The organism is Kitasatospora sp. NPDC089509, from assembly GCF_044749365.1.
Classification (GTDB): domain Bacteria; phylum Actinomycetota; class Actinomycetes; order Streptomycetales; family Streptomycetaceae; genus Kitasatospora.
The window spans coordinates 257,198-314,868 of sequence record NZ_JBIVHS010000001.1; the positions used below are offsets into that span (position 1 = coordinate 257,198).

At 74.4% G+C, this 57,671-nt stretch carries 46 protein-coding genes and 1 riboswitch (1 of these 47 cut by a window edge); of the genes, 31 read left to right on the forward strand and 15 right to left on the reverse strand.

Going from position 1 to position 57,671, the window contains the following annotated elements:
- Window positions 1-181: 181 nt before the first annotated feature.
- Genes ACIP4P_RS00950 through ACIP4P_RS00960 form a run of 3 tightly spaced genes read right to left on the reverse strand, consistent with a single transcriptional unit; the run spans window position 182 to window position 4,035 of the window.
- Window positions 182-352, reverse strand: coding sequence for a hypothetical protein (locus tag ACIP4P_RS00950; RefSeq protein WP_400913361.1), 171 nt, complete (start codon window positions 350-352; stop codon window positions 182-184).
- Window positions 353-362: 10 nt separating this feature from the next.
- The gene (locus ACIP4P_RS00955) at window positions 363-3,062 is read right to left on the reverse strand and encodes a lantibiotic dehydratase (RefSeq protein WP_400913363.1); all 2,700 of its coding nucleotides are present in this window, start codon (window positions 3,060-3,062) and stop codon (window positions 363-365) included.
- Between the two features lies 1 nt (window position 3,063).
- The gene (locus ACIP4P_RS00960) at window positions 3,064-4,035 is read right to left on the reverse strand and encodes a thiopeptide-type bacteriocin biosynthesis protein (protein ID WP_400913365.1); all 972 of its coding nucleotides are present in this window, start codon (window positions 4,033-4,035) and stop codon (window positions 3,064-3,066) included.
- A gap of 186 nt (window positions 4,036-4,221) precedes the next feature.
- Here ACIP4P_RS00960 and ACIP4P_RS00965 point away from each other — a divergent pair, with 186 nt between their 5' ends.
- The 9 genes from ACIP4P_RS00965 to ACIP4P_RS01005 all read left to right on the forward strand — a co-directional run bounded on the left by ACIP4P_RS00965 (window position 4,222) and on the right by ACIP4P_RS01005 (window position 13,691).
- On the forward strand, window positions 4,222-5,562 hold the full coding sequence (locus ACIP4P_RS00965; RefSeq protein WP_400913368.1) for a cytochrome P450: 1,341 nt from the start codon (window positions 4,222-4,224) through the stop codon (window positions 5,560-5,562).
- Between the two features lie 255 nt (window positions 5,563-5,817).
- The gene (locus ACIP4P_RS00970) at window positions 5,818-6,786 is read left to right on the forward strand and encodes a metal ABC transporter solute-binding protein, Zn/Mn family (RefSeq protein ID WP_400913371.1); all 969 of its coding nucleotides are present in this window, start codon (window positions 5,818-5,820) and stop codon (window positions 6,784-6,786) included.
- Window positions 6,783-7,709, forward strand: coding sequence for a metal ABC transporter ATP-binding protein (locus tag ACIP4P_RS00975; protein ID WP_400913373.1), 927 nt, complete (start codon window positions 6,783-6,785; stop codon window positions 7,707-7,709). Before ACIP4P_RS00970 ends, ACIP4P_RS00975 begins: the two co-directional genes overlap by 4 nt.
- A complete protein-coding gene (locus ACIP4P_RS00980; protein ID WP_400913374.1) occupies window positions 7,693-8,598 on the forward strand; it encodes a metal ABC transporter permease in 906 nt (301 codons plus the stop codon). Before ACIP4P_RS00975 ends, ACIP4P_RS00980 begins: the two co-directional genes overlap by 17 nt.
- The gene (locus ACIP4P_RS00985; RefSeq protein ID WP_400913377.1) at window positions 8,595-9,431 is read left to right on the forward strand and encodes a metal ABC transporter permease; all 837 of its coding nucleotides are present in this window, start codon (window positions 8,595-8,597) and stop codon (window positions 9,429-9,431) included. Before ACIP4P_RS00980 ends, ACIP4P_RS00985 begins: the two co-directional genes overlap by 4 nt.
- A 14-nt stretch (window positions 9,432-9,445) precedes the next feature.
- On the forward strand, window positions 9,446-9,943 hold the full coding sequence (locus ACIP4P_RS00990; RefSeq protein WP_400913379.1) for a Fur family transcriptional regulator: 498 nt from the start codon (window positions 9,446-9,448) through the stop codon (window positions 9,941-9,943).
- A gap of 167 nt (window positions 9,944-10,110) precedes the next feature.
- A complete protein-coding gene (locus tag ACIP4P_RS00995) occupies window positions 10,111-11,619 on the forward strand; it encodes an MmgE/PrpD family protein (protein WP_400913381.1) in 1,509 nt (502 codons plus the stop codon).
- A 20-nt stretch (window positions 11,620-11,639) separates the two neighbouring features.
- On the forward strand, window positions 11,640-12,545 hold the full coding sequence (gene prpB, locus ACIP4P_RS01000) for a methylisocitrate lyase (RefSeq protein WP_350515493.1): 906 nt from the start codon (window positions 11,640-11,642) through the stop codon (window positions 12,543-12,545).
- Window positions 12,546-12,566: 21 nt separating this feature from the next.
- On the forward strand, window positions 12,567-13,691 hold the full coding sequence (locus ACIP4P_RS01005; protein WP_400913383.1) for a bifunctional 2-methylcitrate synthase/citrate synthase: 1,125 nt from the start codon (window positions 12,567-12,569) through the stop codon (window positions 13,689-13,691).
- A 26-nt stretch (window positions 13,692-13,717) separates the two neighbouring features.
- Here the strand turns inward: ACIP4P_RS01005 and thiI are convergent, their stop codons facing one another.
- The 3 genes from thiI to ACIP4P_RS01020 all read right to left on the reverse strand — a co-directional run bounded on the left by thiI (window position 13,718) and on the right by ACIP4P_RS01020 (window position 18,540).
- Window positions 13,718-14,989: a tRNA uracil 4-sulfurtransferase ThiI gene (gene thiI, locus ACIP4P_RS01010; protein WP_400913385.1), complete on the reverse strand. Its 1,272-nt coding sequence runs from the start codon at window positions 14,987-14,989 to the stop codon at window positions 13,718-13,720.
- A gap of 168 nt (window positions 14,990-15,157) precedes the next feature.
- Window positions 15,158-15,394, reverse strand: a riboswitch (cobalamin riboswitch).
- Window positions 15,395-15,418: 24 nt separating this feature from the next.
- On the reverse strand, window positions 15,419-16,873 hold the full coding sequence (locus ACIP4P_RS01015; protein ID WP_400913388.1) for a short-chain fatty acyl-CoA regulator family protein: 1,455 nt from the start codon (window positions 16,871-16,873) through the stop codon (window positions 15,419-15,421).
- A 197-nt stretch (window positions 16,874-17,070) separates the two neighbouring features.
- The gene (locus ACIP4P_RS01020) at window positions 17,071-18,540 is read right to left on the reverse strand and encodes a purine-cytosine permease family protein (protein ID WP_400913389.1); all 1,470 of its coding nucleotides are present in this window, start codon (window positions 18,538-18,540) and stop codon (window positions 17,071-17,073) included.
- Between the two features lie 422 nt (window positions 18,541-18,962).
- Between ACIP4P_RS01020 and ACIP4P_RS01025 the strand changes: the two genes are divergently transcribed.
- From ACIP4P_RS01025 to ACIP4P_RS01060, 8 genes are all read left to right on the forward strand, one after another.
- Window positions 18,963-21,668: an aldehyde dehydrogenase family protein gene (locus tag ACIP4P_RS01025; protein WP_400913391.1), complete on the forward strand. Its 2,706-nt coding sequence runs from the start codon at window positions 18,963-18,965 to the stop codon at window positions 21,666-21,668.
- 5 nt (window positions 21,669-21,673) lie between these two features.
- Window positions 21,674-23,380: a thiamine pyrophosphate-binding protein gene (locus ACIP4P_RS01030; protein WP_400913393.1), complete on the forward strand. Its 1,707-nt coding sequence runs from the start codon at window positions 21,674-21,676 to the stop codon at window positions 23,378-23,380.
- On the forward strand, window positions 23,377-24,654 hold the full coding sequence (gene fabF, locus ACIP4P_RS01035) for a beta-ketoacyl-ACP synthase II (RefSeq protein WP_400913395.1): 1,278 nt from the start codon (window positions 23,377-23,379) through the stop codon (window positions 24,652-24,654). Before ACIP4P_RS01030 ends, fabF begins: the two co-directional genes overlap by 4 nt.
- 10 nt (window positions 24,655-24,664) lie before the next feature.
- The gene (locus ACIP4P_RS01040; RefSeq protein ID WP_400913397.1) at window positions 24,665-26,602 is read left to right on the forward strand and encodes a condensation domain-containing protein; all 1,938 of its coding nucleotides are present in this window, start codon (window positions 24,665-24,667) and stop codon (window positions 26,600-26,602) included.
- Complete coding sequence (locus ACIP4P_RS01045; protein ID WP_400913398.1) at window positions 26,599-27,858, forward strand: aminotransferase class I/II-fold pyridoxal phosphate-dependent enzyme; 1,260 nt, start codon at window positions 26,599-26,601, stop codon at window positions 27,856-27,858. The genes ACIP4P_RS01040 and ACIP4P_RS01045 overlap by 4 nt, the downstream gene beginning before the upstream one ends.
- A 105-nt stretch (window positions 27,859-27,963) precedes the next feature.
- The gene (locus tag ACIP4P_RS01050; RefSeq protein WP_400913400.1) at window positions 27,964-28,224 is read left to right on the forward strand and encodes an acyl carrier protein; all 261 of its coding nucleotides are present in this window, start codon (window positions 27,964-27,966) and stop codon (window positions 28,222-28,224) included.
- 34 nt (window positions 28,225-28,258) lie between these two features.
- Window positions 28,259-29,020: an SDR family NAD(P)-dependent oxidoreductase gene (locus ACIP4P_RS01055; RefSeq protein ID WP_400913402.1), complete on the forward strand. Its 762-nt coding sequence runs from the start codon at window positions 28,259-28,261 to the stop codon at window positions 29,018-29,020.
- A gap of 33 nt (window positions 29,021-29,053) precedes the next feature.
- Window positions 29,054-30,301 (forward strand): MFS transporter, encoded by a 1,248-nt coding sequence (locus tag ACIP4P_RS01060; RefSeq protein WP_400913404.1) that lies wholly within the window; start codon window positions 29,054-29,056, stop codon window positions 30,299-30,301.
- Window positions 30,302-30,346: 45 nt separating this feature from the next.
- Here the strand turns inward: ACIP4P_RS01060 and ACIP4P_RS01065 are convergent, their stop codons facing one another.
- Window positions 30,347-31,495: a P1 family peptidase gene (locus ACIP4P_RS01065; RefSeq protein WP_400913406.1), complete on the reverse strand. Its 1,149-nt coding sequence runs from the start codon at window positions 31,493-31,495 to the stop codon at window positions 30,347-30,349.
- 80 nt (window positions 31,496-31,575) lie between these two features.
- Window positions 31,576-32,199: a TetR/AcrR family transcriptional regulator gene (locus tag ACIP4P_RS01070; RefSeq protein ID WP_350515453.1), complete on the reverse strand. Its 624-nt coding sequence runs from the start codon at window positions 32,197-32,199 to the stop codon at window positions 31,576-31,578.
- A 118-nt stretch (window positions 32,200-32,317) separates the two neighbouring features.
- Between ACIP4P_RS01070 and ACIP4P_RS01075 the strand changes: the two genes are divergently transcribed.
- Entirely contained in the window at window positions 32,318-33,772 is a 1,455-nt protein-coding gene (locus ACIP4P_RS01075) for an APC family permease (protein ID WP_400913410.1), read from the forward strand.
- 75 nt (window positions 33,773-33,847) lie between these two features.
- Here the strand turns inward: ACIP4P_RS01075 and ACIP4P_RS01080 are convergent, their stop codons facing one another.
- Complete coding sequence (locus tag ACIP4P_RS01080) at window positions 33,848-35,203, reverse strand: glutamine synthetase family protein (protein ID WP_400913411.1); 1,356 nt, start codon at window positions 35,201-35,203, stop codon at window positions 33,848-33,850.
- 301 nt (window positions 35,204-35,504) lie between these two features.
- On the opposite strand from ACIP4P_RS01080, the gene ACIP4P_RS01085 reads away from it, so the two are divergent.
- The 6 genes from ACIP4P_RS01085 (at window position 35,505) to ACIP4P_RS01110 (ending at window position 41,935) form a co-directional block, all read left to right on the forward strand.
- Complete coding sequence (locus tag ACIP4P_RS01085) at window positions 35,505-36,311, forward strand: acetoacetate decarboxylase family protein (protein WP_400913412.1); 807 nt, start codon at window positions 35,505-35,507, stop codon at window positions 36,309-36,311.
- A gap of 122 nt (window positions 36,312-36,433) precedes the next feature.
- Window positions 36,434-37,924, forward strand: coding sequence for an aldehyde dehydrogenase (locus ACIP4P_RS01090; RefSeq protein ID WP_400913413.1), 1,491 nt, complete (start codon window positions 36,434-36,436; stop codon window positions 37,922-37,924).
- The gene (locus ACIP4P_RS01095; protein WP_400913415.1) at window positions 37,917-38,879 is read left to right on the forward strand and encodes a 3,4-dihydroxyphenylacetate 2,3-dioxygenase; all 963 of its coding nucleotides are present in this window, start codon (window positions 37,917-37,919) and stop codon (window positions 38,877-38,879) included. Before ACIP4P_RS01090 ends, ACIP4P_RS01095 begins: the two co-directional genes overlap by 8 nt.
- Window positions 38,872-39,720, forward strand: coding sequence for a fumarylacetoacetate hydrolase family protein (locus ACIP4P_RS01100; protein WP_350515459.1), 849 nt, complete (start codon window positions 38,872-38,874; stop codon window positions 39,718-39,720). The genes ACIP4P_RS01095 and ACIP4P_RS01100 overlap by 8 nt, the downstream gene beginning before the upstream one ends.
- A 54-nt stretch (window positions 39,721-39,774) precedes the next feature.
- A complete protein-coding gene (locus ACIP4P_RS01105) occupies window positions 39,775-41,235 on the forward strand; it encodes an APC family permease (protein ID WP_400913418.1) in 1,461 nt (486 codons plus the stop codon).
- 127 nt (window positions 41,236-41,362) lie between these two features.
- Entirely contained in the window at window positions 41,363-41,935 is a 573-nt protein-coding gene (locus ACIP4P_RS01110; protein ID WP_350515461.1) for a MarR family transcriptional regulator, read from the forward strand.
- A 20-nt stretch (window positions 41,936-41,955) separates the two neighbouring features.
- On the opposite strand, the gene ACIP4P_RS01115 is transcribed toward ACIP4P_RS01110, so the two are convergent.
- Both ACIP4P_RS01115 and ACIP4P_RS01120 read right to left on the reverse strand, forming a co-directional pair.
- On the reverse strand, window positions 41,956-42,663 hold the full coding sequence (locus tag ACIP4P_RS01115; RefSeq protein WP_400914406.1) for a gamma-glutamyl-gamma-aminobutyrate hydrolase family protein: 708 nt from the start codon (window positions 42,661-42,663) through the stop codon (window positions 41,956-41,958).
- An 86-nt stretch (window positions 42,664-42,749) separates the two neighbouring features.
- Entirely contained in the window at window positions 42,750-44,243 is a 1,494-nt protein-coding gene (locus ACIP4P_RS01120; RefSeq protein ID WP_400913420.1) for an aldehyde dehydrogenase, read from the reverse strand.
- A gap of 397 nt (window positions 44,244-44,640) precedes the next feature.
- Between ACIP4P_RS01120 and uppS the strand changes: the two genes are divergently transcribed.
- Together uppS and ACIP4P_RS01130 are read left to right on the forward strand one after the other, a co-directional pair.
- Window positions 44,641-45,330 carry a polyprenyl diphosphate synthase gene (gene uppS, locus ACIP4P_RS01125; RefSeq protein ID WP_400914408.1) on the forward strand — a complete coding sequence of 230 codons (690 nt, stop codon included), beginning with the start codon at window positions 44,641-44,643 and terminating at the stop codon, window positions 45,328-45,330.
- Entirely contained in the window at window positions 45,327-46,889 is a 1,563-nt protein-coding gene (locus ACIP4P_RS01130) for an oxygenase MpaB family protein (RefSeq protein WP_400913421.1), read from the forward strand. Before uppS ends, ACIP4P_RS01130 begins: the two co-directional genes overlap by 4 nt.
- A gap of 202 nt (window positions 46,890-47,091) precedes the next feature.
- Here ACIP4P_RS01130 and ACIP4P_RS01135 read toward each other — a convergent pair whose 3' ends face one another.
- Together ACIP4P_RS01135 and ACIP4P_RS01140 are read right to left on the reverse strand one after the other, a co-directional pair.
- Complete coding sequence (locus tag ACIP4P_RS01135; protein ID WP_400913422.1) at window positions 47,092-47,973, reverse strand: hypothetical protein; 882 nt, start codon at window positions 47,971-47,973, stop codon at window positions 47,092-47,094.
- A gap of 4 nt (window positions 47,974-47,977) precedes the next feature.
- The gene (locus tag ACIP4P_RS01140) at window positions 47,978-48,634 is read right to left on the reverse strand and encodes a papain-like cysteine protease family protein (RefSeq protein ID WP_400913424.1); all 657 of its coding nucleotides are present in this window, start codon (window positions 48,632-48,634) and stop codon (window positions 47,978-47,980) included.
- Between the two features lie 460 nt (window positions 48,635-49,094).
- Between ACIP4P_RS01140 and ACIP4P_RS01145 the strand changes: the two genes are divergently transcribed.
- On the forward strand, window positions 49,095-50,060 hold the full coding sequence (locus ACIP4P_RS01145; RefSeq protein WP_400913427.1) for a hypothetical protein: 966 nt from the start codon (window positions 49,095-49,097) through the stop codon (window positions 50,058-50,060).
- 48 nt (window positions 50,061-50,108) lie between these two features.
- Here ACIP4P_RS01145 and ACIP4P_RS01150 read toward each other — a convergent pair whose 3' ends face one another.
- Complete coding sequence (locus tag ACIP4P_RS01150; protein WP_400913429.1) at window positions 50,109-51,221, reverse strand: hypothetical protein; 1,113 nt, start codon at window positions 51,219-51,221, stop codon at window positions 50,109-50,111.
- Window positions 51,222-51,432: 211 nt separating this feature from the next.
- Here ACIP4P_RS01150 and ACIP4P_RS01155 point away from each other — a divergent pair, with 211 nt between their 5' ends.
- The gene (locus ACIP4P_RS01155; RefSeq protein WP_400913431.1) at window positions 51,433-53,064 is read left to right on the forward strand and encodes an FAD-dependent monooxygenase; all 1,632 of its coding nucleotides are present in this window, start codon (window positions 51,433-51,435) and stop codon (window positions 53,062-53,064) included.
- Window positions 53,065-53,132: 68 nt separating this feature from the next.
- Here ACIP4P_RS01155 and ACIP4P_RS01160 read toward each other — a convergent pair whose 3' ends face one another.
- Window positions 53,133-54,080, reverse strand: a complete 948-nt coding sequence (locus tag ACIP4P_RS01160) for a pirin family protein (RefSeq protein WP_400913433.1) — start codon at window positions 54,078-54,080, stop codon at window positions 53,133-53,135.
- A 109-nt stretch (window positions 54,081-54,189) separates the two neighbouring features.
- Between ACIP4P_RS01160 and ACIP4P_RS01165 the strand changes: the two genes are divergently transcribed.
- The 3 genes from ACIP4P_RS01165 to ACIP4P_RS01175 form a co-directional block, all read left to right on the forward strand.
- Window positions 54,190-54,678 (forward strand): carboxymuconolactone decarboxylase family protein, encoded by a 489-nt coding sequence (locus ACIP4P_RS01165; protein WP_400913435.1) that lies wholly within the window; start codon window positions 54,190-54,192, stop codon window positions 54,676-54,678.
- Between the two features lie 159 nt (window positions 54,679-54,837).
- Entirely contained in the window at window positions 54,838-56,088 is a 1,251-nt protein-coding gene (locus ACIP4P_RS01170) for a serine hydrolase domain-containing protein (protein WP_400913437.1), read from the forward strand.
- Between the two features lie 204 nt (window positions 56,089-56,292).
- Window positions 56,293-57,671: the 5' portion of a serine/threonine-protein kinase gene (locus tag ACIP4P_RS01175; protein ID WP_400913439.1), read on the forward strand. The gene runs 529 nt beyond the window's last position; the window shows 1,379 of its 1,908 coding nt (coding positions 1-1,379); its start codon is at window positions 56,293-56,295; its stop codon lies beyond the right edge, outside the window.

Below are 57,671 nucleotides of genomic sequence, written 5' to 3' on the forward strand. Positions count from 1 at the left end.
CGGTGATGCGGGCGTCCAGGTCGCCGATGAGGGCGTCGAGGTCGGTGAGCGCGGCGATCTCGGGCATGGTTCCTCCTTCAGGAGTGGTGTTCGGTGCGGGGTCCGGCGCCCGCCGGTCCCTTGCGGGGCCGGGGGACCGAGGCGGCCGTCCGGGGGAGGCCCCGGACGGCCTGGGGGGTGGTCAGCAGAGCACCCCGGTACAGAGCGCGACGGTGTCGCAGGCCAGGACGGTGCAGAGGCCGCTGCAGCCGCCGGTGCTGGCCTCGGGGGTCGGCAGGGTGGTCTCGGTGATGCGGGCGTCCAGGTCGCCGATGAGGGCGTCGAGGTCGGTGAGCGCGGCGATCTCGGGCATGGTTCCTCCTTCAGGAGTGGTGTTCGGTGTGGACCGCCCCGGTGGCCCGCCCACGGGGAGCGGGCGTACCGGGGACGTCGGGTTCGCCGCGCAGGGCGGCGACGGCGGGTTCCGCGAGTTCCTCGACGGCCCGGCCGAGCGGCAGTCGGAGCAGTAGTTGGGCGGCGACGGCGGCGCCGCCGTGCGCCGGGTCGCGCAGCAGCAGCCCGTCGGGGGCCGGGAGCATCTCCTCGACCAGCAGGTCCGCGCCGGGGTGGCGGGTGCAGATACGTTCCAGCAGGGCGACCGTGGTCACCGCCGCGAAATCCACGGGCACCGGCTTCGCCTGGGCCGCGGCCCGGACGAAGGCGAAGCGGGGCAACCCGGCGTCGCGGGTGAGCCCGGCGAGGGCGCGCACCTTGGTCAGGTCGTCGTCGCCCGGCCGCCACAGCCGGGCGGCCGGGACCCGCCGGAGCGCGGGGGCGATCACCAGGGCGCCGCCGCCGACGGTCACCCGGGGCAGCCGCTCCGGGGCGGGGAAGGCGCCCTCCAGACCGTCCAGGCGGATCAGACGGGAGCACGCCGGGTGGCCCGCGGGCAGCAACAGCCGGGTCAGGACGTCGTACGGGGGCAGCGGCGTGCGGGTGGCGTGGTGGACCGGCAGCAGCCGGCAGCCGTCGGCCTCGGCGATGATCCGGGTGCCGGCCCGGCGCAGGGTGATCCGGTCCAGCGGCAGGTAGCGGGCGGTCAGGCCGTCCCGGCCCTGGTAGGGCAGCGGATCGGGGTCCCCGGTCCACCAGCCGGTGGTGACCGGCCGTCGGACGGCGTTGGCGGCGCGCTCGGCGAGCGGCGGCACCAGCAGTTCGACGAAGCGCGCCCCGGACCGCCGCTCCACGGCGGCGAGGAAGGCCCGGTAGTCGCGCAGACTGCGGTAGCCGTCGTGCAGGGTGTGCAGCGCGTCGGCGAACCGGGCGTCCAGCACGCCCGCCGGTGAGGCCGTCTCCAGGACCGCGACCGGGCCGGGCCCCGGGAGCGGGCGCAGCAGGCAGTCCAGGGGCCAGGGCGGCAGGGCCGTCGCGGCCGGGGGCGCGCCGAGTGCGTCCAGCAGGTCGTCGTCCAGGTCCACCGTCCCGGCGTCGGCCCGGGCGGCCAGGTGGGCCAGCAGTGCGGCGTAGCCGGAACCGGGGGACTCGGCGGGGTGCCAGCCCGGGTGGCGGCGCAGCGGCTGCGGCGGCGGGGCGTCGTCGTCGGGCAGGCAGTGGGCGAGGAGCTCGCCGAGCGGGCACGGCCGTTCGGTGAGGTCAGCCAGGGCGGCCGGCAGCCGGTGCGGGTCCGGTCCCGCGAGCCGGTCGGCCTCCCGCAGCCAGGCCACCCGGGCGGCGGTGCCGAGGGCCCGCTCCACCTGGCGGGCGGCCGCGCCGGACACCGCCGAGGCGGTGCTGCGGTAGGAGTCGGTGAACCACGCACGGGCGGAGTCGCCGGAGGAGGCATGGGAGGGGCCGGGGCCGGCACCGGGGTCCGGCACCGGCTGCGGCAGGGTGCCGCCCGCGCGGAGGTCCGCGGTGGGTCGCCAGCCGGTGGTGAGGCGGCGCGGGGGCTCGCAGGCCTGGAGCACGCCGAGTCCGAGCAGGTGCGCGAGGAAGCCGCGCAGCACCGTCGCGGGGGTGCCCGCCGGGGTCGCCGCCGGGCCCAGCAGCGCCGCTTCGAGGTCGGCCAACGGGAGCGGCCCGCCGCCCAGTCGGGCCAGGACGGCGTCCAGCGGGAGGGTGCGCCGCAGGACGACCCGGCGCATCCGGGTGCGTTCGCGCGGGTCGATCACCCAGCAGCGCAGGACCCCGGTGCCCGGGGGGCCGTCCGTCGGCTGGAGGAAGTGCAGCGGGGCCAGCGCCAGCAGCGTGGCCCGGTCCGCCGTCCGCAGGTCCAGGCCGCCGAGCCGGGCGCGCACCCCGTGGACGTTCTCGACGGCCTCGGCCGCGACCCCGCCGAGGAACGCGTCGGGCGGGAGGAGACGCAGCAGGGCCCTGTCGCCGCCACCGGCTCCGTCCGGCGGGGCGACCGGGACCAGGGTGACCTGGCCGACCCAGCCGCGCGGGGTGGTCTTCGCCGCGGCCCGCCCGAGCGCCCGCCACACGTACGCCGCCCGCTTGCGCAGCCGTTTCCCGCCCCAGGACTCGCCCGCGGTCAGGCGTCCGTGGACGTCGTCGGCGGCGCCGGGCTCCGTGCCGTCCAGGAAGTCCCGCATGACCGGGGACGCACAGACCAGGGACCAGCCCAGCGCACCGACGCGCTCGCGCTCGTCCGCCACCGCGTCCGTCAGCCGCCGCAGGACGGCGGGGACCGACGCGGCCTCCTCGCCCAGCCGTACGGCGTCCGCGACGAGGTCGCGGGCGGCGGGCAGGCGCCCCAGCAGTCCGCAGTCGGCCGGGCCCGGTGCGGCGCCGGAGTGCAGCCGGCGGCGCAGGGCCAGTACGGCGCGGCGGTCGGCGGGGGTGAGGTCGGGGTGCGGCACCACCGCGGTGCCCAACTGCTCGGCCAGCGCCCGGGATCGCCCGGCCCGCCGGTCGTCCTGCCGGGCGAGGTCGGCGAGCCGGGCGAACAGCTCCGGGTTGCCCGCCGCCGCCCACGCCTCCAGCGGCAGGCCGGCCACCCGGAGCAGCGCCGTGCCGGCCGGCCCGAGGGCCTCGCCCGCGTTCGGGTCCACATCCACGTCCCGGTCCATGTCGACGTCCACGTCAGAACCCCCCTTCGTCGGCGAGCGCGTGGGTCAGCAGGCTCTGTCGGGCCAGGGAGAACCGCCCCCGGTTCCAGTGGAAGACGACGTAGTGGGCGGCGGCCCGGCGCGGGCCGATCACCGCCTCACCGGAGTCGAAGTAGCCGGTGCGCCAGGCCTCGGCGGCCCGGCGCACGGCGCTGCCGTCCGCCTCGACCGCCGCCCGCCGCTGCGGCGGGAGCGACGCGAGCAGGTCGGCGCGGCCGGTCCGCCAGACCGCGCGGATGCCCGCGGCAGCCCGCCGGGTGTCGTCGTCCGGCTCGGTGCCCAGCCGGCGCCCGATGTCGTCCCGCAGCACCTGCCAGACCCCGCGGTGCTCCCAGCCGACGATGCCGAGGCCGTCGAGGAGTTCACCGAGGAGGTACAGGGAGAACCGCCAGTCCGCGAGCGCCTCCGGCCGGCCCGGTGCGGCGGCGTCGTGGTGGTCGAGCCAGGCCAGGGAATCCACCGTGAACAGGTCGTGGACGTACCGCATCGACCGCGGGCCGCCGAAGAGATAGGTCTCCGGCTCGTAATTCCCGCACCGCGGCGGAGCCGACCAGCCGTCCACCGCACGGAAGCGGCGGGTGAGTTCCGCGCGCAGTTCCGCACACGAGTCCGCCGAATCCGGGTGGCCCACCTCGAACCGGACCCGCAGTCCCGGTGGTTTGTGCATGAAGAAGAAGGAGCGGGCCGCGCCGGCGGCGATCAACTCGCGGGCCGTGTCCGCGACGGCGCGGTACGTCCGCTGCGGCGCGGCCGGGCCCGGAGTGAGGTTGAGCTGGACCCAGCCGTCCTCCGGCCGGTCGCCGCGCAGCGCGGCGAGTCCGGCGGCCAGGAAGGTGCGGCGCGCTGCTTCGTACCCGGGGTTCGCGGAATCGACCGGTACTGTTTCCCGCGGAACGCCGCGAATGTCCTGGAGGCAGTCGGCCAGCAATCGTTCGACGTCCACCATCGCGCCCCACCTCCTCGTGATGTCTGCTGCTCCTCCTGGTTTTCCGCGATTCGGCCGGATCGAAAAATGGAAGACAAATACTCATATGATCAAAAAGATTGCGCCCCGTGCGCGCATGCGAGATCGTGCGCCGGAGAAACATCGAGGAGCGCATTCGAGGAGCGCCGGCCGTCCTCAGGAGGTCCGTTGAACATCCCCGGTCCCGAGCCCCGTCCGGACGGCGGGGTGGGCGCCATCGCGCGGGCGGGCGGACTGCACGCCTACCAGCTGTGGCTGCACGCCGAGTACGGTCCGGTGGCGCGCTTCCAACTGCCCGGCGCCGACACCGCCGTGTCGATAGCCGACCCGGTGCTGCTGGAGGCCGCCGTCGGTCTCGACGAGCGGCCGGAGCGGCTGTTCTCCTTCCTGGACCCGCTGTTCGAGGCGGGCAACCTCCAGGTCCTCCCGGCCGACGAGCACGAGCCGTGGCGCCGGCTGCTGCTCGGCGTGCTGGCCGGACGGCCCGCGCACGAACGGCACTTCGCCCGCTTCACGGCCCTGGCGACCGAACTCGCCGACCGCTGGGCCGCGTTGCCCGCGGGCCGGCCGGTGGAACTCCAGCGGGAGCTCACCGCGCTCTCGCTGCGGATGATCTGCGCCTTCGCGCTGGGCGGCGAGGTCGAGGACCCGGACGGCGTGGTCGAGGCCTTCGAGACGGTGCTCGCCGGGCAGTTGGAGCGGCTGTACCGGCCGCCGGGTGCGGTGGCCCCGGCGGAGGGCGCGGAACGGACCGCCCGGGCACTCGCCGTCCTGCGGCGGACCGTCGACCGGGCGGTCGCGGCCCACCGCGGGGGCGGTCCCGGCGGCGATCGCAGCGATCTGATCGGCGCCCTGGTCGAGGCCGGTGAGCACCCGGCGCGGATCCGGGACACCGTCCTCACCGTCCTGCTGGCCGCCCACCACACCACGGGCGTGGCCGTCTCCTGGACCCTGCACCTGCTCGCCGGGCACCCCGGCGCGGCCGGGCGGGTCACCGCCGAACTCGACCGCGTCCTCGGCGACCGCGACGTGCCGGACCACGCCGACCTGCACCGGCTGCCGTACCTGGAGATGGTGCTCAAGGAGTCGCTGCGCCGCTACCCGCCCGGCCCCTACGGTGCCCGGCGGACGGCCGCGCCGCTGACCGTCGGCCCGTACCGGCTGCCGGCCGGGGCGGTGGTCTTCCTCCCGATCCGGGCCGTCCACCTGAACCCCGCGTACTGGCCGGAGCCGGAGCGCTTCCGGCCCGAGCGGTTCGGCCCGGAGGAGTCGGCCGGGCGGCACCGGCTGGCCTGGATCCCCTTCGGGATGGGTCCGCGCGCCTGCGAGGGGGCCCGACTGGCCACCCTGGAGGCCCTGTTGCTGCTGGCCGTGCTGCTCAAGCGCCTCCGCTTCCGGCCCGTGCCGGGGCACCCGGTGGTGCCGGTCGAGCGGTTCGTCCTCTGGGCGGCCGAGGACATCCGGATGCTGGTGGGCCCACGGGCGGAGCGCGGCCCGGACCGGAGCTGAACTGCACTGGAAGAGAAGGTGGTTGGGCGACCGGCACGGGTGGCGGACCGACGCGGCGGTGGCCTCCGGCCGGGGTGGTCGACGCCCGAGGTCGAGCCCGGGTCCACCCTTCGCCAAGTTTTGGCAATGATTTCCATCTAGGCCCCGATCGGCCTGGTTGTGAAAATCGTTTCCACCTAGGGTGGGCGGCGTCCACCGACGCCGGACCCCGCCCGCAGGGCAGGGCCGGCAGGCACTGCGAGGAGTAGCCCGCCCATGAGCACCGCCCCGTCCCGCCGCAAGCCACTCAGCGTCGTCCTCGGCGCCGGCGCCGTCGTCGCCACGCTCGCGACGGCCACCGCCTGCTCGACCTCCTCCCCGGCGAAGACCGCCTCCGCCGCTCCGAGCGCCTCCGGCGGCAGCTCGAAGGTCATCCAGGTCACCGCGGCGGAGAACTTCTGGGGCTCGATAGCCACCCAGCTCGGCGGCGACCACGTGAAGGTCACCAGCATCATCACCAACCCCGACACCGACCCCCACTCCTACGAGCCGACCGCCGCCGACGGCCGGACCGTCGCCGCCGCGGACTACGTGATCAGCAACGGGATCGGCTACGACGCCTGGACGGACAAGCTGCTCGCCGCCAACCCCGGCTCCGCCCGCACCGCGCTCAAGGTCGGCGACCTGCTGGGCAAGAAGGAGGGCGACAACCCGCACCAGTGGTACTCGGCGGAGAGCGTCAGCAAGGTGATCGACCGGATCACCGCCGACTACAAGAAGCTGGACCCGGCCGACGCGGCCTACTTCGACACCCGGCAGAAGACCTTCACCACCCAGACCCTCGCCACGTACCACCAGCTCGAAGCCGACATCAAGGCCAAGTACGCGGACACCCCGATCGGCGCCTCCGAGTCGATCGTCACCCCGCTCGCGGAGAGCGTCGGCCTGAAGCTGCTCACCCCCGAGACCTTCCTGGACGCGGAGAGCGAGGGCACCGACCCGACCGCCGCCGACAAGGCCGCCATCGACCAGCAGATCGCCGCCAAGCAGATCAAGGTCTACGTCTACAACACCCAGAACTCCAACCCCGACGTGGTCGCCCAGGTCAACGCCGCCAAGGCGCAGGGCATCCCGGTCGCCCAGGTCACCGAGACCCTCGCCCCGGCGAACGCCACCTTCCAGGACTGGCAGACCCAGGAGCTCCAGGGCCTCGCCGACGCGCTGAAGCAGGCGACGGGCAAGTGAGCATCCACCCGACCGAGAAGGTCCGTACGGAGTGGGGACGCGGCACCGAGCCCGGCGCGGAGCCGGTGCTGTCGCTGCGCGGGGCGGCCGTGCGGGTGGGCGGGCGGACCCTGTGGTCGGGTGTCGATCTGACCGTCGGGGCCGGGGAGTTCACCGCTGTCCTCGGTCCCAACGGGGTCGGGAAGTCCACCCTGGTCAAGGTCCTGCTGGGCGTCCTCCCGGCGGCCGCCGGCGAGGTCCGGGTGCTCGGCGCGGCGCCCGGCGAACGCAACGCCGCGGTCGGCTACCTGCCGCAGCGGCGCAACTTCGACGCGAGCGTCCGGATCCGCGGGACCGACGTGGTGCGGCTGGGGCTGGACGGGGATCAGTGGGGGATCCCCGTCCCGTTCCTGAACCGCGCCGAGCACCGGGCCGCCCGCCGACGGGTCGAGGAGGTGGTCGAGCTGGTCGGCGCCACCGGCTACGCCCACCGGCCGATCGGCCAGTGCTCGGGCGGCGAGCAGCAGCGGCTGCTGATCGCCCAGGCGCTGATACGGCGCCCCCGGGTGCTGCTGCTGGACGAGCCGCTGGACAGCCTGGACCTGCCCAACCAGGCGGCGATCGCGGCCCTGTTGGGCCGGATCTGCCACCAGGAGGGGGTGTCGGTGGTGATGGTCGCGCACGACGTGAACCCGATCCTGCACCAGCTGGACCGGGTGGTGTACATCGCCGAGGGCGGCGCCCTCTCCGGCACCCCGGCCGAGGTGATCACCACCGCGACGCTGACCAGGCTCTACCGCACGCCCGTCGAGGTGCTGCGCACCAGCGACGGACGGCTGGTGGTGGTCGGCCAGCCGGAGGCCCCCGCGGTCCACAGCGACCGGCACGCCCACAACCACGATCACGCAAGCGGGAACGGAGACGGCCGTGCTGCTGGCATCTGACGCGACCGCCCCGGTCTTCGGCTGGAACCTGGTCGCCGACTTCCAGGACATGTGGTCCTACGCCTTCATGGTGAACGCCTTCCGGGCCGGCCTGGTGGTGGCCGTGGTCTGCGCCGTGGTCGGCTGGTTCATGGTGCTGCGCCGCCAGACCTTCGCCGGGCACACGCTCTCCGTCGCCGCCTTCCCCGGCGCCTCGCTGGCCGTGCTGGCCGGCTTCTCCACCTCGCTCGGCTACTTCGGCTTCTGCGTCGCCGCCGCCCTGGCGATAGCCGCGCTGCGGCGCAGCGGCTCGGAGGAGTCCGCCGTCACCGGCACCGTGCAGGCCTTCGCGCTCGCCTGCGGCTACCTGTTCATCAGCCTCTACAAGGGCCTGCTGGAGGGGCCGACGGCGCTGCTGTTCGGCAGCTTCCTGGGCATCACCACCGGCCAGGTGGTGACCCTCGCGGTGGTCGGCGCCCTGGTGCTGGCCGTGCTGGCGGTGATCGGACGGCCGCTGCTGTTCGCCTCGGTCGACCCGCAGGTGGCGGCCGGACGCGGCGTCCCGGTCCGGCTGCTGGGCACGCTCTTCCTGGTGCTGCTGGGCGCGGCCACCGCCGAGGCGAGCCAGATCACCGGCACCCTGCTGGTCTTCGCGCTGATGGTGATTCCGGCGGCGACCGCCCAACAGCTCACCGCCCGGCCCGGGTTGAGCGTCCTGCTGGCCGTCCTGCTGGCCCTGGCGGCCTGCTGGGCGGGGCTGGTCGCGGCCTACTACCGCCCGTACCCGCTCGGCTTCTTCGTGACGGGCTTCGCCTTCGCCGGGTACGTGCTGGCACACCTGGTGCGGTTCGCCCGCGAGGCACTGGGCCGCCGGGCCCGGCCGGCCGCCCTGATCGGAGCCGCCGCATGAGCGCGGTCATCACCCAGGCCTTCTTCCAACACGCCCTGCTGGCCGGGACGTTCATCGCGCTGGCCTGCGGGCTGGTGGGGTACTTCCTGGTGCTGCGGGCGCAGATCTTCACCGGCGACGCGCTCAGCCACGTCGCGTTCACCGGCGCGATGGCCGCCCTGGCCGGCGGCTACGACCTGCGGCTCGGGTTGTTCGCCGGGACGATCGGGGTCGGGCTGCTGATCGGCGGACTCGGCCGCAAGGGCCGGGCGGACGACGTGGTCATCGGCAGCGTCTTCGCCTGGATCCTCGGCCTGGGCGCCTTCTTCCTGACCGTCTACACCACCTCCCGCAGCGGCGCCCAGGGCGGCGCCGGGACGAGCGTGCTGTTCGGCTCGATCTTCGGGTTGCACGGCGACCAGACCGGCACGGCCGTCCTCGTCGCGGGCGTGATCTGCCTGGTCCTGCTGCTGATCGCCCGGCCGCTGCTGTTCGCCACCCTCGACGAGGCGGTGGCCGCCGCCCGGGGCGTGCCGGTCCGGCTGCTCGGCTTCGCCTTCCTCGCCCTGGTCGGCGCGACGGCCGGCGAGGCCACCCAGGCGGTCGGCTCGCTGCTGCTGCTCGGCCTGCTCGCCGCCCCGGCGGGTGCGGCGATCCGGCTCACCGACCGGCCGTTCCGGGCCCTCGCGTTCTCCGCCGGGCTGGCGGTCGCGGAGATGTGGGGCGGACTGCTGCTCAGCGCGGCCGCGCCGAAGCTGCCGCCGAGTTTCGCCATCATGGCCGTCGCCAGCGCCGTCTACGCGGCCACCTTCCTGATCCGCCCGACCCGCGCCGCCCGCCCGGTGCCGGCCTGAACCGGAGGCGGACCGTGACCGAAGCGCCCACCAGCGCGCTGACCGAGGCCTTCCGCCGTGCGTCCGAGCGACGGTCGGCCCCGGGCCCGGGCGAGCAGCCCGCGGCCGCACCGAACGACGGACTCGGCCGACTCACCCCGCAGCGTGCCGAGGTGCTCCGGGCCCTGGCGGCCTGCGAGGACTTCGTCAGCGCCCAACTCCTGCACGCGGGCCTGCTCACCACCGGCTCCCGGGTCGGCCTGAGCACCGTCTACCGCACCCTGACCGCGCTCGCCGCCGTCGGCCGCGCGGACGTGGTCCGCGACACCAACGGCGAGAAGCTGTTCCGCCACCGGCCGGGCGCCGACCACCGGCACTACCTGATCTGCCGCCGGTGCGGGCTCAGCCGACCGGTCGACGCCGCCCCCGTGGAGACCTGGGCCGACCACATCGCCGCGACCTCGGGCTTCGCGGACGTCCAGCACACCGTGGAGCTTTCGGGGGTCTGCGCCGACTGCCGGACGCGCGACTGACCGCCGCCCGGGCCGACCGCGCGCCCGGGGACCCCGCCGTCCGCAGGATCCGCAGATTCGCAGACCGATCGGGTACGGATTCCACACCTTGGCATGCTGGTTCACCGGCCGTCCGGCGGGCAGGCTCGTTCACGTAACCCCTGAGTCGCACGCTCATGAGGAGTCCCGTGATCGAGCACCACGTCCGTGTCCACCCCAGCGCCGACCGGCTGCCCCGCGAGGAGCAGCTCGCCTGGAAGCTCGCCGCCGTCGCCACCGCGACCGAGGAGCTCGACCCCGGGAGCGCGGCGATGGCCGTCAACCGGGTCATCGACAACGCCTCCGTCGCGGTCGCCTCGCTGCTGCGCCGCCCGGTCGCGGTCGCCCGGGCCCAGGCCACCGCCCACCGGGCCGGCGCCCCCGGCGCGTCCGTGTTCGGCACCGGGCGCCGGGTCCCGCCCGAGTGGGCGGCCTGGGCCAACGGAACGGCCGTGCGCGAGCTGGACTTCCACGACACCTACCTCGCCGCCGACTACTCCCACCCCGGCGACAACATCCCGCCGCTGCTGGCCGTCGCCCAGCACACCGGCCGCACCGGCGCCGACCTGCTGCGCGGCATCGTCGCCGCCTACGAGGTGCACGTGGCGCTGGTGCGCGGCATCTGCCTGCACGCCCACCGGATCGACCACGTCGCCCACCTGAGCGCGGCCACCGCCTGCGGCATCGGCACCCTGCTGCGGCTGCCGACCGAGACCGTCTACCAGGCCGTCCAGCAGGCCGTGCACACCACCACCGCGACCCGGCAGTCCCGCAAGGGCGAGATCTCCAGCTGGAAGGCGTACGCCCCGGCCTTCGCCGGGAAGGCAGCGATCGAGGCGGTGGACCGGGCGATGCGCGGCGAGACCTCGCCGTCCCCGATCTACGAGGGCGAGGACGGCTTCCTCGCCTGGATGCTGGACGGCCCGCAGTCGGACTACACGGTGCTGCTGCCCGGGGTGGGCGAGCCGCGCCGGGCGATCCTGGACACCTACACCAAGGAGCACTCCGCCGAGTACCAGGCCCAGGCGATCATCGACCTGGCCCGGCGGCTGCGCGAGAAGACCGGCCCGCTGGAGCGGGTGCGCTCGGTGGTCCTGCACACCAGCCACCACACCCACCAGGTGATCGGCTCCGGCGCGGGCGACCCGCAGAAGTACGACCCGACCGCCAGCCGGGAGACCCTCGACCACTCGATCCCGTACATCCTCGCCGTGGCCCTGGAGGACGGCGTCTGGCACCACGAGCGCTCCTACGCCCCCGAGCGGGCCCAGCGCCCGGAGACCGTCGCACTCTGGCGGAAGATCGGCACGGTGGAGGACCCGGAGTGGACCCGCCGCTACCACGACCCAGACCCGCAGCGCCGGGCCTTCGGCGGCCGGGTGGTGATCACCCTGGACGACGGCTCCGTCATCGAGGACCAGCTCGCCGTCGCGGACGCCCACCCGGCCGGCGCCCGCCCCTTCGACCGGCCCGCCTACCAGGGCAAGTTCCGCACCCTCACCGAGGGCGTGGTGACCACCGCCGACCAGGACCGCTTCCTGACCGCCGCCGCCGGCCTCGGCGACCTGCGCGCCGCCGACCTCGACGAGCTGTTCCCCGCCGTCGACACCGAGGCCGTCCGCGCCTTCGACGCGACCCTCCCGAAGGGACTGTTCTGATGTCCCGGCCCGAGAGCCGCCTGCTGCACACCCGCACCACCCCCGCGCAGCGGCGCCGCGCCTTCCGCGAACAGCTCGCCTCCGGAAGGCTGCTGCGCATCCCCGGCGCGATCAACCCGCTCTCCGCCCGCCTGATCCAGGACACCGGCTTCGACGCGGCGTACCTCTCCGGCGCGGTGCTCGCCGCCGACCTGGGCCTGCCGGACATCGGTCTCACCACCTCGACCGAGATCGCCCAGCGCGCCCAGCAGACCACCCGCGCCACCGACCTGCCGGTGCTGATCGACGCCGACACCGGCTTCGGCGAGCCCATGAACGCGGCCCGCACCGTCCAGCTCCTGGAGGACGCGGGGCTGGCCGGCCTCCACCTGGAGGACCAGGTCAACCCCAAGCGCTGCGGCCACCTCGACGGCAAGACCGTCACCCCCCGGGAGGAGATGGTCCGACGGATCAGGGCCGCCGTGGACGCCCGGCGCGACCCGGACTTCCTGCTGATGGCCCGCACCGACGCCCGCTCGGTGGAAGGACTCGACGCGGCGATCGAACGGGCCAGGGCCTACGTCGACGCCGGAGCGGACGCGATCTTCCCCGAGGCCCTCGCGGACCTCTCCGAGTACGAGGCCTTCCGCAAGGCGGTCGACGTGCCGCTGCTCGCCAACCTCACCGAGTTCGGCAAGACCCCGCTGCTGGACACCCGCACCCTGGAGAACCTGGGCTACAACATCGCCCTCTACCCGGTCACCCTGTTCCGGCTGGCCATGGGCGCGGTCGAGGACGGCCTGCGCACCATCGCCGCCGAGGGCACCCAGGCCTCCCTGCTGCCGCGCATGCAGCCCCGCTCCCGGCTCTACGAACTCCTCGGCTATGAGGAGTACGGGGCCTTCGACTCGGCCGTCTTCGACTTCACTCTTCCGCCCGGCACCTGACGCACCGGAGGCACCAGCACCATGAACGAGATCCATCGCGGCCTCGCCGGTGTCGTCGTCGACACCACCGAGATCTCCACCGTCATCCAGGAGACCAACTCCCTGACCTACCGCGGCTATCCGGTCCAGGACCTGGCCGCCCACCGCTCCTTCGAGGAGACCGCCTTCCTGCTCTGGTACGGCGAACTGCCGGACGAGGCCCAGCTGCGGGAGTTCCGCGCCCGGGAACGCGCCCTGCGCCCGCTCGACCGCACCACCGCCGAACTGCTGGCCAAGCTGCCCGAGACCTGCCACCCGATGGACGTGCTGCGCACCGCCGTCAGCTTCTTCGGCGCCGAGGACCCCACCGAGGACGACGGCCGCCCGGCCCCCCACCTCGCCAAGTCCCTGACCCTGCTGGCGAAACTGCCCACCGTGGTCGCCGCCGACCAGCGCCGCCGCCGCGGCCTGGACCCGATCGCCCCCGACCCGGAACTCGGCTACGCCGAGAACTTCTTCCACATGTGCTTCGGCACGGTGCCCGCCCCCGAGGTGGTGCGCTGCTTCGAGATCTCGCTGGTGCTGTACGCCGAACACAGCTTCAACGCCTCGACGTTCACCGCCCGGGTGGTCACCTCCACCCTGTCCGACCTCTACAGCGCCGTCACCGCCGCGATCGGCGCGCTCAAGGGCCCGCTGCACGGCGGCGCCAACGAGGCGGTGATGCACATGCTGGACGAGATCGGCGACCCGGCCCGCGCCGCCGACTGGCTGGACGGGGCGCTGGCCGCCCAGCGGAAGATCATGGGCTTCGGCCACCGCGTCTACAAGCACGGCGACTCCCGGGTCCCGATCATGCAGGCCGCCCTGGACCGGCTGGTCGAGCACTCGGCCGACCCCGAGGCCACCCGGCTGGCCGCCCTGCACGCCGCGCTGCGCCGGGCGATGCTGGAACGCAAGGGCATCCACCCCAACCTCGACTACCCGGCCGGGCTGGCCTACCACCTGATGGGCTTCGACACCCCGGTGTTCACCCCGATCTTCGTGATGAGCCGGATCACCGGGTGGACCGCCCACATCACCGAACAGCTCGCCCACAACGCCCTGATCCGCCCGCTGGCCCAGTACGACGGTCCGGGCCAGCGGGCGGTACCGGCCGCCGTGTAGTCAGGCCCGTCCGGCCCGGCCGGGGCTCAGGAGGGGACGGAACAGGTGACGGCCGGTGCCGCGTCGTCCTCCTGGCCGGGCCGCATCACCTGCACGTTCGTGAGCAGCGCCTCGACCACCTCGTCCAGGTCGAGGCGCTTCTCCACGGCCCGCAGCTGGCCCAGCCGCGCCCCGGTGCTGACCTGGGGCGGGGCGAGCAGGCTGCAGCAGTCCTCGTCCGGCAGGACGGAGATCTCCGCCGTGCCGAGCGCCCGGGCCTGGTCGATGATCTCCTGCTTCTCCCAGCCGATCAGCGGGCGCAGCACCGGCAGCGTGGCGGCCTGGTCCACGGCGGCCAGGTTGGCGAGGGTCTGGCTGGCGACCTGGCCGAGGCTGTCGCCGGTGACCAGGGCCTGGGCGCCGGTGGCGCCGGCCAGGGCGCAGGCGGTGCGCACCATCAGCCGACGCTGGGCGACCACCTGGAGGCGCCCGGCGCCCGCGACGGCCAGCTGCTTCTGGGCCTTGCCGAGGGAGACCACGTGCAGCTCGCCGGGCGGTTGGTAGCGGTTGAGCTCCCGGGCCAGGGCGTACGCCTTGTAGACCGAGGAGGGGTTGGTGTACGGCGCGCCGCTGAAGTGCACGAAGTCGCAGGCCAGTCCGCGCCGCATGGCCCGGTGCGCGGCGACCGGCGAGTCGTAGCCGCCGGACAGCAGCACCAGCGCCCGTCCGCTGGAGCCGACCGGCAGCCCGCTCAGCCCGGGGTGGCGCTCGGCGGACAGATAGGTCTCACGGTGCTCGATCTCGACGGTCAGGGTGACGTCGGGCGCGGTCAGGTCGACCCGCAGTCCGGGGATCCGCGGCTGGAGGAACGCGCCGAGGTGGCGCTCCAGCTGGGTGGAGGTCAGGGCGAAGCCCTTGTCCCGGCGCCGGACCCGGACGGCGAAGCCGGTGGTGGCGCGTCCGGCGCAGGCGTCGCCGAGCACCGTCAGGGCGTTGGCCTCAACGGATTCCAGCGTGCTGGGCACCCGCAGGGCCGGCTCGACCGCGTTGAACCCGATCACCGTGCGGGCCCGGGCCACCAGGTCCTCGACCGGCACCTGCCCGCCGAGCACGGTGATGGTGTGCGGGGTCCGGATCCAGGTCGAGCCGCCTATCCCGCGCAGCGCGACCCGCAGGTTGTCCTCCAGCCGCTGGACGAAGCGCTGGCGGTTGCGGCCCTTGAGGACCACCTCGCCGTGTTTGAGCAGCACGCAGGGCCCGTAGGGCTCGGTGGCGCCGCGTGGCGAGGGCAGCCGTGCGCCGTCGGTCAGGTGGTCCATACAGAAGTCCCAGTCGTCCCAGTGGTCCCGGTGTCGCTCCGAGCGGGGAGGACGGCGGCGCGCGCAGCGGCGTCCGGGCGGCGGTCCGACGGACGGACCCGCCGGACCGGGGGTCCGTACGAGGGCCACGCGGCCCTCCCTCGGGGCCCCGGAGCGCGCACGCCGCCGTTCGGCGTGCGCACCGGTGGCAGGTCTTCGGACTCGCGGGCCGGTCCTCCCGGGGAGGACGCCTACTGGCCGTCGCTTCCCGGGCCCGTTTCCCGGGCCCAGTGCGGATGACGGCGGTCGTTCCCGCTCACCGCTGCGGGGCAGTCCCGGACTGGCCGTGTGAACGGCGTCACCGGGTTCCCTCTTGCCTCCCCGGGAGCGCGGGGCGCCCGGTGAACCACCAGCGGATCAACCCTACAGGCGGGGCGGTCCTGCCCCGGCTCAGGCCTCGGGGCCGTCGGCCAGCACGGGGTAGGGCACCCGGCCGCGCCGGTCGGGGTCGACCAGCAGCCGTCCGCCCGCCGGCGGCCGGGCCCGCTGGGCGCAGTCCCGGCGTTCGCAGATCCGGCAGCCCAGCCCGATCGGGGTGGCCGCGCCGGGCGCGTTCGGCGCGATGCCCTCGGCGTAGACCAGCCGGTGGGCGTGGCGCAGCTCGCAGCCGAGCGCGACGGCGAACTCGCTGCGCGGCGCGCGGTGCCCGTGGCCGCCGTGCGAGACGGTCCGGGCGATCCAGAAGTAGCGCTTGCCGTCGGGCATCTCGGCGACCTGGGTGAGGACCCGGCCGGGCGAGGAGAAGGCCTCGTAGACCGTCCACAGCGGGCAGGTGCCGCCCAGCCGGGAGAAGTGGAAGTCGGTGGCGGACTGGCGCTTGGAGATGTTCCCGGCCCGGTCGGCGCGCAGGAAGGAGAACGGCACCCCGCGCCGGCCGGGGCGTTGCAGGGTGCTCAGCCGGTGGCAGACCGTCTCGAAGCCGACGCCGAAGCGGGCCCGGAGCAGCTCGATGTCGTAGCGGAGTTCCTCGGCGGCGGCGTGGAAGGCGGTGTAGGGCATCAGCAGCGCGCCGGCGAAGTAGTTGGCCAGGCCGATCCGGGCCAGGTCGACGGCCTGCGGAGAGGTGAGGTCGGGTTCGGCCGCCGCCAGCAGTGTGTCGAGCAGCGGCCGGTGCTCCAACAGGGCTAGCTGGGTGGCGAGTTGGAAGGCGCGGCGGCCGTCGGTTAGCCACGGGGAGAGGTGCAGCGCGCCGGTCGCCGGGTCGTACCGGCGCAGGTCGGCGGCCCGCCGCTGGTCCGCCTCGACCACCCGGACGCCGTGCCGCTCGGCGAGCCGGGTGGCCAGCGCGGCGGCGGTGCGGCCCGCGGTGCTGGTCGCCAGCTGGTGCGCGGTGCGCTCCGCGGCCTCGTCCAGGGCGGCGATGTGGTTGTGGTGGGCGTAGAAGAAGTCCCGGACCTCGTCGTGGGGTTCGGCCGGGCGGATGGCCCCGCCGATGGCGCCGCCACCCGGTTCGCCCAGGTCGGCGACCCGGGCGAGGGCCGCGCGGTAGCTGCGGTGCAGGGCGACCAGGGCCCGGGCCAGTTCCGGGTGGTCCCGGCTGACCTCGGTGATCTCCTCCGCGGGGACCCCGCCGCCGCAGGCCTCGTCGGCGAGCGCGGTGCGCAGATCGGTGCCGAGGCGCTCCTCCTCGGCCTCGGAGAAGAACTCCGGGTCGACCCCGAACACCTCGGAGATCCGCAGCAGCACGGCGGCGGTCAGCGGGCGCTGGCTGTGCTCGATCTGGTTGAGGTAGCTGGTCGAGATCCCCAGCTCGCGGGCCAGCTCGACCTGGTTCATGCCGTGCTCGCGGCGCAGCCGGCGGAGCTTGGCGTGGGCGTAGACCTTCCGCCCGGTGGGACGTGCCATGGGCGTGCCCTTCCCTTCCTGCCCGTTCCTGCGAAGGTACCACCGCCCCGGGTTCGCAGTATTCGCAGGAACGGGCCCGCCCTTGTGCGGAATCCGCAGGTGGGGCCACCTAGCGCCAGGGAAAAGCCGGACCGCCCGGTGGCGACTCGGCTGAGTCGGCCACCGGGCGGTCCGGGGGTGTCGGTCGGTGCCTGCGGTCAGGCGGCGACCTTCTCGTCCTGCTCCACCGGGGCCCCGGTGGTGGCGGGGACGTTCTCCCGGGGGGTGGGGAGCACGGCCATGATCACGGCCGAGATCACGATGGTGGCCGCCCAGGCGAGCCCGTACCGGCCGATCGGGGTGTCGGAGAACGGGCCGGCGAACCAGTCGCACTTGGTGAAGGCGAGGCCGGCCAGCAGCGCGAGCAGCCAGGACACCATCGCCTGCCAGCAGAAGCCGCCGGTGTACCAGTAGCGGCTGGTGCTGCTGGTGTCCATCAGGGCCTCGGCGTCGTAGCGCACGGCGCGCGTCCGGCGCCGGTACATGTCCACCGCGTAGACGCCGATCCAGGCCGAGAAGGAGACGGCGAGCAGGATCAGGAAGGTGATGAAGGAGCCCAGGAAGCTCTTCGCCACCAGCATCAGCAGCAGGCCGCCGACCAGCGAGATCACGGCGTTGATGCTGACCGCCATGGCGCGCGGCAGCTTGACGCCCATGGTCTGGGCGGTGAAGCCGGCCGAGTACATGGAGAGGCTGTTGATCAGCAGCATGCCGACGATCGCGGTCAGCAGGTAGGGCACGGCCAGCCAGGTCGGCAGCAGGTCGCCGAGGAAGGAGACCGGGTCCGCGGCCTGCGCCAGGCCGGGGGAGGCCACCGCCATCACGGCGCCCATCAGCACCATCGGCACCACGACCATGGCGGCGCCGGAGACCGTCACACCGACGATCTTCTTGCCGGAGGCCTGGTGCGGCAGGTAGCGGGCGAAGTCCGGGCCGGTGGGGACCCAGCTGATGCCGCCGGCGGCGATGGTGCCGATACCGGCGATCATCATCGCGGTGGTGCCCGCGGGCTTGGCGAAGACCTCGTTCCAGTGGATGGTCGCGACCAGGTAGCCCAGCACCAGGATGCTGAAGACGCCGAACAGGTACGTCGACCAGGTGTTGCAGACGTTCAGCGCCTTGCGGCCCATCCCGGAGACCAGGAAGGTGCAGGCGACGAAGGCGAACAGCGTGATCACGATCAGCGCGGTGTTGCTCTTGATGCCGAACAGCAGGTCGAGCACGGTCAGTACGGCGTAGGCGCCGGTGACCGCGTTGATCGTCTCCCAGCCGAACCGGGCGACCCAGAGGATCGCGCCGGGGAACAGGTTCCCGCGCACCCCGAAGGTGGCCCGCGAGAGGGTCGCGCCCGGCGCCCCGCCCCACTTCCCGGAGACCGAGAGCACACCGACCATCCCGAAGGAGACCAGCGCGGCGCACGCGGCGACGATCAGGACCTGCCAGAAGTTCAGCTGGTTGAACACGACCAGGGCCGCACCCATGGTGAGCAGCAGCACGCTGATGTTCGCCGCGACCCAGGTCGGGAAGAGCTCACGGACTCTGCCCCGGCGCTCGTGGTCGGGGACGGGTTCGATACCGCGGGTCTCTATCGCGCCGTCGGCGTTGTCGGCGGTGGACAGGTTGTCCATGAGGGTGGCTCCGTGCCTGTGAAGCAGAGAATCGGACAAAGTGGAACATTTATGGAACTCTTCGCGCGTAGCGCGGGAGTTCAGCCATCCTACGTGGTCCGTCTCGGGTTCGAGTTCGCTCCAACGGCGGGCGGGAGCGGGGTACCGGGCGACGGCCCCCGGGAGCGCGGGCCGGGCCGGGGTCGGGCCCGGTCGGGGTGGTGAGACGAGGGTCACGGCGGAGCGGCCCCGGAGGCGTGAAAATGTGCCCACAATAACCTTATTAAATTACCGCCTCTTGGGAAAAATTCGCCCCTTGCATATCCCATTCGTCACTTCGTGCTCAATCATCACGCATTTCCAGGGAATTCCCCAGAACTCTCGACACGGTTCCACCGGCATGGGATAGTCGCTTCGAATCACCTGGTATAGAGGAGCGCACGGTGCCCGTTTCCAGGAGTTTGGTCTCGCCCGACGGGCGCAGTTGGGAAGCCGGAGAAATCACGGCCCGCGTATTCGACACCGCCGAAATCCTCGCCCGCCGCGGCGTCGGACCCGGCTCACGCGTGATGATGAGCGGGGCCAATTCCCGGGAATGGGTGGTCGCGCTGCTGGCGCTCGTCCACCTGGACGCCTCGGTGGTCCTGGCCGACCACCGGGCCACCCCGGAACAGCGCTCGCAGCTCCGCACCCGGGCGCGGGTGGTGCTCGACCTCGACGACGCCGCGCTCGCCGCCGCCGTCCCGGCGCCCCGCCCCGGCCCGACCGCGACGGCCCGCCCCGGCCCGACCGCGACGGCCGGGCCCGAGGTCACCGGCTGGGCCCGGCGGCCGGACGCCGCGATCTCCTGGTCCTCGGGCACCACGGGCAGCCCCAAGGGCATCGTCCGCTCCGGCCGGTCGATCCTGGACAACCTCGCGCTCAGCGCGCAGCGGATGGGCTACCGGCCGGACGACGTCTTCCTGCCGCTCCTGCCGTACTCCCACCAGTACGGGCTGTCGCTGGTCCTCTGCTGGTGGCTGGGCGGCGGCACGCTGCTGGTGTACGGCCCGACCACGCGCCTGGACCGCGCGCTCGCGCTCGGCGTCGACCACGGCCTCACCGTCGTCGACGGCGCCCCGTCGACCTACTACAGCCTGCTCAACCTGCTCGACCGCCGCCCCGCCCTGGCGAACGCGCTGGAGGGCGTCCGGGCCTGGTGCGTGGGCGGCGCGCCGCTGGGCCGCACCCTGGCGGCCCGGTTCCACGCCCGCACCGGCCGGCACCTGCTCGACGGCTACGGGGCGACCGAGCTGGGGAACATCGCGCTGGCACCCCCCACCGACCCGGTCGGCTGCGGCACGCCCCTGCCCGGCGTGGTAGTCGAGGTCCACGACGAGCACGGCCGGCCGCTGCCCGCCGGCCGGCTCGGCGAACTGGTGGTCCGCAGCGACGGACTGATGACCGGCCGGCTCGGCGAGGACGGCGAACTCGTCCCGGTGCCGGACCCGGTCCACCGCACCGGCGACATCGGCCGGCTGGACGACGCCGGCCGGGTGTTCCCGATCGGGCGCAAGCACGCGGTGCACCGCGACGGCCACACCCTCTACCCCGACCACCTCGCCGAACGGGCCGAGTCGGCCGGCGCCCGCACCGAGGTGGTCGCCGTCCCCGACGCCCGCTCGGGCAGCCGGCTGGTGTTCCTGGTCGCCGACCCGGACGACCGTGAACCGGCCTACTGGAAGCGGAGGTTGCGCCCGGTGCTGGCGGGCTACGAACAGCCCGACCGGATCCTGGTGCTGCCCGCCCTGCCGCTCACCAACACCGGGAAGCCCGACCGGGTCGCGCTGGAGAGGATCGCCCGGACCTCGCTCGCCGCGGCGCACCGGACGACCGCCGAGACCACCGGGCCCGTCCCGACCGTCGACCCGACCGGCTACCGGATCCCGTACGGCGGCCGCCTGGACGCGCTGCGCGCGGTGCGCCGCTACGTGGCCGACCAACAGGACGCGGTGCTGCGGATCCTCACCGAGACCTCGCCCCACCACACCGCCGACGCGGAGATCCGCTCCTTCCTCGCCACCCTCGACGGGGCGGAGGAGGAGATCCGGCGGGTCCGGCCCGGCCCGGTGCCCCGGACCGCGGTCTTCATGCCCTCCAACATCCCGCTGTACTCCTACGCGCTGTACATGCTGGTGGCCTCCCTCTACAGCGAGCGGATCACCTTCCGCCCCTCGTCCGAGACCAAGGACCAACTCCGGCGCCTGCACGAGCTGCTGGCCCCGGTGCACGGCCTGCCCATCGAGCTGGCCGCGCTCAGCCGGCGCAAGTTCGTGACCGGACCGGTGCGGGAGGCGGACCTGGTGGTCTTCACCGGGGACTACGCCAACGCCGAGACCGTGCGCGAAGGACTGGCGGAGGACCAGCTGTTCCTCTTCTTCGGCCACGGCATCAACCCCTTCGTGATCGCACCGGACGCCGACCTCACCCGCGCCGTGCACGACGTCACCCGGATCCGGCTGCACAACTCCGGCCAGGACTGCTTCGGCCCCGACGTGGTGTTCACCCCGAAGGGCCGCACCGAGGAGTTCGTCGACCTGCTGTCCGCCAAGCTGACCTCGCTGCGGTTCGGCGGCAACGGCGACCCGGGCGCCGACTACGGCCCGATCTGCTACGACTCGGCGCTGGTGAACTGCTCGGACTACCTGGTGCGGCACGTGCGGCACATCCGGCACGGCGGCCGGATCGACCTGCCGTCCCGCAAGGTCGAACCGACCGTGCTGCTCTGGGGGTTCGACGACAAGATCCCGCTCGACGAGATGTTCGCCCCGGTGTTCAACGTCGTCGCCTACCCCACGGCGAAGCTGCTGCGCGAACGGCTGGCCGGCCCCTACTTCAGCGAACGCGCGCTCGGTGCGATGGTGTACGGCAACGACCCGGAGACGGTCGACGTGCTGACCAGGCGCCACCGCACCTGCGTCAACCGCACCCTGCTCGACGCCGAGGACGGCAACCGCCCCTTCGGCGGCTTCGGGCTGCGGGCCAACTACCGCTCCCTCGGCGGCGAGCGGCACGCCGAACCGCTGCTGATGTCGCAGGCCGTGGCCCGGAGCCTGCCGGCGGCCGCCCCCGGCCAGGCGGCCGCTCCCGTCCCGGTGGGCGGGGAGTGATCGCGGTGGGCGAACGCTACCCCGACGCGTGGACCGCGGTGGTCGCCCTGCTGGTGGCGAACGGGGTCGACACCTGCTTCGGACTGCCCGGCGACGACCTGGAGCTGCTGCGCGCCCTCGACGCCGCCGGCCTGGACCTGGTGCCCTGCCGCGACCAGCGCAACGCGCTGTACATGGCCACCGGTTACGCGCTGCAGTCCGGCCGGCCCGCCGTCTGCGCCCTGGGCAAGGGCCCGGCCGTCACCCACGCGGCCACCGGACTGCTGGAGGCGCGGGAGTCCGGCGCACCCGTCCTGGTGCTCGCTGCCGGCGCGCCCGAACGCCGCCGGGGCAGCGGCGGCTTCCAGGAACTCGACCAGGTCGCCGTGACGGCACCGCTGGTGCGCTGGGCGCACCGGATCGGGCACCCCGACCGGGTGGTCCCGGCGACGGTGACCGCGCTGACCAGGGCCGTCGGACCGCCCGCCGGACCGGTGTACCTGGAACTGCCCGACGACGTCCGCACCGCCGCGGTCCCGGTCACCGGACCGCCGCCGACACTGCCCGAACCGCTGCTCCCGGACACCGCCCCGGTGACGGCCACCGCCCCGGTGACCGCGGGACCGGCCCTGGCGGCGATCCGGGCGAGCCGGCGCCCGGTCCTGCTGGTGGGCGGCGGCATGCGGCACCGCAACGCCGGCGGCGCGGTCGAGCGGCTCGCCGAACGCCTTGGCGCGGCGCTGTTCAGCACCGCCTCCGGCCGCGGCGCCGTCGACGAGCACCACCCGCGGTTCTGCGGCCTGGCCGGCCTCTACGCCGCGGCCCCGGCCCGCGCGCTGTGGTCCGCCTGCGACCTGGTGGTCTCGCTCGCCGGGCGGCTGGAGGAGACCGCCGCCGAGGGCGGCACGGCGTGGCCCCCGGTCCCGGTGGTGCAGGTCAACCTGGACCCGGCCGGGCTGTCCGCCGAGTTCCCGGGCCCGCGGGTGCTCGGCGACGCCCGGCACGCCGTCCTCGGCTGGACGCGGGCGCTGGAGCAGGACGGCGGGGCCGACCGCGCGGCGGCCACCGCGCCGTGGGCGGACCGGATCGCCGACACCCGCGCGGCCCTGGCGGCCGAGGTGGCGGCCGAACTGGCCCGCGCGGCGGCCCTCCCGGAGATCCGGATCGCCGAACTGCTGGCCGCGCTCGACGCCACCGCCGGCGAGCGCCACGTGCTGGTCCAGGAGAACGGGCTGCAGGACATGTGGTCCTACGGCTTCCCCTTCCACGTCGGCGGCGGGTCCGTGGTGCCGTCCGAGCAGACCCCGCTGGGCTTCGGCGCGGCCGCCGCCCTGGGGGTCAAACGGGCCGCCCCGGACCACGAGGTGACCGCGTTCATCGGGGACGGCGCCTTCCTCGCCGCCCGCGCGGACATCGCCGCCACCGCCCCCGCGCACGGCGGCGTGCTCTACCTGGTGCTGTGCAACGGCGGCTACGGCTGGCTGGATGCCCAACGCGCCCGCCTCGGCCTGGACGCCCGCCGCCACCCCTTCACCCGCGCGGGCGCGCCGCCGCCCGCCGTGGACGGGCCGGACCTGCACTGCCGGGTGCTGCGCGACAAGGCCGCGCTGACCGCGGAACTCCGGTCCGCGCGACGCCACTGCGCCCGCGGCGGCACCGCCGTGCTCATGGTGCCGGTCGCCCCCGACGACCTCCTCCCGGCCGTCCGCGACGCCGAGGCGGTGCCGCAATGACGGATCCGACGCAGCGCGCCGCCACCGGTCCCGGCCGGTCCCGGCGCCGGGTGGTGGTCACCGGCTACGGGGCCGTCACGCCGCTCGGCCACACCGTCGAGGAGACCTGGACGGCGCTGCTCGCCGGACGCAGCGGCATCGCCACCGTGGCCGCGATCGACGTGACCGGCCTCGGCGTCCGGATCGGCGGCCAGGTGCGCGGCTTCACCCCCGGCCGCTACATGCCGCCGACGGTCAGCCGCCGCGCCGACCCGTACGCCCAGTACGCCCTGGCCGCCGCCCTGGAGGCGTGCGCACAGGCCGGGCTGGTCGTCGACGAGCGGCTGGCGCCGCGGGTCGCCGTGGTCATCGGCAGCGGCTACGGCCCGGTCGGCTCGATCTACCGCGCCGCCGACCGCCTGCGCGACCGGGGACCGCGCGGCATCAGCCCGTTCACCCAGGTCACCACCGCGATGGACAGCGCCGCGTGCGAGATCGCCATGCGCGTCGGCGCCCAGGGGCCCAGCCGCGCCCAGAGCACGGCCTGCGCCAGCGGCGCCGACGCGGTGGGCGCGGGGATGCGCATGATCGGCCACGGGGAGGCCGACGTCGTCCTGGCCGGCGGCGCGGACGCCTGCGTCACCGCGGTCGACCTCGCGGGCAGCGGCAACGCCCGGGCGCTGTCCGGCCGCAACGACGACCCGACCGCCGCCTGCCGGCCCTTCGACGCGCACCGCGACGGGTTCGTGATGAGCGAGGGAGCCGCCGTCCTGGTGCTGGAGGCCGCCGAGACGGCCGAGCGGCGGGGCGCGACCGCCCTGGCCGAACTCGCCGGCTACGGCGCCAGTTCCGACGCCCACCACTGGACCGCCCCGCACCCGGAGGGCCGCGGCGGGTGCCTCGCCGTCGAGGCGGCGCTGCGCGACGCCGGCGTCACGGCCGCCCAGGTGGACTACGTCAACGCCCACGGCACCGGGACGCTGCTCAACGACGCCACCGAAGTGGCCGTGCTGCGAAGGGTGTTGGGCGAGCGGGTGACCCGGATCCCGGTCAGCTCCACCAAGTCGATGACCGGTCACATGATCGGCGCCGCCGGAGCCGTCGAGCTGGTGGTGTCGATCCAGGCGCTGCGCACCGGGGACGTCCCGCCGACCGTCAACTGCGACGAACCGATCGACCCCGACATCAACTTCGTGCCGCACCGGACGCAGCACCACGAGGGGCTGCGGACCGCGCTCAGCACCTCCTTCGGGTTCGGCGGCCACAACGCCGCCCTCGTGGTCCGAGCGGTCTGAGGGCCCGGCCGTGAACCACCGCGCGGAACCGCCGAGCCCCGCCACCGCCGTCCGCAGCGGGCCGCTGAGCTGGGTCCAGGAGTGGCACTGGTTCGAGCGCACCCTGCCCCCGGCCCGGCGGGTGAACCCGACACCGCTCGCCGACCACTGCCACGTCCCGCCGCCGGCGACCGTCGCCGACGTCCACGCGGCGCTCGCCGCCCTGACCGCCCGCCACGAGGCGCTGCGCAGCACGGTCGACCCGTGCCGCCCGGTCCAGTTCGTCCACCGACCGGACTGGGCCCCGCTGCCGGTCGACCACCTCGACGTCCCCGTCGTCGACGCCGCCGTGCTGGCGGCCGCCACCGCGGCCCTGGCCGCCCACCCGATCGACCCCGAGCAGGCGCCGCCCTGGCGGGCCCGGGTGCTGCTGGCGTCGGGGCGGCCGCGCGCGGTGCTGCTGGCGGTCCACCACGTGCTGATCGACGGGTGGGGGCTGGCGGTCCTGCTGGACCAGCTGCACACCGAACTGCGCGCCGGTGCAGTGAAGTCGAGGTCGGCTCCGGCGCCCGTGCAGCCGCTCGACGCGCTCGCCGCCCAGCGCCCGGAACGCGCCCGCGCGGCCGAGCGGGAGTGGCTCCGGGGGCTCGCCGGCAACCCGACCGGTGTGCTGGCGCCGTTCGGCGGCACGGGCGACGGAGCCGGGCGCCACCGCCTCCAGTACCGCTCGGTGGCGGCGTACCGGGACCTCGACCGGGTGGCCCGGCGGCACCGGGTCAGCCCGGAGACCGTCGTGCTCGCGGCGCTGGCCCACGAGGTCGCCGCCCGCACCGGCGAACACCGGTTCCTGGCCTCGGTGGTGGTCTCCAACCGGGCCCGGGCCGCGCTGCGGACCGGCATCGGCGTGCGGGCCCTGACCGTCCCGGTCCAGCTCGACCTGCGCCCGGGCGCGGGCTTCGGCGAGCTGGTCGCCTCGGTCGCCGCCGCCTCGGCCGCGGCCTACCGGCACGGTCAGTGGCGACCCGCCGAACTGGTGGCCGCCCAGGCCCGGTTGGACCGCCGCCGGGGGATCCTGACGGTGCCCGCGATCGAGTACAACTGCTACTCGTGGCCGCGCGGCTACCTGGTCCCCGGGGCGGGCGCCACGCCGGACGGGTCGGTCGGCTGGATCGGCGGCGCGCCGGACGAGCCCTGCGACACGCTCTACGTCGACCTCGCCCTGGACGGGGAGGCCGTCACCCTCGACGTCACCGTCGGGGACCACCTGCTCGACGCCGAGCAGGCGGTGGCGCTGCCGGTCCGGCTCTGCGGCCTGCTGCGCGCGCTCGCCGACGGGGCCGAACGCCCGGTGCCGGCCCGCCCGTTCACGCCGCCCGCGGCCGGCTGGTGGCGCGCCCCGCAGGGGTGGGTCCGCCCGGCGGCGGTCGAGGAGGTGCTGCGCGGACATCCCGGGGTGCTCGACGCGACGGTGACGCCCGGCTCGGACGCCGGGGAACCGGGCCTGGTCGCCCGGGTCCGCACCGCCCCCGAGGTCACCGCCGAGGACCTGCACCGCCACGTCCTGGACCACCTCGGCGACGCCCCCGGCCTCGCGGCCCCGGAGCGCTACCTGCTGTCCCCGGCCGGTCCGTCCGGCTCCTCCGCCACCCGCCGCACGGACCGGCCGCGGCTCCCGGCCCGCCCGCCCGGGACGGCCGCCGAACGGGCGCTGGCCGCCGCCGTCGCCGCGGTCTCCCCCCACGGCCCCGACGCGGTGGACCTGAACCGCTGCCTCGCCGACCACCGGATCACCCTGGTCGCCGTCCCCCGCCTGCTGGCGCTGCTGCGCCGGTCCGGTTTCACCAGCCCCGCACCGGACGAACTGGCCGGAACGGCCTCGCTCGGCCACCTCGCCGCCGCCCTGGAGCCCCTGCCGCCCTCGCCGCCCCTGCCGTCCCGTGCCCCCAGCGGAGGAGAACCCCCACCATGACCGCCTCCCGCAGCGCCGACCCGTCCACGGACCGGCTGGCCCCGTGGGCCTTCGCCGCCTTCGTCGAGGCGAACACCCACGACACCGCGTACCGCCCGCCGGTGGTGGACGGCCCGGTCGGGCCGACCATCCACCGCAACGGCCGAGAGCTGGTGAACTTCGCCAGCATCAGCTTCCTCGACCTGGAGCGCCACCTCCCGGTCCGGGGCCACTTCGCCGAGGGCGCGCGCACCCACGGCCTGAGCACCAGCGGCTCCCGGATGACCCAGGGGATCTGCCGCCCGCACCGGGTGCTGGAGGAGACGATCGCCCGCCACACCGGCAAGGAACGGGCCATCAGCTTCGCCACCGGCCTGCTCGCCAACATCGGCTTCGTGCACGCCATGAGCAGCTCCGCGCACTTCGACACCGGGATCGAGGTGCGCAACCACGACACCGTCTTCGTGGTCGACCGGGACGTCCACTGGAGTATCTGGAAGGGCCTCCAGGGCCTCGCGTACGGCCGTCACGTGCACGCCTTCCAGCACAACGACGTCGCCGACCTCGCCCGGATCCTGGACCGGGTGCGCAGCGGGGGCCGGGGCCGGAAGACCGTGGTGATCGCCGAGAGCATCTACTCGGCCGACGGCACCATGGGCCCGATCGTGGAGATCCTCGACGAGTGCGACCGGCACGGCGCGGTCAGCATGATCGACGACGCGAACGGCTTCATGGTCTACGGACCGGAGCACCGCCCCTACGCCCGGGAGGCGGCCGCGATCCGGGAGCGCGCCGACTTCGTCATGGTGTCGCTGTCGAAGGCCGTCGGCCTGGAGGGCGGCGCGATCGCCGGCCCGGCCCCGGCCATCGACGCCTTCGAACTGCTCTCCGGCACCTCGATGTTCACGGCCGCCATCCAGCCGCCGACCGCCCACGCCGCCGAACGCACCATCGCCGCGCTCGCCGACGACCCCCGGATCGTCGACGGCTACCTCGCCCACGCCGCCCGGCTGCGCCGCCGGATGCACGAGGCCGGCACGTCGACCACGCCGACCGACTCCTACATGCTCTCGGTGCCGGTCGGCAGCGACGCCGCCGCCCTGCAGATGCGGGAGTGGTTCGTCGGGGACGGCTACCTGGTGCCCGTCTTCTCCTACCCGGCCGTCCCGCGCAACCAGGCGCTGCTGCGCCTGTTCCCGCACGAGGGGCACACCGAGGAGCAGTTGGACGGCTTCCTGGACACCCTCCTCGACTACCGGAGGCGGCTCGGGGTCTGACACCCCGCACCCCGCACCCCGCCGCGGCCACCGAGGCCCACCGCATCCACCGCACCCACCGCACCCACCGACGATCGACGGACACGCCCCGAGAGGGAGGAACCCGTGGTGAACAACGAACCCGCACCGAGCAGCACCGACATCCTCGACGCCATCGCCGAGATCGTCGAGGAGGTGATCGGCGTCGACGCGGCCGAGGTGAGGGCCGAGACCTCCTTCACCGAGGACCTCGACGTCGACTCGCTGGCCATGATGGAGATCGCCGTGGCGGTCGAGGACAGGTTCGAGGTGAAGATCCCCGACGACCGGGTCCGGGAGCTGCGGACGGTCGGCGACGCGGTGAACTTCATCGTCGACCACCGGTGACCGGTGATCGGGGACCAGTGACCGGGGACCGCGGATGAGCGTCCTGGACCGCTTCCGGCTGGACGGGCGCGTCGCGGTGGTCACCGGCGCCTCCTCCGGCCTGGGCGTCGCCTTCGCCGTCGCGCTGGCCGAGGCGGGCGCCGACCTCGTGCTCGGGGCGCGGCGCGCCGAGCGGCTCGCGGCCGTGCGCGCGGCCGTCGAACGGCTCGGCCGCCGGGCCGTCGCCGTGCGGACCGACGTCACCAGACCGGAGGACTGCCGCGCCCTGGTCGACGCGGCCGTGCAGGCCTTCGGGCGGGTGGACATCCTGGTCAACAACGCCGGGATCAGCGGCGAACGACCCGCGACGGAGGAGACGCCGGAGCAGTTCCGCGAGGTGGTCGACGTCAATCTGAACGGCTGCTACTGGATGGCCCAGGCGGCGGCGCCGGTGATGCCGCCGGGCGGCGCCATCGTCAATGTGTCGAGCATCCTGGCGCTGGTCACGGGCGGACTGCCGCAGGCCGCCTACTCCGCGTCGAAGGCCGGGCTGCTCGGCCTCACCCGCGACCTCGCCCAGCAGTGGACCCCCGGCCGGGGCATCCGGGTGAACGCCCTCGCGCCGGGCCTGTTCGCCTCCCCGATGACCGACGGCTACGCCGACGGCTATCTGGAGGCGATACTGCCGAGGGTGCTCCCGGGCCGGATCGGGCGGCCCGAGGAACTCGCCGCGGCGCTGGTCTTCCTGGTCTCCGACGCGGCCTCCTACATCACCGGCAGCACCCTGACGGTCGACGGCGGCACCCACATCGCCTAGGACGCCAGAATCGATCCGCGCACGGAGGTGTTCATGGAGTCGACCGGCACCGGTGGGCGGCCCGGCGACGGCGCCCGTCCCGAGCCGCTCGGGGACCCCCGGCTGCGCCGGCTGATCGTCGGTCAGGCGCTGGCGGCCGTGGTCGACGCGCTGTTCATCGTCTGGCTGACCCTCTACGTGCTGAAGCTGGCGGACCCCGGCCTCGCCACCGGGCTGGTCCTGGTGGCCGTGGCGCTGCCGCGGGCGGTGCTGCTGCCCCCGGCGGGCGTGCTGGTCGACCGCCTCGGTCCGGCCCGGGTGGTGGCCGTCGCCGCCTGGCTGCGGGTCGCCGTCCTGCTCTCGCTCGGCGTCCTGGTCGCCTTCGCCGCCCCCTCGTTGACGACGGTCGCGGTGCTCGGCGGCCTGCTCGGTGCCGCCGACGCGGCGTACTTCCCGGCGGCCCTGGCACTGCTGCCCGCCGTGGTGCCGACCGCGAAGCTGGCCCGGGTCAACGGGCTGGTGCAGGGGGCGGAGTCGGTGGGCGATCTGGTCGGCCCGGCGGTGGCGGCCGGCTGCATCGCCGCGGCCGGGTTCACCGCGACGCTCGGCGGGATCACGGCGCTGGCCGCGGTGGCGGCCGTCGCCCTCGGCACCCTCGTCCGCGCGGTGCGGCGCTCCGGGGAGTCCACCGCCGAGGGGGCGTCGCCCGGCAGCGTCCGCGCCCTCGGCGCGGGCCTGGGGTACGCCTGGCGGGAGCCACCGGTGCGGGGCATGCTGGCGGCCGTCGGCCTGATCAACATCGCGGTGGTGGGTCCCGTGCTGGTGGGCGGCGCGGTGCTGGCCGAGCAACGCCTGGGCGGCGCCGGGTCGTTGGGCGTCCTGCTGTCCGGGTTCGGCGCCGGTGCGCTGGCCGGTTCGCTGGCGGCCGGGTGGCGGCCGCCGGCCCGGCGGGGGCGGACGGTGGTCGGCGGGGTCGCGGCGATCGGCGCGGGCACGGCCGGACTCGCCGCCGTCACCCAGGTCGCCGCCGCGACGGCGGTGGTCTCGCTGATCGGCCTCGGCTCCGGCTTCCTCGGCGTGGTCGTGGTGGCCACTCTCCAGGAGCGCGTCCCCGAGCGGTTGTTGGGCCGGGTGCTCAGCCTCCTGGTGCTGGCCACGGTCGCCTTCGACCCGTTCTCCTACGTGCTCGCCGGCGCCCTGCTCCCGTACGGCACCACACCGCTCTTCCTGCTCTGCGGCACCGCCGTGCTGGCCTGCGCCGCCCTGCTCGCCACCAGCCCGGCGATCCGCTCCCTGCGCTGAGCCGCGCGGCGGGGCCCGACGCCTTCGGCGCCGGCGAGGCGCTGCTCAGGCCTCGGGGTCCGCCAACGCGCCGCGCGCCGCGAGGAGTTCGCGGAGACGGTGGTGCGGGAGCGCGGGGGAGCGGTGGCCGTCGCGGCCGGTCGTCTCCTCGGCGGTGACCAGGGCGTTCAGTACGGCCTCCTCGACGGCCTGGACGACGGCCTCGTAGAAGGGGTCGATCCGGCCCCAGGGGACGAAGCGCAGCGTCTCGTAGTCGGAGTCGCGGGGCTCGCCCTGGGGGAAGGAGCTGCCCAGCGCGCCGGCGTTGGCGGTGGAGAAGGCGAGGAAGACGTCGCCGGAGAAGTGGCCGCCGCTGGTGCCGGTGCGGGCCAGGCCCAGCGGCACCCGGCGGGCCAGGGCCTTGCACTGGCCGGGCAGCAGCGGCGCGTCCGTGCCGATCACGACGATCACCGAGCCGGCCCCGCCGGGGGCGAACCAGTCGGTGTCCTCCATCGGGTTGTCGGCCCGCAGTTCCCGCCCCACCGGGACGCCGGTGACGACGAGTTCGCGCCGGTCGCCGAAGTTGGCCTGGACGAAGGCGCCCACGGTGTAGTCGGCGGAGCCGTACCGGACGACCCGGCTGGCGGTGCCGGAACCGCCCTTGAAGCCGTAGCAGTTCATTCCGGTGCCGCCGCCGACGCAGCCCTCCTCGACCGGCCCGGCCGCCGCCGACTCGATCGCCGCGATCGCGTGCTCGGTGCGGACGTGCGGACCGTTGATGTCGTTGAGGTAGCCGTCCCAGGTCTCGGCGACCACCGGCAGCAGCCACTGCCGGGCGAGGTCGGGCCGGTGGGCGGCGGTCCAGTCGACGACGCCCCGGTGGACGGTGCCGACGGCGTGGGTGTTGGTCACCATGACCGGGCCGTTGAGCGCGCCGGTCTCCTCGATCCAGGTCGTCCCGGTCATCTCGCCGTTGCCGTTCAGCGCGTACCAGCCGGCCGCGCAGGGCGTGCCCACGCCCTCGCGGCCGCGTGGGAGCAGCGCGGTGACGCCGGTGCGGACGTGCTCGCCCTCGACCAGCGTGGTGTAGCCGATCTGGACGCCGGGCACGTCGGTCAGGGCGTTGGCGGGTCCGGGGGTGCCGTCCAGGGCCAGGCCGAGCGCGCGGGCCCGGGGCCGTCCGGACGGGGTGGAGAGTGACGCGGTGGTGAGCACGGTCGGGTGAGCCTTCCTGACGGGGGCGCGGGGCGCGGGACGCGGGACGCGGGGGGCGAGGGTGGGGAGGGGGCTGGAGGTCAGTCCACCGGCCGGTCGGGGCGCAGGTCCGGGCAGCCGGTCGCGCTCCGGGCGTAGCCGAGCAGCAGGTCCAGCGAACGCCCGGGCGTGAGCGAGGAGTTGCGCGAGATGATGTGCAGGCCGTAGCCGTCCTCCAGGACGACCAGGTTGGCGGCGAGGTCGAGGGCCGGTGCGGTGAGCTCGAAGTGGCCCTGGGCCCGGCCGATCTCCAGGATGCCCGCGTAGAGGGCGACCTGGCGGTCGTACAGGCTCTGCGCCAGTGTGGAGTAGACCGGGTCACCGTGCGTGGCCGAGCTGAACTCGTAGAGCACCAGCGCGAGTTCGTCCTCCGGGCCGTCCGGGAGGCCGAGCCGGGCGCAGGCCACGAGCTTGTCGCGGGCGTCCGGAAGTCGGGCGGCGACGGCGCTGCGGTCGGTGAAGAAGCGGTCGGCGGCGCGTCGGTAGACCTGCTGGAGCAGTTCGCCGAGGTCGCTGAAGTAGTAGTTGACCGACCCCCGGGCGACGCCGGCGGCGTCCGCGATGTCGGCGACCCGCAGCTGTGCCAGGCCGTGCCGTCCGACCGCCTCGGTGGCCGCGAGCACCAGCTGCTCGCGGCGGGCGGTCTGGTTCTTCGCTCGGGCCATCACGATTCCTTGTCGCTGACGTCAGATCATGTCCTAGCTCTTGACGTCGGAGTATCCCAGAACTTTGACTTCTGTGCCAAAGAACTCCGATGACGTTTCAGCGACTCAGGAGGACCCGATGGCCGATCCCCCCGCCGCCCGCCCCGCCACCGCCGACGCGCACCCCGCCGGTCCGGGCGCCCCACCGGCCGGCTACGCCCAGGAACTCTCCCGCTCGCTCAGCCTGCGCGAGAACATGCTGATCACCCTCTCCTCGGTGACCCCGGCCTCCAGCGTCTTCATCGTGGTGCCCACGGTGATCCAGCGCCTCGGCGGAGCGGCGGCCGTGGCCTTCGCCCTCGCGGCGGCGGTCGGCGTGCTGATGGCCCTCTGCTACGCGGAGCTGTCCAGCGCCTTCCCGATCACCGGGGGCGAGTACGCCTTCGCGGCGCGCACCCTCGGCCGGTCCACCGGGTTCGCCCTGTTCGCGCTCAGCCTGCTCGGCGGGGTGCTGGTCACCGCCGTCATCGCCCTCGGCACCGGCAGCTACCTGGGCGTGGTCTGGAGCGCCCTGGACGGCAAGGGGGCCGGGCTGGCGGTGATCGTGCTGTCCTCGCTGGTCGCGGTGCTCAACATCCGCACCAACGCCTGGGTGACCGGCGTCTTCCTGCTCCTGGAGCTCGCCGCGGTCGCCGTGCTGGCCGTGCTCGGCCTGGTCCACGTCGAGCAGCCGCTCTCGGTGCTGTGGACCCCGCACGCGCTCGGCGGGGCCGACGGAAACGTCCTGGTCGGGGCCTCCTGGGGGTTGGTCGCCTCGGCCACGGCGACCGCCGTGTTCGCCTACAACGGCTACGGCACCGCGGTGTACTTCGCGGAGGAGACCAGGCGGGCTTCCTCGATCGGCCGGGTGGTGCTCTGGTCGCTCGGCATCACCGTCGTCGCCGAGTGCCTGCCGCTGGTCGCGGTGCTGCTCGGCACGCCGAGCATGGGCGGACTGATGTCGGCCGCCTCGCCGATGAACTACTTCCTGCTGGAACGGGCCGGCTCCGCCGTCAACACGGCGGTCAGCCTGGGCATCGCCGTCGCCGTCGTCAACGCGGTCATCGCGATCATGCTGCAGAGCGGACGGCTGCTCTACTCCTCGGCCCGCGACCGGGCCTGGCCCGACGCCGTGGGCGGCCCGCTCTCCGCCGTCCACCCCCGGTTGCGCACGCCCCTCGTGGCCACGCTGACCATGGGTCTGGCCACGCTGCTGGTCGGCTGGCTGGTCTCGCTCGACACGCTGATCCTGGCCACCGGCTCGACCCTGGTGGTGGTCTACGTCCTGGTCGCGCTGTCGGCGCTGTTCGGGCGGATCCGGGGCGCCACCACCACCGCCCCCTACCGGATGCGCGGCTGGCCGTACGTCCCGCTGGGCGTCGTCGCGGTCATGCTCTACGTCGGCTACGAGTCGGTGCGGGCCGACTGGCGCCCGATCACCATCGCGGTCGGGATGCTGGCCGCCGGCTACGCCTACTACTACGCCTACCTCCACCCCCGGCGGGCCGACCGCTGGACCATGCCCGCTCCGGTCCGCGAGGAGGACGGGGCCTGAGCGGGCGCGCCCCGGCCCCCGGCCCCCGGCGCGGGGGTCGGAGGCCGGGGCCGGGAGCGGTCGGACAGGGGGCGGTCAGAGGTGGTAGGCGTACTCGGTGAACTCCCAGTCGGTGATGTGGCGTCGGAAGCGCCGCAGTTCGTCGTGCTTGTAGCCGAGGAAGGCGGCGGTGAAGTCCGCGCCGAGCAGCCCGGTGAGTTCGGTGTCGGCCGCCAGGGCGTCGAGCGAGGCGTCGAGGGTCATCGGCAGCACGGGGGACCTGGCGGTGTCGTAGCCGTACCCCTCCAGCGGCGCGGGGGGCTCCGCGGCGGCGCGGATCCCGAGCAGGGCCGCCGCGAGGGTGGCCGCGACCGCCAGGTAGGGGTTGGCACTGGCGTCGCCGAGGCGTAGCTCCAGACGGGAGCCCGCGCCGCGCTCCGGCGGGATCCGCACCATCGCGCTGCGGTTGTCCAGGCCCCAGTCGACCAGCCAGGGGGCGAGGGTGTCGGGGCCGAAGCGCTTGTAGGAGTTGACGGTCGGGTTGAGCAGCGCGGCGAGCGCCGGGGCGTGCGCGAGGAGGCCGGCGACGGCGTGCCGGGCGGTGCCGGAGAGCCCGTGCCGGTCGGCGGGGTCGTCGAAGGCGTTGGCCCCCGAGTCGTCCAGGGCCGAGAAGTGGAGGTGGAAGCCGGAGCCGCCCTCGCTGCCGAAGGGCTTGGCCATGAAGGTGGCGAGCCGTCCCTCGGCGCGGGCCAACTCCTTGACGGCGGCCTTGAACCGGAAGGCGCGGTCGGCGGCGTCCAGCGCCCCGGAGTGGGTGAGGTTGATCTCGAACTGGCCGCTGCCGAACTCGTGGTTGCCCGCGGTGACCCCGAGGCCGAGGTCGCGCAGCCGGCGCAGGGTCCGCAGCAGATGGCGGTCCGGGTCGCCGCGCAGGCCCGCGCTGTAGACGTTGCCGGTCGCCGGGGCATAGGGCTGCCAGCCGGTCGGTGCCTGCGGGGCCGGGTCGCACAGGTAGTACTCCAGCTCCGGGCCGACCACCGGGCGCAGCCCCAGGGCCGACCAGTGGCCGAGTACGGAGCGCAGCAGGTCGCGGGGTGACTCGGGGGCGGGCCGGCCGGTGGCCGGGTCGACGCTGTCGCCCAGGCACCAGGCCACGCCCGGTTCCCAGGGCAGCGGGGTGAGGGTGTCGAGGTCGGGCCGGACGGCCACGTCGGGGAGTCCGGCGTCGAGGCCGCCGGCCATGTCGACCACGTCGCCCTGGGGGCTGGTGTGGTAGACGGCGCGGCAGAAGGCGAGGCCGTGGTCGCAGGCGGACGGCAGGTGCTCCAGCAGGACGTCACGGGCCCGGTCGACGCCGATGAGGTCCGGGTAGATCACCCGGACGACGTCGACGCCCTGGGCGGTGAGCCGGTCCATCCGGCTCCGGATCCGGGGGGTCTCTTGAGCGCTCACCGGCGGGCTCCTCATCAGGGGGTTCCCGGGCCTCGGGGCCCGGAGGAGGGTGGGGGAGGGGTGGCGGACGAGGGTCGGCGCGGGGCCGGTCGGTCCTCTCGTTTGGTTCCAAACCATAGGGATCGACCCATCGCCTGACAAGGGGGATCTCGGAATCCCCGCCCCTGCCAAGGGGATTGACCGACCGGGGGCGACTGCCTATGTTGTTTGGAGTCAAACGACAGTCGTCGTGTCGCCCCGCCCGTACCTCCCTCGCCCACGCCCTCCCCGGGCGACCCCCGAGAACCGAGGAGCAACGCCCATGCCCGGCCTCCGCGGCTACTTCCACCCCAAGACCGCCACCGGCGAGTCCTCGCTCATCCCCGCGCCGCCGTGGCACTACTCCGGGGACCTGATCACCGTCGAGTACCGCACCGACCCCGCCCGGGTCCGCGAACTGCTCCCCGAGCCGCTGGAACTCGCCGAGGAGGACCCCGGCGCGGTCGCGCTGATCTGGGCGGACTGGCAGTCCTGCTCCGCCTCCGGACGGGAACTGCTGGACCCGGTGCGCTCCCAGTACAAGGAGGCCTTCGCGGTGGTGCGCTGCTCCTACCGCGGCCGCACCTACTCCCGCTGCGTCCACATCTGGGTGGACAAGGACTTCGCCATCGCCCGCGGCCTGCACCAGGGCTACCCGAAGAAGCTCGGCTCGATCCAGATGACCCGGCCGCACCCGTACGGACCGGCCCCCCGGATCGAGGCCGGCGCCCGGTTCGGCGCCACCCTGGCCGCGGCCGACCGGCGGCTCGCCCAGGCCGTGGTGACGCTCCGGGAGCCGGCCGGGACCAACGGCTTCGTCAACGCGCACCCGATGGCCCACCACCGCTGGCTGCCCTCGATCGAGAAGGACGGCGGCCTGGCCCTGGACGAGCTGATCGAGACCGGCGCCGCCTCCTTCGAGGCCGGGCAATCGTGGGCGGCCGACGCCGAGTTGGAGCTCTTCGAGGCCCCCACCGAGGAACTGGCCCGGCTGGAGATCCGCGAGCCGATCGGCGCCTACTACCGCCAGGTCGGCGTGGTCTGGGACGGCGGCAGGGTGCTGGAGACCGGCACCTCCGGGGCCTCCTAGGGCCCCTCCGCGAACTTCCTTCCGCCGCACGCTGCTTGCCGCCCCCCGCCCGCCGCGTCCCGACCGCCAGCACCGAACCCCCGCCACCACCGAACCCCCGCCACCCCTCTGGAGTACCGGACATGCCCGAACAACCCCGCACCGCAGCGGTGACCGCCGTCGTCGCCGGAGTCCCCGTGGACACCCGGCACTGGATCGGCGGCCGCCGGGTCGCCTCCGCCGGGACCTTCACCGACCGTTCGCCGATCGACGGCCGCGCCCTCGCCGAGGTGTCGCGCGGCGGCGCCGCCGAGGCCGGAGCCGCGGTGGCCGCCGCCGCGGCCGCCTTCCCCGGCTGGGCCGCCACCCCGCGCGCCGAGCGCGCCCGGCTGCTGCACGCCGTCGCCGACGGCGTGCAGCAGCGCCTGGAGGAACTCGCCCAGGTCGAGACCGCCGACAACGGCGCCCTGCTGCGCTCGCACCGCCGCGGGGTGATGCCCCGGGTCGCGCACAACTTCCGCTTCTTCGCCGACCGGCTGCTGACGCTCGACCACGAGGACTTCGAGACGCGCGGCCACAGCAACCACGTCAGCTGGGACCCGGCCGGCCCCTGTGTGCTGATCACCCCGTGGAACGCCCCGCTGATGCTGGCCAGTTGGAAGGTCGCCCCGGCCCTGGCGGCCGGCAACACGGTGGTCCTCAAGCCGGCCGAGTGGTCACCGCTGACCGCCTCGCTGCTGGCGGACATCGCGGCCGAGGCGGGCCTGCCGGACGGTGTCCTCAACGTGGTCCAGGGCCTCGGCGACGAAGCCGGCGCCGCCCTGGTCTCCCACCCCGACGTCCGCCGGATCAGCTTCACCGGCTCGGTCCCCACCGCCCGGCGCATCGCCGGGGCGGCCGCCGCCAACCTCACCCCGGTCAGCCTGGAACTGGGCGGCAAGTCCCCGCTGCTGGTCTTCGCCGACGCCGACCTCGACCTGGCCGTCGACCTGGCCGTCGAGCAGTACGACAACGCCGGGCAGGTCTGCCTGGCCGGCACCCGGCTGCTGGTGGAGTCCTCGATCGCCGAGGAGTTCCTCCGCCGGTTCGCCGTCCGGGCCGCCGCCCTCACCCCGGGCGACCCGCGCGACGAGGCCACCGACCTCGGCCCCACCGTCCACCGACGCCAACTCGACCGGATCGACGGCTTCGTCCGCCGCGCCCTCGACGCCGGCGCCCGGGCCGTGGTCGGCGGCGGACCCGACGAGGACCTCGGCGGCCTCCACTACCGCCCGACCCTGCTGACCGACGTGGCGCAGGACAGCGAGATCGTCCAGGAGGAGGTCTTCGGGCCGGTGCTCACCCTGCAGACCTTCGACACCGAGGACGAGGCGGTGGAGCTGGCGAACGGCACCCGGTTCGGCCTCGCCGCCGTCCTGGCCACGGGGGACCCGGAGCGCGCCGACCGGGTGACCGCCCGGCTGGTGGCCGGCACGGTCTGGGTGAACTGCTTCTTCGTCCGCGACCTCCGGGCGCCGTTCGGCGGTTCCCGCCACTCCGGCATCGGCCGGGAGGGCGGCAGTTGGAGCTTCGACTTCTACTGCGACCTCAAGAACACCGTCACCGCCCCGAAGGGCGGGCCCGGCCGTGGGTGAGGTCGTCGGCGCCGGACTGCTGGCGCACGTCCCCACCATCGTGCTGCCGGAGGAGACCCGCCGGGCGCTCAACGGCGGCCGGGAGGTCACCCTCGTCACCGGGCTGCGGCAGCTCCGCGAGGAGGTCTTCGAGACCCTCGACTACGACACCGTCGTGGTGCTGGACTCGCACTGGGCGACCACGGTGGAGTTCGTGGTCGCCGCGCAGGACCGCCGGGCCGGGCTGTTCACCTCGGAGGAACTGCCGCGCGGGATGTGCCGGATGCCCTACGACTACCCCGGCGATCCCGAACTCGCCCGGAACATCGCCTCGTTCGCGGAACGCAACGGCACCTGGATCACCGCGATCGACGACGTCTACCTACCGGTCTACTACGCCACCGTCAACCTGTGGAAGTACCTCGGCGAGGGCCTGCCCGACAAGCGCTGGGTGACCATCGGGGTCTGCCAGACCGGCGACCTGGAGGACCACCTGCGCCTGGGCCGGGCGCTGGCCGAGGGCATCGCCGCCACCGACCGCAAGGTGCTGCTGATCGCCTCCGGCGCGCTGTCGCACACCTTCTGGCCGCTGCGGGAACTGCGCGACCACGAGTCCAGCGACCCCGCGCACGTCTTCACCCCGCAGGCCCGGGCGGCCGACCTGGAACGGATCGCCTGGTTCCGACAGGGCCGGCACGACCGGGTGCTGGAGACCATGCCGGAGTTCCGGCGGTACCGGCCCGAGGCCCGGTTCTCGCACTACCTGATGATGATCGGCGCGCTGGGCGAGGAGCGCTGCACCGCACCCGCCCGCCAGTACGGCGAGTACGAGAACGCCATCGGCACCGGGCAGGTCCTGCTCTGGTTCGACCGCCCCGAGGCCGGTTGGACCGGTACCGCCGCCGCGTCCACGGGCGGTCCCACCGCCCGCACCACCCCCACCGCCCACCCCGAGACGGAGTCCGCAGATGCCTGAGTACCGCCGCATCCTCCTGGACGGCGCCGTCGTCCAGGTCGTCCGCGAGGACGCCGACCTGGTCGCCGCCGACGGCCGCCGGGTCAGGGCCGAGGAGGCCCACCACCTCCCCCCGGTCGTCCCCACCAAGGTGGTCGCGGTGCACCTCAACCACCGCAGCCGGGTCGAGGAGTTCGGGATCCGGCTGACCCCCACCCCCACGTACTTCCACAAGCCGACTTCGGCGCTCAACTCGCACCGGGGCGCGGTGGTCCGCCCCGAGGGCTGCAAGTACCTCAACTACGAGGGCGAGGTGGCCGTCGTCATCGGGCGGACCTGCCGCAACGTCTCCCCGGCGGAGGCGGGCGACCACATCGCGGGCTACACCGTGGCCAACGACTACGGCCTGCACGACTTCCGCGACACCGACGCCGGCTCGATGCTGCGCGTCAAGGGCTCCGACACGCTCTGCCCGCTCGGCCCCGGCCTGGTCACCGACTGGGACTTCCACGGCAAGTACCTGCGCACCTATGTGAACGGCGAGCTCGTGCAGGACGGCTCCACCGACGAGATGGAGTGGGACATGCACTACCTCGTCGCCGACATCGCCCGCACCATCACGCTCCACCCCGGTGACGTGCTGCTCTCCGGCACCCCCGCCAACTCCCGCCCGGTGCGGCCCGGTGACGTGGTCGAGGTGGAGGTCGAGGGGCTGGGACGGCTCAGCAACCACATCGTCACCGGCCCGGTCCCGGTCCGCGCCGACTGCGGCGCCCAGCCCACCGAGTCCGAGGAGGTCCGGTCCACCGCGCTCGGCGGGGACTGGGAGTTCCGCGGCATCCGGGCGCCCGAGCGCCCCTGAACCGGCGCCCGCCCATCCCCTCCCTCCCCCCACTGCGAACGACAGGTGAACGGCGTGGACACGCGAACGACCGGCCCCGAGGGGGCCGCGGGCGAGGCCCGCAGATCGAGTGGCACCCTCAAGCCCGACGCGCTCGGCGTCCTGGGCATCGTCTTCTTCGTCCTCTCGGCACAGGCGCCGCTCACCGGCATCGCCGGCGCCGTCCCCATCGCGATAGCCCTGGGCAGCGGCCCGGGCACCCCGGCCGCCTACCTGGCCGCCGGAGCACTCGTCCTGCTGTTCTCCGTCGGCTACGTGGCGATGAGCCGGCACGTGGTGGACGCCGGCGCCTTCGCCGGCTACATCGGCCGGGGCCTGGGGGACACGGCGGGGACGGGCGGCGCGGGCGTCGCGCTGTTCGCCTACAACGCCGTCCAGGCGGCCATGTACGGGCTCTACGGATCCATGGTGAGCGGCCTGTTCGCCCGGCACCTGGGCTGGGACGTGCCCTGGTGGGCCTGCGTCCTGGTCACCATGGCGGTCGTGCAACTGCTCGGCGCGGCGGGCATCGAGATGGGCGCCAAGGTGCTCGCGGTGTTCGTCCTCGCGGAGGTCGGAATCCTGCTCGCGTTCGGCGTCCTCGTCCTGCTGCGGGGCGGCGGACCGGAGGGGCTGGCCGCGACCCGGACCTTCGCGCCGTCCGCGGCCCTCGGCGGCGCCCCGGGCGTGGCCCTGATGTTCGCCCTGGCGTCGATGCTCGGGTTCGAGGCCACCGCCATCTACGGGGAGGAGGCCCGCGAGCCCCACAAGACCGTCCCGCGGGCCACCTACCTGGCCGGCGGCGTGATCACGCTGTTCTTCGCCTTCACCACCTGGATGCTGGTCTCCGCGTACGGCCCGTCGAAGGCCGTCGCGGCGGCGGGCGCCGCGCTGGCGGGCGGGGACGCCGCGGTCTTCGTGTTCACCCCGATCGCCGAGCGGCTCGGCGGCTGGACCGGTGACGTGCTCCCCTTCCTGCTCGCCACCTCGCTCTTCGCCGGCATCCTGGCCTTCCACAACTCGGCCAACCGGTACCTCTTCTCGCTCGGCCGCCGACGGCTGCTGCCCGGCCGCCTCAGCCGGCTGAACCGGCGGCGCTCCCCGGCGGTCGCCGGAGCCGTCCAGACGGCCGTCGCCGCGGTGTTCGTGCTGCCCTTCGCGCTGACCGGCAAGGACCCCGTGCTGACGCTCTTCTCCTGGGGCAGCGGCGTCGCGGTGCTGGCGATCATGCTGATGTACTTCCTCACCTCCGTGTCGGTGATCGTGTTCTTCCGCAGGGAGCGGCTGGACGACCGGCTCTGGCACACCGTGGTCGCCCCCGGCCTCGGCGCGCTCGGCGTCACGGCGGCGATCTGGCTGATCGTCTCGAACTTCACCACGCTGATCGGTGGGGACACGGCCGCCGCGACGGTGCTGGCGGCCTCCGTCCCGGTGGTGTTCCTGGTGTGCGCGGGCCTCTCCCGGCTGCCGGCGGCCCGCGCGGCCGCCGGCGACTGACCGGGCACCGGACGGCCCAGGGGCCGAGCCTCCGGACGGGGGGTTCGGCCCCGCTATATTGGCGCGGAAGGATCGATTCGCCGCACACCGCAGCCGACGACCCGTCGCGTTGCGAGAGGAGGGGACCGTGCCGGGCCAGCGTTCCATCACGGAGGCCGAGAAACTCGTCCAGGCCAAACTCGGCGGCGTCCCCATCCAGCACGAGCAGATGGCGATGGTGGCCAACATCCACCGCGCGGCGTCGGCGGTGCGGCAGTACTTCGAGAACTCGGTGCTGCGCGGCTCCGACCTCACCTGGACGGCCTTCGTGGTGCTCTGGGTGATCTGGATCTGGGGGGAGGCGGAGACCCGCCACGTCGCCGAGGAGGCCGGGATCTCCAAGGGCACCCTGACGGGCGTCTCCCGCACCCTCCAGTCGCGGGGCCTGGTCAGGCGCGCCGACCACCCCACCGACGGCAGGCTGGTGCTGCTGAGCCTCACGGAGGAGGGCGAGTCCCTGATGCGGCGCCTGTTCCCGGAGTTCAACGCGGAGGAGGCGTTCGTGGCCGCCCCGCTCAGCACCGAGGAGTGCCGGAGCACGGCCGACGCCCTGCGCCGGATCGTGGTGCAGGTCGAGACGCACGGCGAGGAGCGCCGGCTGAGCCTGCTGAACGGGGCCGAGCCGGCGCAGCGGCGCAGCGGCCGGAGGGCGAAGCCGTAGGGGGCGTCGTCCTCGTGGGGTCAACGCCGCCGGGCGGCGCGGACGAGTGCGTCGAACAGGCCCTGGTTGGCCGGGTCCTGGGCGGCGGTGTCCTCCGGGTGCCACTGCACGGCGGCGAACCACCCGGTGGCGCCGGGCAGTTCGAGGGCCTCGGGGGTGCCGTCGGCGGCCCGGGCGGTGACCTCGACCCCGGTCCCGGGCCGGTCGACCCGCTGGTGGTGGTAGCAGGAGGCCTCGACGCGCTCTGCCCGCAGTGCCTCGGCGACCGCGGAGCCCGGCCGCACCGAGACGGGGTGCACGAGGTGCCGGTGCTCCCGGTCCGGCCCGCCCATGTCCTGGCGCAGGGTGCCGCCGAGCGCCACGTTCACCACCTGGAGGCCCCGGCAGACCGCCAGCAGCGGGAGCCCGGCGGACAGCGCGGCGCGGCTCAACTCCAGGTCGAAGCCGTCCTGTCGGTCGTCGACGTCGTAGACGCTCCGGTGGGTCTCGGCGGCTCCGTAGCGGTGCGGTGCGAGGTCGCCGCCGCCGGGGAGCAGCAGTCCGTCGAAGCGGGCCAGCCGGTCGGTGACCTCGGCCGGGTCGGCGGTGCCGGCGGGGGCGTGCGGATGGATGGTGGCGGGTTCGCCGCCCGCCCGCCACACCGCCTCGACCAGGGCGCGGGCGTTGACCTCCGCCGCGTGGCGCAGTGCGGAGGCGGAGGCGCTGAAGCGGGCCGGGATCGCGATCAACGGCCGGTGCGCGCCGGGGCGGTGCGCGGTCGGCCGGTGCCCGCCGGGGTGGCGTTCGGTGGGCCGGTGTTCGGTGGGGCGGACGCTCACAGTCGGATCCAGGTGGTCTTGAGCTCGGTGTACTTCTCCAGCGCGTGGGCCGACTTGTCGCGGCCGTTGCCGGACTGCTTCACGCCGCCGAACGGCACCGTGAGGTCGCCCTCCTCGTAGCAGTTGACCCAGACCGTGCCGGCCCGCAGTGCCCGGGACACGCGGTGCGCGGTCGTCAGGTCGGAGGTCCACAGCCCGGCGGCCAGGCCGTACTCGGTGTCGTTGGCGAGCGTCACGGCCTCCTCCAGGTCGTCGAAGGTGAGCACGGAGAGCACCGGGCCGAAGATCTCCTCGCGGGCGAGCCGGGAGTCCGGGGCGACCCGGTCGAACACGGTCGGTTCGAGGAAGCTCCCGCCGCTCCCGGTGCGGGTCCGGGAGCCGCCGGTGCGCAGCCTGGCGCCGTCGGCGCGCCCGGCGGCGATGTGCTCCAGCACCCGTTCCAGGTGCGCCTCGCCGACCAGGGCGCCCATGTCGGTCGCGGGGTCCAGCGGGTCGCCGACCCGCAGGGCGCGGGCCCGGGCCAGCACGGCCTCGGTGACCCGTTCGGCGATCGAGCGGTGGACCAGCAGACGGGAGGGGGCGGTGCACATCTCGCCCTGGTTGAAGAAGATCCCCCAGGCCGCGGTGGCCGCCGCGGCGTCCAGGTCGGGGGCGTCCGGGAGGATGATGTTCGGGGACTTGCCACCGAGTTCCAGCCAGACCCGCTTCAGGTTGGAGTCGGCGGCGTAGCGCAGGAAGTGCCGCCCCACGGCGGTGGAGCCGGTGAACGCGAGCACGTCCACCCCGGGGTGCAGTCCGAGGGCGCGGGCGGCGGTGGGGCCGTCGCCGGAGACGACGTTGAGGACGCCGGGCGGCAGCCCGGCCTCGGTGGCCAGCCGGGCCAGCGCCAGCGCCGACAGCGGTGCGGACTCCGAGGGCTTCAGCACCACGGTGCAGCCGGCCGCGAGCGCCGGGGCGATCTTCCAGGACGCCAGTGTGAGCGGGAAGTTCCACGGGACGACGGCGCCGACCACCCCGGCGGGCTCCCGGGTGACCAGGGCGAGCGCGTCGGGGGAGACGTGCGGGGACTCGTCGGTGAGCTTGTCGGCGAGTTGGCCGTACCACCGGAAGGTGGCGATGGCGGCGCGCAGTTCGATGTCGTGGGCGTCGGTGATCGGCTTTCCCACCTCCAGGCTCACGGTGAGCGCGAGGTCGCCGCGGTGCTCCTCCAGCAGGTCGGCGAGGCGCAGCAGGAACCGACCGCGTTCGGCCGGTGCGAGCCTCGGCCAGGGGCCGGAGTCGAAGGCCCGGCGGGCGGCGGCCACGGCGAGGTCGACCTCGGCGGGCGTGGCGTCGGAGACCCGGGCGAGGGTCCGTCCGTCCCGGGGCGAGACCACGGCGTAGTCGCCGCCGGAGCCCGGTTCGTCCAGGCCGTCGATGTGGTGGGTGGTGGCCGGGCGCAGTCCGTCGGCGCGGTCCAGCCAGTCCTGGTGGGTGACGACCTGCGGCATCGGGGGGCCTCCGGGTGTTCGGCATGGTCATTTGACTCCAAACAATATGGGCCTGATCCCGCCCCCGACAAGAGGGTGGGGGCAACTCCGCTGCTGCGACCGGCCGTTGTCGGGCCGATGACCGGCCGCTCGGCGGCGGCGCTGCTGCGCCGGCGTTACCCGAACGGGTGAGTCCGCCGGGGATTCCGGACGTGCCCGACCGGACTCGGCCATGATGCTGGATCGGCCGGGCGTTGCGCGGACCGAGGGCGAGCAGGGGAGCGCGGTGGCGGTGGCGGTGGAACGGATCCCGGAAAGTGTCGTACCCCCCGTTGCCGTGCCGTCCGTGGCCGTGCCGCCGCCCCGGCCGGGCGGGCGGCAGCGGACGGCGGTGGTGCCGGGTCATGTCGCCTGTGTGATGGACGGGAACGGCCGCTGGGCGGCGCAGCGGGATCTGCCGCGTACCTCCGGTCACAGCGCGGCCGAGGCCACGGTGATCGACGTCATCGAGGCGGCGAGGGCGGCGGGCGTGCGGTGGCTGAGCCTGTACGCGTTCTCCACCGAGAACTGGAGCCGGCCCGGGGCCGAAGTCGACTACCTGCTGCGCCTGGTGCGCCGGGTCGTGCGCAAGCACGCGCCGCTGCTGCACGCGCGGGGCATCCGCTGCCGCTTCCTCGGGAACACCGATCCGCGGATCCCGGCCGGGCTGGCCCGTGACTTCGCGGACCTGACCCTGCTCACCAGCCGCAACCAGGGCATGACGCTGACCGTCGCGTTCGATCACGGCGGGCGCCGGGACATCGTCGAGGCCGCGCGGTCGCTCATCCGCAGCGGTGCGGCGCCCGACGCGGTGGACGAGGACGCCTTCGCGGCCCATCTGCCGTTCCCCGACACCCCGGACGTGGACCTGGTCATCCGGACCTCGGGGGAGCAGCGGATCTCGAATTTCATGCTGTGGCAGGTCGCCTACGCCGAGTGGGTGTTCCCACCGGTGCTGTGGCCCGACTTCCGCGCATCGCACTTCCTGGAGTGCCTGGACACCTATCAGCGCCGTCAGCGCCGGTTCGGCGGCGTGTCGGCGGAACCGAACGGAGACGAGGGACTGTGACCCAGACGACCACGGACGGCGAGGGGCCGGAGGCCGCCGCCACCACGGAGCCCGGGAGCGGCGGCACCGCGCGGACGGCGCAGATCTTCGGCCCGCAGACGCGGTTCCACACGCTCTTCGACGACCCCTGCTGGGCCGTGGCCATGATCCGGGCGACCGTCATGGAGGCGGCCCACCCGCAGATCGGCGCGGCGCTGGCGGACAGCTCCACGTTCGTGACGCATCCCTGGCGGCGGCTGAACAACACGCTGCGCAGCTTCCGGATCCTGGCCGGACCGGACGGGTCCGCGCGCGAGCGGGAGGTGGCCCGGCTCAACCGGCTGCACGTCCGGCTGACCGGCACCGACGCCACGGACCGGCCGTACGACGCGATGGACCCGGCGGCGCGCGCGTGGGTGGTGGCCACCATGTTCGAGAGCACCGTCACCATGTTCCGCTGGAGCGGGCGACCGCTCGACCAGGCCGCGATGGAGGAGCTGTACGCGCAGTACCAGGCCTTCCTGGCGCTGCTGGACCCCTCCAACGACGCCCTCCCCGGGTCGCTGAAGGACTTCTGGCCCTACTACGACCGGGTCGTCGAGGAGGAGTTGGAGAACACCGAGGCGCTGCGCACGATCCTCTACCACCTCTTCGACCACCTCCCGGCGCCGCCGCTGCTGAGCGGGGTACCCACGCTGTGGGCGGCCGGGCGCGCCGTGGCCGGGCCGGCCATCGGGGCGATCACGGTCGCGTCCCTTCCGGAGGCGTTCCGCCGGCGGGCCGGACTGACCGAGCTCCCCGGCGCCCAGGTGCTGACCCAGAGCGCCTACCTCGCCCTCGGCACGGCACGCCTCCTGCCGGAGGGCTGGATCACTGCGGAGAGTCTCATCGGCCTGCTCTCGCAGTCCCCCGACAGCGACGATCCCCGGGTCCGGGCGCTGGCGTCCGTGGGCGAGGGGATCAAGCGCTTCGGCGCGCTGCTGCGGCTGGTGACCCCGCTGCCGGACGAGCCCGACCGGCCCGGCGCCGGCGGGTCTTCCGGCTCGGGTGCGTCCACCGGCTCGGGCGGGTCCACCGGCGCCGGGGCGCGGGACGGTGCGGTGCAGCGCAGCGCCGAGGAGTTCTTCGACGAGGTGCTGGACCAGACCGGGGACGGCTACGTGGACTGGCCCGATCTCGCCGCCATGGCCCGGGAGTTGTCGGGCCGGCTCGATCTGGACGAGCCGAAGGAGACCAGGCTCTACGACGCGTTCGCCGCATGGTGGCGGGAGCTCCAGTCGACGCTCGACGCGAACGGTGACGGCCGCATCAGCCGACAGGAGTACGCGCAGGCGGTGCCCTCCCTCGCCGGTCCGGCCCTGATCCGGCTCGCCGAGGTGCTGTTCGACGCGACCGACGCCGACGGCAACCAGGTCATCGACGCGGACGAGTACCGCGCCCTGTTCCGTACGGGCTTCCGGCGTGAACTGCTCGACTCGGACGGGACGTACTCGCGGGCGGCGTTCATCAAGGACTTCCTGTCCTTCATGGCGGGCCGTCGGCGCTCCAGTGCCTACGACCCGCTGTTCGCCCAGGAGTAGCCCGCGGGAGCGGACCGGCTGAGCCGCCCTGTCCCGCCTCCGGCTGTCCCGCCACTGGCTGAGCCGCCGGGGCCCGGGCCCCGGCGGCTCAGCTCTTGAGGTGCGGCGCGGGCGAGTGTCGACAGCGGCGTTCCGGGTCGAGGTCGGAGCGGACCGGCGCGCACCGTGCCGCCCGGTACGGTGCGCGCCGGGGAGCGGGGGCTCAGCCGGTGGTGCGGGTGGCGGCCCGGCGGCGCCGGAGGAGGCCGCCGAGGCCGAGGGCTCCGCCCACCGCGCCCAGCGCGGCCAGGACGCCCGCGGCACCGGGGCTCCCGGAACCGCGCGCCGGGGCGCTGTCGGCGGCGAGCGTCCTGACGGGGGCCGCCGAGCCCCGGTCGAGGCCGCCGAGCAGGTGGGCGTTCGCGTAGTCGGTGCCGGGCAGCTTGTCGGCGTAGCGGTCGTGGACGAGTTGCCGGTACTGGTCGAGCGTGATGCCGTCGGCGCCGACCGAACGGACGGCGTCCGGGTTCAGCGGCCTGACCCGGCCGTCGACCAGCGCGTACCAGGCGCGGATCTGCGGCTCCTCGAAGGCCACGGCCTGCGGGCCGAGCGCGGCAGCGGCGGCGGCCTGGTCGGTCTCGTCGCTGCCGGACGCGATGTTGATCTCGACCCAGGCCCGGGAGCCGTGCGGATCGGGGGCGGTCCAGACCGAGGCCTTGCGGCCGTCGGCCGAGCGCGCCTCCGTCGCTGCGAACGCCAGCTTGGCGACCGGGGCCGCGGCCGACGACGAGGACGCCGCCACGAAGTCCGGGTTGAGGTAGTACACCGGCACCGTGGCGCCGACCACCTGGGGTGCGGCGGCCGTCAGCGGCCTCGCGGCGGCGGCCGGCGCGTTGCCGTCGTGGGCGAAGAACCCGCCGAGGGTCTGCACGACGGGCGCGGCCTTCGCCGCCTGTCCGGCGGCCGCGAGGTCGGCCGCCGACGGGACGCCGAGCACCGGTGCGACGGGCGAGCCGTCCGCGGCGGCGAGCGGGGCGGCGGCGAGCAGGCCGCCGCCGGCCAGGGCGAGGACGGCGAGCGCGCGGGAGACGCGGGGGATCGTCATGACGTCACGCTCCGATCTGGTAGAGGGAGTCGTTCCAGTTGAACTGGCCGTTGTCACCGGCGTAGTAGGAGTAGGAGCCCAGGTTGTAGCGGTTGCTGGAGGGCCACGGGTCGCCCCAGTAGATCGACTGGCTGCTCTGGTCGTAGCCGTAGATCACCTGGGCGTGCCCGCCCCCGGCGACCCAGGAGATGCCGGTCTCGATCGGCCTGCCCGCGTTGACCTCGCTGACGATGGTGTCGAAGGGCAGCGCGCCGGTCTCCTGGCCCGGGGAGACACCGAGCGAGGAGAGGGCGGTCTGCACCCAGGACAGCTGGCCCGGCTGGTTGGGGCACTGGTAGTCGGTGCTCTGGCCGTAGGCGAGGTCGCAGAACGAGTTCTGGCTGGTGCCGTGGCCGAGGAAGGTCGCGATGGTGTTGCCGGAGGCGGCCCAGCACCACTGGTCCTGCTCCTGGGCCTCCATGTCGATGTTGAGTTTGCTGGCTCCGGCGTCGTACGGGGCGGCCGCGGTGGTCTTGGCGGTCTGGCTGGTCGCGGTGGTGCGGGAGGCGTGGCCGGTGGGGTCGGCCGCGGCTGCGCCGGCGCCGGAGGTCACGACGGCGGCCAAGGTGCACAGGACCGCCAACCCGGCACGGAGGAACGACCCACGGGCGGGTCCGTTCATGGGGGATCTCCTTCGAGGAGGGAGAGAGCGCGGGAGGGTTCCGGGTGCACCCGGAACCCTCCGGTGCGCGCGTGGGGGAAGTGCCGCGCGGCCGTCGCGGCGCCTGGACCAGGACTGTCCCGAAGCCTAGGCGGCGTGCCCGGGCCCGTCCCAGAGCCGTCGGCGGTCGGTCGGCCGAACTGTGAACAGCTGTGAGGGCCGGGCGGGTTGACGATGGGGAACACCGCAGACCGCCGTGCTGATCGTCGCCCGAGGATCTGGACGCGGCCGGGGTAAGCGGGTAATTTCACAGCCCGCCACACCCTGTTCCGCTCCGCCCTCCTGCGCTCCGTCCCGTCCCGCTCCGTGCTGTTCTGCTCGGTCCCGTTCCGCTCGGTCCCGTTCCCGCGCCGTCCTGTTCCGCCCCGTCCCGTTCCGCGCCGCCGCACGGCCGGTGTTCCCGCAGCCCCAGGGAGTTCCGATGGCCAGTCGTCAGAAGTCGGCAGTCGGCATCCCCGCCGACAACGGCGCGGTCCTGGCCGCCCTGCGGACCGGGCCCTTCGAGGTCGCCCTGCGCACCGCGATCGAGGCCCGCGGCCTGCCGCTGGAGCGGCTGCGCAGCCACCTGGCGACGAACGGGCTACGGATCGCCGTGACCACCCTCAGCTACTGGCAGCGCGGACTGCGCCGGCCCGAACGCCCCGAGTCCCTGGAGGTGGTGACCGCGCTGGAGTCGATCCTCGGACTGCCCGCGCACTCGCTCACCGTCCTGCTCGGGCCACCCCGCCCACGCGGAGCGGCCGTTCGGGCACCGGGCGGACAACACCCGTACCCGTACCCCGAGATGATGCGCACGCCCGGCGATCTGACCGGCCTGCTGGCGGAGTTGAACAGTCCGGCCGCCGGAAAGCTCCAGGTGGTGACCGAGCACACCACCGCGACGATCGGTCCGCGTCGCGAACTGGCGCTGGTCAGCTCGATGGTGGCGGTACGGGCCCGGCAGGACGGAGTCGACCGGGCCCTGCTGATCTACGACTGCGACGAGGGGATGGACGAGAGCGCCGTCGAGGTGCTCGCCGGCGACAGCTGTCGGCTGGGCCGGGTGCGCCGGGACCGGCTGGCCCGGGTGGTGCTCGCCGAACTGCTCTTCGACCGGTCGCTGCACCGCTGCGAGACCCAGGTGTTCTCGTTCGAGATCCGGCCGCACAGCGAGGTGCCGTGCCACCGGCACATCACCGCCTTCCGGCTTCCCGCCGACCAGTACGTGCTGCGCGTCCGCTTCGATCCGCTCGAACTCCCGGTGCACTGCCAGTGGTTCACCGCCCGTGACTCGGAGGGGCCGGACGACAGCACGGTGGACCTCACCCTGGACAGCCACCATCTCGCCCACGTGGTGGCCACCGGGATCGGCCCGGGGGTCGCGGGCATGCGCTGGTCGTGGGTCTAGGGCGGCCCTAGCCCTGTCCGGCCGGATCGGCCGGACAGGGCTGCCTGCTCAGAACCCGATGATCCGCAGGTTGTAGCCGGCGGCGACGTAGAAGGTGTGGCCGTCGGGGCCGAGCGCCAGGTCCCTTCCGCCCTCGATCCCGGTCACGTTCTCACCGGGCACGGCGGCGGTGGTCGAGGTGTCGATCGACAGGACCGTGGAGCCCCCCACGAGCGTGTAGAGCCGGCTGCCGTCCGCGTTCAGCGGCAGCGCGCGCATCGACTGGCCCTTGTCGACGGTGAAGGTCGAGGCGACCGTGTCCGTGGCGAGGTCGACGACCGCGCCCGCGCCGCTGCCGTCCACCCGGTAGAGGCGGCTGCCGTCGGGGGACGCGGCCAGGCCGGCGAACTGGCCGCCCGCGCCGGCGATCGTCTTCTCCAGGACGGGGACGTCCCCGCTGGTGTCCAGGTGCGTCAGGCCCTCGTCGGTGGCCAGGTACGCGTCACCGCTGCCCGGTCGCACGGCGACGCTCCAGCTGTACTTCCCCGGGACCGTCACGGCGGCCGTGTAGGCCAGCTGCTGCGGCGAGAACTGCAGGATGCGGGCGCCCTCCAGGATCGGACGGTTGCCCGGTTTGGGGCCTTCCTGGGCGACGAAGACCCGGGTTCCGTCGTCGCTGACGGCCAGCCCGCTGAGCCGCCCGGTGGCGGTGCGCTCCGGCCGGGGCTGGTCGGGGGCCGCCACCCTGGCGATCACCGTGTTGGTGGCCGTGTCCACGACGGCCAGCATGGACAGTTGCAGGTGGCGGCCGAGCCCGTACAGCACGTAGACCCGTGAGCCGTCCGGGCTGACCGCCACCTGGCCGACCGCGACCTCGTGTCCGGCGTTCAGCAGCAACTCGGCCGTGACGGCGCCGCTCTGGGTGTCGACCACGTCCAGCCGGGCCCCGCTCGACGTGTTGCCGACCGAGACGTACGCGGTGCGCCCGTCCGGGCTGACGGCGACCCCCTGGGCCGGGAGCTTCAGCGGCGCGGTCTGCGGGACGCCCCGCGCCGGACCGCCGCCGTCGGCCGTCCGCGCATCGGTCGTACGCGCCCCGGCGGTGCCCGCCCCGGCTACCAGCAGCAGCCCCGCCGTGACCAGCGCACCTAACCAACGAGCCTTTGTGGCAAGCGAGTTCACGTCTTTCCTCCCCTACGAACACCGCGCTGCCCGCGGTGGAGGGCTCACGCTACGGGTCGCGGCCGGACCCGCCAACCACCACTTCCCGGACACCGCGCGACACCGTGCCGCGAGCCGCCCGGCCCGTCCGACCCGGCTCCGGCGGCAGTTCCAGCATCGATCATGAAAATAATGTAGCGGCATAAAACTTTTAGTGACTATAGTCAGTGCCATGGACGCGAACACATACGTGGGCCCGGACTACGACGTGGTGGTGGCCGGGGGCGGCCCGGTGGGGCTGATGCTGGCCTGCGAGCTGGCGCTGGGCGGGGCGCACGTGGTCGTCGTCGAGCGCCTGACCACGGTGGATCCCACGATCAAGGCCGGATCCCTCAACACCCCGACGGTCGAGGCCTTCTACCGGCGCGGACTGCTGCCCGCGCTGGCCGAGGAACAGCGGCGCACCATGGACGAAATCGACGCGTTCGCCCGGCAGCCCCGCCCTGCGGGCGCACCTGAGGGCGAACCCGCAGGCGCACCTGCGGGCGCGATGCGGAAGCCCGCAGGGCACTTCGCCGGCATCATGCTGAGCGCCGACCAGGTGGACCCTGCCGATCCGGCCTTCGCGGATCTCGGACCCGCCGCCACTGTCACCCTGGTGTCGCAGCAGCAGGTCGAGAGGATCCTCGGCGAGCACGCGGCCCGGCTCGGCGTCGAACTACGCCGGGGCGTGGAGCTGACCGGCTTCGAGGAGGACGCCCAGGGGGTGACGGTGCACACCCGCGGCCCGGCCGACGGCCCGGCCGACGTGGCGATCCGGGCCGGCTGGCTGGTGGGCTGCGACGGCGGCCGTAGCACGGTCCGCAAGCTCGCCGGGATCGCCTTCCCCGGCACGGACCCGCAGATCACCGCCCATCAGGCGATGGTCGGGATGACGGGTGCCGAGGCGCTCTCGCCGGGCTGGAACTGGACGGACACCGGCACCTACGTGCACGGCCCGGTGCCCGGCCGCATCCTCACCGTCGAGTTCGACCGGCCGTCGGCGGACCGCGAATCGCCCGTCACCGCCGAGGAGTTGCAGGAGAGCCTGCGCCGGGTGTCCGGGGTGGACGTCACGATCACCGAGGTGCGGAGCGCGACCCGGTTCACCGACAACGCGCGCCAGGCGTCCACCTACCGCAAGGGCCGGGTGCTGCTGGCGGGCGACGCCGCCCACGTGCACTCGCCGTTCGGCGGGCAGGGGCTGAACCTGGGCATCGGGGACGCGATGAACCTCGGTTGGAAGCTCGCCTCGGTGGTCGGCGGCCGGGCGCCCGAGGAGCTGCTGGACTCCTACACGGCGGAGCGGCATCCCATCGGGGCCTGGGTGCTCGACTGGACGAGGGCCCAGGTGGCGCTGATGCGGCCCACGCCGCACACGCGGGCGCTGCGCGGCGTGGTCGCGGAGCTGGCCGGCACCGTCGACGGGACCACCTCCATCGTCAAGCGGCTGTCCGGCGTGTGGCAGCGCTACGACCTCCCCGGCGACCATCCGCTGGTCGGGCGCAGCGCGCCGGATCTCGAACTGGCCGACGGCAGCCGGCTCGCGGACCACCTGCACAGCGGCCGGGCGCTGCTCCTCGACCTCGCCGACGACCCGCGGTTGCGGGAGCGGGCCCGACGGTACGGCGACCGGGTGGTCGTCCTCACCGCGGCCTGTCCGGACCGGCCGGAGCTGGCGGGCCTGCTCGTGCGCCCGGACGGTTTCACCGCGTGGGCGGCCGATCGCCCGGGCGACGACGCGGCCGGGGCGACCGCGCTCGGAGCCACGCTGGCCCGCTGGCTGGGCGCACCCACTGCTCCGGTCCCCGGCCCGCAGCACTGACCGAAGGCCGCCGGCCGCGCGGCCCGCGAAGGAGACCGAGCCGGGGCGCGGGTGGACATCGCCTCAGGTCAGCGGGTGCGCCCGCGTGCCTTGAGGGGGATCCCCGGAAGCTCCGGGGCGGGCAGGCGGTCGCCCGGGTAGCCCTGGACGGCGCCGAAGCGGTCGGCGGCGGCCTGCCACTGCTCGCGGGCCCGGAGGATGTCGTCGTGGGTGCGCCCGATGAAGTTCCACCACATGACGATCTGCTCCTCGAAGGGCGTGCCGCCGAGCAGGACGAGGCGGGTGGGGGAGCCGGTGGAGTTGGTGAGGGTGAGGGTGGTGGCGCCGGGGGCGAGGTAGCCGAGGTCGCCGGGGTGGAGGTCGGTGCCGGCCAGGCGGGCCTCGCCGTGGTCGACCAGGACGCCGTGCTCGAAGGCGGGGTCGACGGTCAGGGTGAGGGTGGCGTGCGGGTCGAGGAGGAGCTCGGCGCCGAGCAGGGGGGTGAAGGTCGGGACGGGGGAGGTGTGGCCGGCCAGGGTGCCGAGGAAGACCCGGGCCTGGCCGCCGTCCAGGGTGCGGGGCTCGGGGACGTGGTGGTGGAAGTCCCGTGCGGTGTCGCGGTGTTCGTCCGGCAGGGCGACCCAGAGCTGGACGCCGTGCAGCACGGTGGTCGCCGGGGTGGAGACCTCGGAGTGGCAGATGCCGTGGCCGGAGGTCATCAGGTTGAGCTCGCCCGGGCGGACGAAGGCGTGCACGCCGAGGCTGTCCCGGTGCTCGATCTCGCCGGTGAAGAGCCAGCTGACCGTCTGCAGGCCGGTGTGGGGGTGCGGTGCGACGTCCATGCCGCCGGTCCGGGCGACGTCGTCCGGACCGTAGTGGTCCACGAAGCACCAGGCGCCGATCATCCGGCGGTTGCCGTGCGGCAGGGTGCGGCGGACGGTCATCGCGCGCGGACCGCCGAGCGGGACGTCCCGGGCGGTCAGTACCTCGACGGTCGGGGCCTGCGGGTCCTGGGGGCTGGTCTCGGTGGTGCTCACGGCTCTGGTCCCTCCCGGGTGGAAGTCGATCGCTTGATAGTTCTATATTCAACTATTATGTCATGGCAGAGTGACGAGCGACAACGACAGCAGGAGTCGAGGAGTCCAGGTGAGTGACGTGACAGTGGTTCCGGCCGAGCGGCGGGTGTTCATCGACAAGCAGAACCCCACCGCCTACAAGGCGCTGCTCGCCGCCGCGGAGGCGGCGCGGGCGGCCGCGGCGGACGCCGGGCTGGACCGGCGGCTGGTCGAACTGGTCAACCTGCGGGTCTCCCAACTCAACGGCTGCGCCTACTGCTTGAACGTGCACACCCGGGCCGCGCTGCGCGAGGGCGAGACCACCCAGCGGCTGGGCGTCCTCCCGGCCTGGCGGGACACCGAGCTGTTCACCGCGCGGGAGCGGGCGGCGCTGGCGCTCGCGGAGGCGACCACCGACCCGGCGGACGCGGTCGTGCAGGAGGCCGCCTACGCGCTCGCCCGGGAGGCGCTCACCGAGGAGGAGATCTCGGCGGCGATCTGGGTGGCGATCGCCATCAACTCCTTCAACCGGGTGTCGATCATGAGCAAGCACCCGGTCCGGCCGACCCCGGGGTTGTAGCGGGCGCCCGTCGACGATCGGCCTCCGCCGTTCGGCGTAGCGGCTACGGTGGTGGGAGTACGGCCGGTTCCTCCCGGTGGAGGATGACGGAGTATCAGGTCGGCGACCAGGCTGTGGTCTCGGAGGCGGGCGGGGGCCCGCCGTGGACGAGGGGGTCGCATGGCACGTCGAACGGTTTCCGTGATGGTGGTGGCGGCGGTCTGCCTGGCGCTGGCCGCACCGGTCGCCTCGGCCGGCGCCGCAGAGCCGGGTGCGGGCGGTGCGCGGTCGGGTGACACGCGGTCGGGCGGTGCGGGCGGTGCGCGGGCGGCCGCGCTGAAGGCGGTGACCGACGCCGGGGCGGCCGCGGCGATCGCCGAGGTCCGGGACGAGGACGGGGTCTGGCGCGCGGGCACCGGCGTCGCCGACCTCGCCACCGGCGCCCCGGTGCGTACGGACGGGCGGTTCCGCGCCGGGAGCATCACCAAGGTGTTCACCTCCACCACGGTGCTCCAGCTGGTGGGGGAGGGGCGGGTCGGCCTGGACGACCCGATCGAGCGCTACCTGCCGGGGCTGGTCCCGAACGGCGGGAACATCACCGTCCACCAGCTGCTCAACCACAGCTCCGGCCTGTGGGACCCGACCAACGAGAAGGGCGGGCTGTTCCCGGACGTCACCGACCCGGTCGCGCTCCGGACCTGGATCGACCAGGGCGGTCTGACCCGCACCATCACCCCGGCCCAGGTGGTGGCCGCCTCGGTGGCGCACGCGCCCAACTTCCCGCCGGGGGCGAGGTTCAGCTACTCCAACGTCAACTACACCCTGCTGGGCATGATCATCGAGCGGGTGACCGGGCACGGCTACGCCCAGGAGATCACCGCGCGCATCCTCCGGCCGCTCGGGCTGAGCGGTACCTACTTCCCCGGGACGGCCACCGACATCCGCGGCCGGCACGCCCACGGCTACGTGACCCTCCCCGAGGGCCCCGCGCCGGAGGAGCGCGACCGGGACGTCACGGTGGCCAGCGTCTCCTGGGCGAATTCGGCGGGCGAGCTGATATCCACCCTGGCCGACCTGAACCGCTTCGAGCGGGCCCTGCTGGGCGGCCGACTGCTGTCGCCGCAGCTGATGGCGGCGATGCGGACGACCATCCCGGTGCCGGTCGACGGCCGGCCCTCGGGCCTGGAGTACGGCCTCGGGCTGGCCCGGCTGCAGCTGTCCTGCGGGGCGGTCTACGGTCACGACGGCGCGGTGACCGGGTACAGCTCGCAGCTGTGGAGCTCCGGCGACCGGCAGGTCGCGATGTCCGTGACGACGAGGGGCGGCGCGACGGAGGCCACCGCGCAACTCGTCGCCGAGGGCGGCTTCCTGGAGCAGGCCTTCTGCGGCGGCCACCAGGGCGGGGGCGAGGCCCCGGCGAAGCTCGGCTGAGCGGCGACGGCCGCGACGGCTGCGAAGGCTGCGACGGCCGAGGGGGGCCCGGGGTCGGCCCGGTCGGCAGGTCGACCGTCGGCGCGCTGCACCGGGGGCCGGTCCGGCGGACACAATGGTGCTCCGGGACGAGCGGAGGACTCCGTTCGACGGGCCGGATCCGGGGGTGACGCCCCTGGCCGGGCATGGGCAGGGGGAGCGCGGATGAACGTGGCCGGAGGGCTGATCGACGGCCGGTACCGACTGGCGGGGCCGCTCGGCCGCGGCGGCATGGGCGAGGTGTGGCTGGCCCGAGACCTGCGGCTCGGGCGGCGGGTGGCGGTCAAGTTCCTGCCCCGCGGCCACGACCCGGAGGAGGACGCCGAGGCGGTGGCCCGCTTCCACCGCGAGGCCGAGGTGGCCGCCGGGCTCCAACACCCCGGACTGGTCCAGGTCTTCGACAGCGGTGAGCAGGACGGGCAGCTGCACCTGGTGATGGAATTGCTGCACGGCCGGGACCTGGCCACCGTGCTGCGGGAGGAGGGCCCGCTGCCGGTGCGCCGGGCGGTGGAGCTGGCCGCGCAGGCAGCCGAGGCGCTGTCCTGCGCCCACCGGGCCGGGATCGTGCACCGGGACGTCAAGCCCGCCAACCTGATGCTGCTCCCGGACGACCGGGTGAAGGTCTGCGACTTCGGCCTCGCCGGGTTCCTGCGCTCGGTCACCGGCCTGACCCGCGAGGGCACCGTCATGGGCACCCCCGACTACATGTCCCCCGAGCAGTGCCGGGGCCGCCAGGTGGACGGCCGGGCCGACCTCTACGCCCTCGGCTGCGTGCTGTTCGCCCTGCTCACCGGCGAGCCGCCGTTCCCGGCCCGGCAGGACGTCTGGGCGGTGCTGCGGGACCACCTGGAGACCCGACCCCCGCGGCTCGCCGAGCGGCGGTCGGGCGTGCCCGGGGTGCTGGACGCCCTGGTCGCCGAGCTGCTCGCCAAGAACCCGGCGGACCGGCCGGGCTTCGCCGGGGAGGTCGCGGAGCGGCTCCGGGCCCTGCTCGCCCCGGGCGTCCCTGCCCCGGCGCCGGCCGGCCCGGGCTACCGGATCGAGGTCTTCCAGAACGAGTACCAGCCGGCCGACGCGACCGCGCTGGACGCGATCCTGACCGTGCACGGCGCGGCGCTCGACCCGGCGGACCTGGCGGTCGCGACGCCGCAGGCCGTGGTCTTCCTGGTGGGCCTCTCCGACGAGCTGCCCCCGGCGGCCTTCCGTGCCGTCACCGCTGCCGTCGCGGACGCCGTCGCCGAACTGGACGAGGACGTCTGGTTCGGCGTCGTCGAGGGCTCCGAGTACGCGCGGATGCGCTACCCCGACGCCATGCGGCTGGTCCGCGCCACGGCCGCGACCAGGGCGGAGGCCCGGGCCGCGCTCGACCGGCTGGCACCGCTGCGCACGGCCGGCTACGGCCGGTGGCTCCGGCTGGCCGACCGGCTGCTGGCCGGGCATCCGGACGCGACCCGGACGGCCGTGCTGCTGATGGACCGGCCCGACGAGGCGGAGAGCCCGGCCGAACTCGCCGCCGTCCTGGCCTCCTGCGCGGGCCGGTTCCG

Coding starts and splice junctions, on each gene's coding strand:
- ACIP4P_RS00970 (WP_400913371.1), top strand. CDS start 5,818: ATGAGCACCGCCCCGTCCCGCCGCAAGCCACTCAGCGTCGTCCTCGGC.
- ACIP4P_RS00985 (WP_400913377.1), top strand. CDS start 8,595: ATGAGCGCGGTCATCACCCAGGCCTTCTTCCAACACGCCCTGCTGGCC.
- ACIP4P_RS01015 (WP_400913388.1), bottom strand. CDS start 16,873: ATGGCACGTCCCACCGGGCGGAAGGTCTACGCCCACGCCAAGCTCCGC.
- thiI (WP_400913385.1), bottom strand. CDS start 14,989: ATGGACCACCTGACCGACGGCGCACGGCTGCCCTCGCCACGCGGCGCC.
- ACIP4P_RS01005 (WP_400913383.1), top strand. CDS start 12,567: ATGAACGAGATCCATCGCGGCCTCGCCGGTGTCGTCGTCGACACCACC.
- ACIP4P_RS01140 (WP_400913424.1), bottom strand. CDS start 48,634: ATGAACGGACCCGCCCGTGGGTCGTTCCTCCGTGCCGGGTTGGCGGTC.
- ACIP4P_RS01055 (WP_400913402.1), top strand. CDS start 28,259: ATGAGCGTCCTGGACCGCTTCCGGCTGGACGGGCGCGTCGCGGTGGTC.
- uppS (WP_400914408.1), top strand. CDS start 44,641: ATGGACGGGAACGGCCGCTGGGCGGCGCAGCGGGATCTGCCGCGTACC.
- ACIP4P_RS01155 (WP_400913431.1), top strand. CDS start 51,433: ATGGACGCGAACACATACGTGGGCCCGGACTACGACGTGGTGGTGGCC.
- ACIP4P_RS00950 (WP_400913361.1), bottom strand. CDS start 352: ATGCCCGAGATCGCCGCGCTCACCGACCTCGACGCCCTCATCGGCGAC.
- ACIP4P_RS01020 (WP_400913389.1), bottom strand. CDS start 18,540: ATGGACAACCTGTCCACCGCCGACAACGCCGACGGCGCGATAGAGACC.
- ACIP4P_RS01085 (WP_400913412.1), top strand. CDS start 35,505: ATGCCCGGCCTCCGCGGCTACTTCCACCCCAAGACCGCCACCGGCGAG.
- ACIP4P_RS01145 (WP_400913427.1), top strand. CDS start 49,095: ATGGCCAGTCGTCAGAAGTCGGCAGTCGGCATCCCCGCCGACAACGGC.
- ACIP4P_RS01120 (WP_400913420.1), bottom strand. CDS start 44,243: ATGCCGCAGGTCGTCACCCACCAGGACTGGCTGGACCGCGCCGACGGA.
- ACIP4P_RS01135 (WP_400913422.1), bottom strand. CDS start 47,973: ATGACGATCCCCCGCGTCTCCCGCGCGCTCGCCGTCCTCGCCCTGGCC.
- fabF (WP_400913395.1), top strand. CDS start 23,377: ATGACGGATCCGACGCAGCGCGCCGCCACCGGTCCCGGCCGGTCCCGG.
- ACIP4P_RS00960 (WP_400913365.1), bottom strand. CDS start 4,035: ATGGTGGACGTCGAACGATTGCTGGCCGACTGCCTCCAGGACATTCGC.
- ACIP4P_RS01075 (WP_400913410.1), top strand. CDS start 32,318: ATGGCCGATCCCCCCGCCGCCCGCCCCGCCACCGCCGACGCGCACCCC.
- ACIP4P_RS01100 (WP_350515459.1), top strand. CDS start 38,872: ATGCCTGAGTACCGCCGCATCCTCCTGGACGGCGCCGTCGTCCAGGTC.
- ACIP4P_RS01060 (WP_400913404.1), top strand. CDS start 29,054: ATGGAGTCGACCGGCACCGGTGGGCGGCCCGGCGACGGCGCCCGTCCC.
- ACIP4P_RS01070 (WP_350515453.1), bottom strand. CDS start 32,199: ATGGCCCGAGCGAAGAACCAGACCGCCCGCCGCGAGCAGCTGGTGCTC.
- ACIP4P_RS01090 (WP_400913413.1), top strand. CDS start 36,434: ATGCCCGAACAACCCCGCACCGCAGCGGTGACCGCCGTCGTCGCCGGA.
- ACIP4P_RS01045 (WP_400913398.1), top strand. CDS start 26,599: ATGACCGCCTCCCGCAGCGCCGACCCGTCCACGGACCGGCTGGCCCCG.
- ACIP4P_RS01170 (WP_400913437.1), top strand. CDS start 54,838: ATGGCACGTCGAACGGTTTCCGTGATGGTGGTGGCGGCGGTCTGCCTG.